The organism is Nonomuraea sp. NPDC049646, from assembly GCF_044465525.1.
Taxonomy (GTDB): domain Bacteria; phylum Actinomycetota; class Actinomycetes; order Streptosporangiales; family Streptosporangiaceae; genus Nonomuraea.
Map to the genome: position 1 here is coordinate 1 of NZ_JBITLU010000010.1, position 53,597 is coordinate 53,597.

Sequence of the window (53,597 nt, forward strand, 5' to 3'; positions counted from 1 at the left end):
GTGTTGGTTCTTCTTGGTCGTTGAACCCTTTACCGGAGACCTCTCTGCATGTCCGGCTTCGACACGCCGTTGATCAACACTTCGAAACAGGCCCTGGGCCGGCGAGCTGGCCCGCCGCGGGTTCGCCGTGCTCGCCCACGACGTGCTCACCTGGGGCAGCCGCCGCTTCGCGCTCGACGTCCCGGAGGGGGAGGGCGGCCACGCCGACCGGTACGACCGCGCGGCGGCCCGGCACGAGCACGTCGTGGCCAAGCACTGCGCCCTGCTCGGCACCTCGTTCGCCGGGGTGGTGGCGGGCGAGGACCTGGCCGCCGCGGCGTACCTGCGCTCCAGGCCGGACGTCGGCGAGGTCGGCTGCGCCGGCGTGTCGGGCGGCGGCCTGCGGGCCGCGCTGCTCGGCGCCTTCGATCCGCGGGTGCGGGCGGTCGTGGTCGCCGCGATGGTCTCGACCTACCCCGACCTGCTGGCCGGCGGCCACGTCGAGCGGCACACCTGGATGTTCTACCCGCCGGGCCTGGCGCGGCTGGGCGACTGGCCCGACCTGGTGGCCGCCCGCGCCCCCGCCCCCCTCATGGTCCAGTACGCCCTGCGCGACGACCTGTTCCCGCAGGCCGGGATGCGCCGCGCGCACGCCCGCGTCGGCGAGCGCTACCGCGACGCCCCCGGCCGCTACGAGGCCGTGTTCGCGCCGTCCCCGCACTGCTTCGACGTGCCCATGCAGGAGCGCGCCTTCGGCTGGCTGGCGCGGGAACTGGTCAGCCGCCCGCCTTCCACCGGGCGATGAGCTTGTCGTAGTCGAGCGTGGCCGGCTCGCCGCGCTCGTCGGCCAGCTTCGGCGCGGGCGCGCCCGGCTGGTCGAACCAGTACTGGGCCGGACGCTCGGGGTTCAGCTTGGGCGCGCACTGGCCGCCGTACCCCTGGCGCTCGCGCGACAGGCGTTCCAGCCGGGCCAGGATCTCGTCCTGCTGCCTGGCCAGGTTGTCCATCGACTGCTGCGGGGTGGTCTCGCCGGTGACGGCGGTGGCCACGTTCTGCCACCAGAGCTGGGCCAGCTTGGGGTAGTCGGGGACGTTCGTGCCGGTCGGGGTCCACTGCTTGCGGGCGGGGGAGTTGTAGAACTCGATCAGGCCGCCGTACTTGGCGGCGTTGTCCTTGAAGTAGTCGCTCTTGATGTCGGAGTCGCGGATGAAGGTCAGCCCGGTGATCGACTTCTTCAGCGACACCGTCTTGGACGTGACGAACTGGGCGTAGAGCCAGGCGGCGGCCCTGCGGTCCTTCGGGGTGTTGTTGAGCAGCGTCCACGAGCCCGCGTCCTGGTAGCCGAGCTTGTTGCCGTCCTTCCAGTAGACGCCGTGCGGGCTGGGCGCGATGCGCCACTTGGGGGTGCCGTCGTCGTTGACGACCGGCAGGCCCTTCTTGGTCATGTCGGCCGTGAACGTGGTGTACCAGAAGATCTGCTGGGCGATGTTGCCCTGCGCCGGGACCGGGCCCGCCTCGCTGAAGTTCATGCCGGCGGCCTCGCGGGGCGCGTACTTCTTCAGCCAGTCGACGTACTTGGTGAGCGCGTACACCGAGGCCGGGCCGTTGGTGTCGCCGCCGCGGGTCACCGACGAGCCCACCGGACGGCAGTTCTCCACCCGGATGCCCCAGTCGTCCACCGGCAGGCCATTGGGGATGCCGGGGTCGCCGTTGCCCGCCATGGACAGCCAGGCGTCGGTGAAGCGCCAGCCCAGCGAGGGGTCCTTGCGGCCGTAGTCCATGTGGCCGTAGACCTTGCGGCCGTCGACGGTCCCGTTGCCGTTGACCTTGTTGCTGAAGAAGTCGGCGATGTCCTCGTAGGCCGCCCAGTTGACCGGCACGCCCAGGTCGTAGCCGTAGGCGTCCTTGAACTGCTTCTTGATGGCCGGGTCGGTGAACCAGTCGTAGCGGAACCAGTAGAGGTTCGCGAACTGCTGGTCGGGAAGCTGGTAGATCTTCTTGTCGGGGCCGGTGGTGAAGCTGATGCCGATGAAGTCGTTCAGGTCGAGGGTGGGGGAGGTGACGTTCCTGCCCTCTCCGGCCATGTAGTCCGACAGCGGGAACACGTACGTGCCGCGCGAGTGGGTGCCGATGAGGTCGGAGTCGTTGACGTAGGCGTCGTAGATGTTCTGGTCGCCCTGGATCTGCGTCTGGAGCTTCTCGATGACGTCGCCCTCCTGGATCAGGTCGTGCTTGACCCTGATCCCGGTGATCTCGGTGAACGCCCTGGCCAGCTTCTGCGACTCGTACTCGTGCGTGGTGATCGTCTCGGACACCACGTTGATCTGCATGCCCCGGTACGGCGCCGCCGCCTTGATGAACCAGTCCATCTCCGCCAGTTGCCGGTCCTTGGACAGGGTGCTCGGCGTGAACTCCTCCGACACCCACCGCTGTGCCGCGGCCCTGCCGTCGGCCTCCTTGAAGTCGCTCTTCGGCTTCTCCTCGCCGCCGCCCGTGCAACCGGCCGCCACCAGGGCCAGCGCCGCCACGACCGCCGCCGCGACACCCACCGCATGCCTCATCGCCTGGCTCCTCTTCCTCTCAGCCCCATATCCCGATCACGACCATGACCAGCAGCGCGACGCCGAGCGCCGCCCACATGGACAGGTCGGTGACTGCAATCCACAGGGCCAGCACGACGGCCGCGCTGATCAGGCCGATGTACAGCCGGTCGCCCCGGTCGGTCTCGATCCGCAGGAACCCGCGCCTGGCCACGGGAGGCGAGATCCGCGCCCAGACGGCCATCACGCACAGCAGCAGCGCCAGCCCGGCGAACACCAGGGCCGTGGGGGCGGTCCACACCATCCACTGCACGGTCAGACCCTCCCCAGGGCGAACCCCTTGGCTATGTAGTTGCGCACGAACCAGATGACGACGGCCCCCGGGACGATGGTCAGCACCCCGGCCGCGGCCAGCAGCCCCCAGTCCACGCCCGCCGCGCTCACCGTCCGGGTCATGGTGGCCGCGATGGGCTTGGCGTCCACCGACGTGATCGTCCTGGCGATCAGCAGCTCCACCCAGCTGAACATGAAGCAGAAGAACGCGGTGACGCCGAGCGCGGACCGGATCATCGGCAGGAAGATCCGGACGAAGAAGCGCGGCAGCGAGTACCCGTCGATCGCCGCGGTCTCGTCGATCTCCCGGGGGATCCCCGACATGAAGCCCTCCAGGATCCAGACCGCCAGCGGCACGTTGAACAGCATGTGCGCGATCGCCACGCCCAGATGCGTGTCGAACAGCCCGACCGCCTGGTAGATCTGGAAGAACGGCAGCAGGAACACCGCCGGCGGCGCCATCCGGTTCGTCAGCAGCCAGAAGAACAGGTGCTTGTCCCCGGCGAAGCGGAACCGCGAGAACGCGTACGCCGCCGGCAGCGCCACGACGAGCGACATGACCGCGTTCATCGAGGTGTAGACGATGGAGTTGAGGTAGCTCGAATACCACGACGAATCGGTGAAGAACGTGACGTAGTTGTCGAAGGTCACCCGCTGCGGGATCAGCGAGAAACTGCCCAGGATGTCCTCGTTCGGGCGGATGGACATGCCGAACATCCACAGCAGCGGCAACATCAGCGTGGCGGCGTACAGCCAGAAGACCGTGCGCGCCCACGGCAGCCGGTGGCGCGTGGAACTCACCTCCCCGCCCTGGTCAGCACGGTGAAGAAGACGTAACAGGCGATCTGCACGAGCAGGAAGTACAGCAGCGAGAACGCGCCCGCCGGGCCCAGGTCGAACTGGCCGACGGCGATCTTCGACAGCAGGATGCTGAGGAACGAGGTCGCGTTCCCCGGCCCGCCCCCGGTCACCACGAACGGCTCGGTGTAGATCATGAAGCTGTCCATGAACCGCAGCAGGATCGCGATCGTCAGCACCCCGCGCAGCCTCGGGAGCTGGATGTGCCGGAACGTCGCCCACGCCGACGCGCCGTCGATCTGCGCCGCCTGGAAGTACGGCTCCGGGATCGACCGCAGCCCCGCGTAGGCCAGCAGCGCCACCAGCGGCGTCCAGTGCCACACGTCCATGACCAGGACGGTGATCCAGGCGTCGGCCGAGTCGAGCGTGTAGTTGAAGTTGACGCCCAGCACGTTGTTGACCGCCCAGCCGCCGAGCCCGATGTCGCCGCGGGCGAAGATCTGCCAGATCGTGCCCACGACGTTCCACGGGATGAGCAGCGGCAGCGCCACCAGCACCAGCGCCACCGACACCCAGAAGCCGCGGCGCGGCATGCAGACCGCGATGGCCACCCCGAGCGGGACCTCCACCAGCAGCACCTGCGCCGAGAACAGCAGCGTGCGCACGAGCGCCGCGCGCACCTCGGGGTCGCGGGCGATCTGCCGGAACCAGTCCAGGCCGACGAACACCCGGTCCACCGGGCTGAAGACGTCCTGGACGGAGAAGTTCACGACGGTCATCAGCGGGATCACCGCGGTGAAGGCCACCGACACCACGACCGGCAGCACCAGCAGCCAGGCCCGGTTGTTGCGCGGACGGGGATCGGCGCGCGGCCCGGCGGTTCCCTGCGGGGGCGCGGGCGCGGCGTCCGGGACGACCTCGTCGCCCGCCTGGCCGCCCGCGACGGCGGTCCGCTCGGTCACGCCTGCCCCCCTCCGTCCAGGGGTGCGAGCGAGCCGCACCTGACCTTGTCGCGGAACAGGAACGTCCGGTCCGCGGGGAAGTGCAGGAACTCGACCGCGCCCGGCGTCCAGGACGAGCCCGCCTCGGTCCTGGCGATCACCGGATGGCCGCCGACCTCGGCGCGCACCAGGTCGTGGGAGCCCATGCGGTCGATCCGGGTCACCCTGGCCGTCACGCCGGGCCCGGCGGGAGGCCCGCCGACCCGGACGAACTCGGGCCGCACGCCGATCCGCACCGGCCCCGGCGGCAGCGCCTGGCTCACCGCGCCGACCTCGCACTGCCCGATCCTGACCACGTCGCCGTCGATCTCGGCGGGCAGCACGTTCATGCCGGGCGAGCCGATGAAGTGGCCGACGAACTCGTGCGCGGGCGACAGGAACAGCTCGGCCGGCGCCCCGGCCTGCACGATCTCGCCGTCGTCGAGCACGACCACCTCGTCGGCGAAGGTCAGCGCCTCGGTCTGGTCGTGGGTGACGTAGACCAGGGTGTGGCCGGTGTCGCGGTGGATCTCCTTGAGCTTGCTGCGCAGCGTCCACTTCAGCGCCGGGTCCACCACGGTCAGCGGCTCGTCGAGCAGCACGGCCGCCACCTGCTCGCGCACCAGGCCGCGGCCCAGGCTGACGATCTGCTTGCGGCCCGGGTCGAGCCGGCGCGCCCGGCGGCGCAGCACGTCGTCCAGGCCCAGCATGGCCGAGACCCGCAGCACGCGGCGGCGGACCTCCTCGGCCGGGACCTTCCTGTTGCGCAGCGGGAAGGCCAGGTTGTCGTAGACCGACATCTCCTCGTACAGGACGGGGAACTGGAAGACCTGCGCGATGTTGCGGCCCGCCGTGGGGACGCCGGTGACCTCGCGGTCGTCGAACCAGATCCGGCCCACCGTGGGCGTGAGCAGCCCCGAGACGATGTTCAGCAGCGTCGTCTTGCCGCAGCCGCTCGGGCCGAGCAGGGCGTAGGCCCGGCCGCCGCGCCAGGTCCAGGTCGTCGGCCGCAGCGCCCACGTGCGGCCGCCGTCGTAGCTGTGGCCCACGCCCTCCAGGCGGATGTCAGCCATGCCGGCCCGCCCCCGCCGCCGGGGCGACCGGTAATCGGCCGCCGGTCTCGTCGAACACGAAGACGTGCCGCGGGTCCACGTACGCGGTGGCCGCCTGGCCGGGCGTGAACGGCCGGGTGCCCGGCAGGTGGGCCACCAGGTGCCGGCGTCCCGCCAGCAGCAGGTGCAGGAACGTCGCGCCTCCGGTCACCTCGGCCAGCCTGATCTCGGCGGGCAGCTCCAGCAGGCCGGGGCCGGTCCTGGTGATCGTCACCTGGTGGGGGCGGATGCCCAGCACGACTTCCTGGCCGCAGGCGGCGGCGCCCGGCGCGGGGAAGGAAGCGCCCATGACCTCGATCCGGCCGTCCCTGACCGTGCCGGGCAGCAGGTTCAGCGGCGGGTCGCTGAGCGTGGCCGCGACGGCGAGCGTGGGCGGCTCGGCGTACATGGCGGCCGGGTCGCCGACGTGCCGCACCCGGCCCTCGCCGAGCACCACGGCGGGCGCGGCGAAGGTCAGCGCCTCGTTCGGGTCGGCGGTGGAGTAGAGGACGACGCCCGGCGAGCCGGTGAACATGCGCCTGAGGTCCTCGCGCAACTGCTCCCTGAGCTTGAAGTCGAGGTTGGCCAGCGGCTCGTCGAGCAGCAGCACGTCCACGGGCCGGGCCAGCGCGCGGGCGATCGCCGTGCGCTGCTGCTGGCCGCCCGACAGCTCCGCGGGCCTGCGGCCCAGCAGGTCGCCGAGGCCCATGACCGCGGCCACCTCCCGCACCCGCCGGTCGATGCCGTCCTTCCGGTACGACCGGCCCAGCCGCAACGGCGAGGCGATGTTCTCGTAAACGGTGAGGGACGGGTAATTGATGAATTGCTGATAGACGAAGGCGACCGAGCGCTTTCGCACGGAAATCGAGGTGACGTCATTTCCGTTGACCAGCACCCGCCCCGAATCGGGCGGCTGCAACCCGGCGGCGACCCGCATGAGCGTGGTCTTTCCCGAGTTCATCGGGCCGACGAGGGTGGTCAGTCCGTGAGGTAGTTCCAGGTGGATGTCGTCGAGCCAGGTCTCCCCGCGCTGCCGTACGCGGACGCCATCGAGGATCAGCGTCACAATGCCCGGTCCTCTCTCCCGGAGCTTGCCCTCCATCTAACATGATCTGATTCTTTGTGCAAAGAGGGCAGTTGTTGTGACAGTTGTTCGCCAGTTGACCAGAGTTATGGAATTTGTCAGGGCGAGAAGAGTTTCATGACCAGGCTGTGGAGGTCGCGGCGCTCGGCGTCCGTCAGAGGGGCGAGCGTCTCGCGTTCGACGTCGGCGACCACCGCGCGGGCCCGGGCCAGGGCGTCCCGGCCGGCGGCGGTCAGCGAGATCCGGTAGCGGCGGCGGTCGGCGGGGTCGCGGTCCCGGGCGGCCAGCCCCTCGGCCATGAGGCCGTCCATCAGGCGGACCATGTCGCTCGGGTCGAGGCCCAGCCGGACGCCGACCTCCCGCTGGGCGGCCGGGCCGAAGTCGTCGAGCGTGGCCAGCGCCGCGAACTCCCACAGGCTCAGCCCCGTGGCGGCGGTGAGCCGCGCGGCCAGGGCGCGCCGGTTGGCGACGCCGACCTTGTGCAGCACGAAAGTGGTCGTCCCGAGCAGGGTGGGTGGCAGTTCCATCTCATCGAGAAGTGTAGGTTGTTCCCAACAGTTGGTAGTTACCCACTAATTTCGGAGGATCAGGATGGACGCCCTCTACCCTCGGCTGCTGGTGCGCGACTTCCCGGCGAGCGTCGCCTTCTACCGGGCCGCCCTCGGGCTGGAGCCGGTGAAGGTGCTGACGGAGGCCGCCTACGCCAACTGGGACATCGACGGCCAGGCCGGTCTCGTGCTCTTCGGCCGCGACCGCGTCGCCGAGGTCGTCGGCACGTCCGGCCTGCCGCAGGCGGGCGCCCAGGACGCGGTGATGCTGGTGATGCGGGTCGGCGACGTCGACGGCGAGGCCGACCGGCTCGTCGGGCTGGGCGCCACCGTCGCCGCGCCGCCGCAGGACCGGCCCGCCTGGGGGCCCGGCCTGCGGACCGCCCACCTGCGCGACCCGGAGGGCAACCTGATCGAGCTCCAGTCGTACTGAGCGCGGGCGGTCAGGGCAGGATGGCGTCCACGTAGCCGCCGTCCACGCGCAGGGCGCCGCCGGTGGTCGCCGAGGCGAGCGGCGAGCTGAGGTAGACGACCATGTTGGCGATCTCCTCCGGCTCGATCAGCCGCTGGAGCAGCGACTGCGGACGGTGCTCGCGCATGAACGCCCGCTGCGCCTCCTCCCACGGCAGCTCCCGGTCCACGAGCTGGTAGACGAACTCCTCCACGCCGCCGGTGTGCGTGGGCCCGGCGATCACCGAGTTGACCGTCACCCCGCTGCCGGCGGCCTCCTTGGCGAACCCGCGCGAGACGGCCAGCAGCGCCGTCTTGCTCATGCCGTAGTGGATCATCTCGGCGGGCGTGACGACGGCCGAGTCGCTGGCGATGTACTGGACCCGGCCCCAGCCGCGCTCGATCATGCCGGGCAGGTAGGCGCGCGTGAGGCGCACCGCCGACAGGACGTTGACCTCGAAGAAGCGCCGCCACTCGGCGTCGTCGATCTCCAGCGCCGGCCTGGCCTCGAAGATGCCCAGGTTGTTGACGAGGATGTCCACCCGCGGGAGCGAGCCGAGGACCCGCTGGACCCCTTCGTCGGTGGAGACGTCGCCGGGCGCGGCGACCAGGCCGCCGTGGTCCATGCGCTCGATGGCCGCGGCCACCGAGCGTTCGCTGCGGCCGTTGACGCCGACGCGCGCGCCAGCCTGGGCCAGACCGGCCGCGATGGCCGCCCCGATGCCCTGGGTCGAGCCCGTGACCAGCGCCGTCTTCCCGCTGAGGTCGATGCGCACCATGACTCCATTGTCCGTGCCGCCCCGCGGCCGGCCGGCACCGGGGCACTACCGGCCGCGGATCGGGTAGATGCCTACTCTGGTCGGTACGTCGAGGGGAGCATGGGTGCGCCGGTTACGGTGGCTGGTCGTGATGGTGGTCCTCGCCGTCCTCGTCGTGGTCCCGGCCGGGCCCGGCGCCGGCGACGACGGGTGCCCGCCCAGGGACACGCGGGTGACCGCGCCGTACGCGATCACCGGCTACTGGGTCATGCCGCGGGCCGGCGTGTGCGTCACGCGGCGGACGGTGGAGGCGATCCACTCGCTCGGCGGCGACACGCTCGTCACGTTCGGCCCGCGGTTCGACGCCGGGCCGATGGAGCCGGAGTTCGCCGCCTGCCGGGTGGACGGACGGCCCTGCGCGCGGGTGCCCGGCAAGCGGATCCGGCACGTCTACACGTACGTGACCAGCGAGGAGTTCGGGCCTTCCGTGCTGCGCTGCCCGGGCCTCGACCGGCGGATCGACAGCGGCGGGCGGATCTTCTACCGCGTGTCGCTGGCCGCGTCGTGCGCCGCGCGCGTCCAGGACCTGGTGCTGGTCTCCAGCGACGGCGACGGGCTGGGCAACCTGGTGGAGGAGGCGGCGGCGTACGGGATGAAGGTGTTCCCCGGGCTGCCCGCCGCGCCGCAGCGGCGGGGCAAGCCGTGGGAGCCCGACCTCGCGCACCTCGCCGCGCTGAACGCCTTCACCGCGCGGGTGCTGGCCGGCTACCGGGAGCGGTTCGGCGGGTCGGCCGCCTTCGGCGGGGTCTACCAGTCGTTCGAGCTGGCCATGCGCGAACGGGGGCCGCGCGACCCCGTCCTCGCCCTGTACGCGGCCCAGCACGCGGCGGTCGCGGCCGCGCTGCCCGGCAGGAAGATCCTGGTCAGCCCCTACATCGACGCCCGCAGGGGCCGCGGCTTCCCGCCCGGCCAGGTGCCCGGCGGGCTGGCCGACATCGCCGCCACCCGCGCCGGCGCGCCCATGGCCGTCGCCGTGCAGGACGGGCGGGGCACCGGCAAGGTCCCGGTGCACGGGATCGAGGAGGGCGGGTCCATGGTCGCCCCGCGGCTCGTCCCGGTGGTCGGCCGGGTGCGCAACGCCGACGGCTACTACGGGCCCACCAGGGCCTACATCGAGGCGGCGGCCGGGAGCGTGCCCGCCGGGGTCGAGCTGTGGGTCAACGTCGAGGGCTTCGAGCCCGCCCCGGCGGACGGCGAGTGCGGGCGGGTCGAGCCGCTGCCGTTGCGGGGACGTACCAGCAAGGCCCGGCTCGACCAGCAGATCATGGCGACGGGCGGGCACGCCGCGAAGATCATCTCCTACGGCTGGGAGCCGTTCTTCACCTGCCAGGCGAGCCCGGCCACCCCCTCGCTGGCCGACGACATCGCGAACGGCGGCCGGGAGCCGATCATCGTGAACGCCTACCGCGAGGAACGGGACGGACGGCCCGGGATCACCGTCGAGGGCTACAACCTGCGCGGCGGCACCCTGCGCTTCACCTCGCCCGGCGGCCGCGAGGTCGGCGTGGCCCAGCGCTGGCACGGGCCGGGCCGCCCCGAGTCGGCGTGGGCCCCCTACGTCCCGCCCGGCCCCTGGACCTCGGTCACCGCCACGAACGCCGCCGGCCGCACCAGCACGAGCGGGTACGTCTTCCGCTAGAGCCCGCCGCTTCCGCCTGGTTCGCCGAAGCCGCGCAGCATGGCTTCGAGCGCGAAGACGAAGCGGCGGTCGGTCCCCGAGGACGGCTGGGCGCGCCGCGCCCGGGTGGCCTCGGCCAGCAGCGGGGTCTCCACCAGGTCCGGCTCGGGGATGTCGCGCATCGCGGAGCCGGACGCGGCCCCCTCGCCCCCACCGGCGGCCCCACCGGTGGCCCCACCGGCGGCATGGCCGCCCGCCAGGACGGAGACGTGGCCGACGACGAACCCCGTCACGGCGTAGAGCATGTCCAGCGCGCGGTCCGGCGGCAGCCCCGCCGCGCGCAGCACGCGCAGCCCCTCCTCCATCAGGCGCAGGTTCCCCGGCGTGATCGCGGGACGGCTGACCACCAGGGGGAGGACGTTCGGGTGCGCGAGCAGCGTCCGCAGCAGCGCGTGGGCGTACTCGCGCAGGGCCTCCTGCCAGGTGGCGGCCTCGGTCAGCAGCGGCGCGGCCTGCGTGACGACCTGTTCGACCAGGCCGTCGAGCAGCGCGTCCTTGCTGTCGACGTGCTGGTAGAGGGACATGGCCTCGACCCCGAGCTCCTGGCCGATGCGGCGCATGGACAGCGCCTTCAGCCCTTCGCGGTCGGCCAGCGCCAGAGCCGCCCGCAGGATGGCCTGCCGGGTCAGGCCGGCGTTCTGGCCGCGGGTGCGCTTCGGGGACATGGTGCCCTTTCTCGATTCTTACGTGGTAAGTATAGTCAAAACATACTTTGTAAGAATGTCGTCCACGAAGGGACTCATGTCATGACAGGGAAGCCGCGCGGAGCCTCCGCCCTGCTCTACGGCGGGGCCGCGCTCACGGTGCTCGTCACCCTCTTCGCCTTCGCCTACCGGTCCGGGCTGACCGAGTACCTCAGGACGGGCTACCCGGAGCTGGGGCCGGGCAAGATCGACGAGGGCGTCACCGCGTACACGGTGATCCTGTCGGTCGTGGGGGCGGTCGGGCTGGCCGGCTGGCTCGTCACCGTCCGGGCGGCCGGGGCGGGCAGGGGGTGGGCCCGGTGGCTGGGGGCCGGGCTGTTCGTGGTGGCGGCGTGCCTCGCGCTCGCGGGCCTGACCGTCCGGGACACCAACGGCGAGGTCGGCCTGGCGCCGCTGCTCGGCTGGTTGCAGGTCCTTCCGCTGGTCCCGGGGCTCGTGGCGGTCGTGCTGCTGTGGAGGAGGGCGCGGTGATCCGGGTCGCCCGGTGGCCGGGGGCGCTCAAGCGCCTGATGTACCGGGGCGGGCGGCCCAACGTGCTCATGCGGGCGATGAACCGGCTCGACGCGCTGACGTACGCGTCCCGGTGGCTGCCGCTGCCCCAGGGGGCGGTGCTCCAGGTGGTGGGACGCCGCAGCGGGGCCCTCGCGTCGGTGCCCGTCGTGGTCGCCGGGCACGAGGGCGGCGAGTACCTGGTGTCCATGCTGGGGCCGGAGGCGAACTGGGTGCGCAACGTCCGGGCCGCCGGGGGCCGGGCCGTGTTGCGGCGTCGCGGGCAGGCGGCGGCGATCAGGCTGGCGGAGGTCCCGGTCGAGCGCCGCGCCGAGATCCTGCGCCGCTACGCCGCCGTCGCGCCCGGCGCGCGGCCCCATCTGGGCCTCGGCCCCAAGGCGCCGCTGGACCGTTTCCGCCGCATCGCGCCTGATCACCCCGTCTTCCGCATCCTGCGGGCGGACGACTCCGCCCCGGACCGTCACGGGTCAGGTCAGGGCTGAGACGAGGATGTCGGTCAGGGTGGCCGCCTGGCGGCCGTCCTCGTCGAGGTCGGGGTCGAAGATGGTGAACTGGATCCCGGCCGCCCCGGGCAGCGCGAGCAGCCCGCGGAGCAGGCCGGCGAGCTGCTCGCCGGTCAGGCCGCCGGGGGAGGGCGAGTCGACGGCCGACACCACGGACGGGTCGAGCACGTCGGCGTCCACGTGGATCCAGAAGCCGTCCAGGTCGTCGCGCACGAGCACGCGCTCGGCGGCCTCCAGGGGGATGTCGTTCCCGGCGACGAAGGCGATGCCGTCGGCGACGAGCTCCTGGATGTCCTCGTCGTCCCGGACGCCGAGCACGATGACGTCCTCGTCCCGGACGTACGGGCGCAGGCCGTCGATGTCGGTCAGGTAGTCGTCGCCGCGGCCGGTCACCAGGGCCAGGTCCTCGCCGGCCGCCGCGCCGACGTGGGGCGAGTTGCCGAGGTGGCGGAAGTCGGTGTGGGCGTCGAGGTAGGCCACGCCGTAGCGGCCCGTCCTGCGCAGGGCGAGCGCGGAGCCGAGCAGGATCGAGCAGTCGCCGCCGAGCAGGACGGGGAAGCCGCCGCCCGCCCTGATGCCGGCCACCCGGTCGGCCAGCCGCCGGGTGTAGGCGGCGATGGCTGCGCCGTTGCGCACGCCGTCGCCGGGCTTCCAGGTGGCCACGTAGCGGGGCGGGACCAGCGCGCCCGCGTCGGCCGCGCCGATCCGCGCGACCAGCCCGTTGTCCCGCAACGCCCAGGGGGCCTTGTAGCAGCCGGGGATGACATCCTCGGCGAGTGGACGCAGGCCGAGGTTGGACGGCGCGTCGAGGACGGTCAATTTTCTGTCAGGGGTTATAGTGCTCATAGTCGTGACAGTAGCAGGAGGGTGAGGGATGCGCCAGTTCACCGAGACGGGTCTCGTGGCCGTCGATCTGGCCAACACGTGGGACGAGTACCTGGACGATCCCGAGCGGCTGCCCGACGTGGCCGAGCTGCGCCGCTTCTGCCGCGAGCTGGGCGAAGACGACCAGGGGCTCGAAGAGGCGGACCTGCGGGAGGTCAGGGAGGTGCGCGAGCGGCTGCGGGCGGTGCTGGCCGCCGAGCCCGACGGCCGGGCGGGGGCGCTGGCGGAGTGGGTGGCCCGGCTGCCGGCGCGGGCGGCGGTGGAGCAGGCGGGCGGCGTGCCCCGGCTGCGGCTGGTCGCGCCGGAGGGGGCGACGGCGGCGGGCCGGCTCGCCGTACGGGCCGTCGCCGAGCTGCTGGAGCTGGCCGCGGCCGGTGACTGGGAACGGCTGCGCCAGTGCGCGGCCACGCCGTGCACCGACGCCTTCGTCGACCGCAGCCGGCCGGGCAAGCGGCAGTTCTGCTCGACCCGCTGCGCCAACCGCGCCCACGCCCAGGCCTCGCGCGCCCGCCACCGCTGACGGCGGGCGCTGACGGCGGGCGCTGAGGAGGGTCAGGCGAACAGCGTGCGGCCCCAGTAGTCGCCGGCGTCCTGGACGCCGGGCGGGCAGGCGAACAGGCCGCTGGAGACGTGCTTGATGTACTCGTTGAGCGCGTCGTGCCGGGCCAGGTTCATCTGCACGGGCACGAACTGCTTGCGCGGGTCGCGCTGGTAGGCGATGAAGAACAGCCCGGCGTCCAGGCGGCCGAGGCCGTCGGAGCCGTCGACGAAGTTGTAGCCGCGGCGCAGCAGGTGGGCGTTGCCGTTGCTGCTCGGGTGCGCCAGCTTGACGTGCGAGTCGTCCTTGATCAGCGGCTGCCCGTCGGGGCCCTTGGCGGCGAAGTCCACGGCGTCGAACTCGGCCTTCCTGCCCAGCGGCGCGCCCTCGCCCTTGTCCCGGCCGAAGATCTGCTCCTGCTCGGCGAGCGAGGCGCGGTCCCAGGTCTCGATCGTCATGCGGATCTTCCTGGTGACCATGTACGTGCCGCCCGCCATCCAGGCGGCGCCGTCCGAGCCGGCGGCCCACAGGTGGTCGCGCAGCAGGTCGGCGTCCTCCAGCTTCATGTTGTTGGTGCCGTCCTTGAAGCCCAGGAGGTTGCGCGGCGTGGCCTGGGCCCGCGACGTGGACGACGTACGGCCGAAACCGAGCTGCGACCAGCGCACCGAGACCTTGCCGAAGCCGATCCTGGCCAGGTTGCGGATGGCGTGCACGGCCACCTGGGGGTCGTGCGCGCACGCCTGGACGCAGATGTCCCCGCCCGAGATCTCCGGGATGAGCTGTTCGCCGGGGAACTTGGGCAGGTCGGCCAGCGCGGCCGGTCGCTTGCCCGCCAGCCCGAACCGGTCGTCGAACAGCGAAGGGCCGAACCCGATCGTCAGCGTCAGCCCCGAGGCCGGCAGCCCCAGCGCCTCGCCGGTGTCGTCGGGCGCCGCCTCCGCCGCCCCGCCCACCGCGCCGAACGCCCCGGCCTCCTTGCCCTGCGTCAGCCGGGCCGCCGCGGCCGTCCACTCCTGGAGCAGATCGACCAGCTCGGCCTTCTTGTCGGTGATGACGTCGAAGGCGACGAAGTGCAGCCGGTCCTGGGCGGGGGTGACGACCCCCGCCTGGTGCTGCCCGTAGAACGGGAACGGATCGGACGTCGACGCGGCGTGCGCGACCGGCGGCTCCTCCAGCAGCGACCTGGTCGTCACCGCCCCCGCCCCGAGCACGGCCGCTCCCGCCGCGCCCAGCCCGAACAGCTTGCGGCGGCTCATCCGCCCCCCGGCCTGCGACATCGCCCCCACCTTTCGTTACTTGGCGATGACCGGCGCGATCTTACTGATCGGCTCGGCCAGCGCGTTGATCGCGTCGGACAGCGCCTTCAGCTCGGCCTTGGACAGCTCGTCGTGCAGCTTCCAGCCCTCGCCCTTCCGGTGCGCGCCCAGCGCGGCCTCCGCGGCGGCGAACTTCTCGTCCAGCGTCTTGACCAGGTCGGGGGAGCGCTGCTCCAGCACCGGGCGCAGCGACTGCACGGCGGCCTTGGAGCCCTGGAGGTTGGCGTCGAAGTCCCACAGGTCGGTGTGCGACCAGATGTCCTCCTCGCCGGTGATCTTCCCGGAGGCCACCTCGTCGAGCAGCTCCTTGGCGCCGTTGGCCAGGTTGAGCGGGGTCAGCTCGGCGGCGTTGGACTTCTGGACGATCGTCTTGACGTCGGCGATCAGCTTGTCGGCGACCGGGCCGTCCTTGCTGATGTCCTTCTTGATCCACAGATCCTTCTCGATCCGGTGGAATCCGGTCCACTCCTCGCCGTCGGCGAGGTCGGCCTCGCGGGCGTCGATGGCCGGGTCGAGGTCGCCGAAGATCTCCGCGACCGGCTCGATGCGCTCCCAGTACGTCCGCGAGACCGGGTACAGCTCCTTGGCCTTGTCGATCTCGCCGGCCTTGACGGCGTCCACGAACTCCTGCGTCTTGACCAGCAGCGTGTCGCTCTGCGACTTGATGTAGCGCTTGTAGCCGGCGACGGCGTCGGCGAGCTGGGCGTCGGAGGTGAGCGCCTTGTGCTCGCCGGTCACCTTCAGCGCGTTGCGGATGCCCTTGCCCACCATGCCGGGCTTGCAGACGGTCTCGTACGCGCCGGCCGGCAGCTCGGCGACCAGCTCCCTGGTCAGGCCGGGCACGATGTTCTCGACCTCGGCCATCACCCGGTCACCGGGGGCGTACACGTAGAACTCGGTCACCTTGGACCCGCCGTTGGTGATCGTGAACGTGCTCGTGCCCGCCGCGATCTCGGAGGCCGCGACCTTGCACTCGGTGTCGGACGCGGCCACGGTGATCTTGCCGGGCGCGGCGGCGGACCCCTTGGCGGCCTGCGTGGCGGTGGTGCCCGAGCCGCACGCGGTCAGGCCCGCGAGGGCGAGCGCGCCGAAGGACAGGCTGATGGCGGTACGCATGATGCTCCTGTTCAGGCCGCGGGTGCGGTGGAGGCGGGAGTGGTCTTCACTCGCTGAGGCAGCAGGAAGAGGAAGAGAGTGGGCGCGAGGTAGACGATCCAGGCCACGGCCTCGGCGATGCTCGGCTGCGGCGTGATGTTGAGCATGCCGGAAAGCAGGGCGCCGTACCAGGAATCGGCGGGCAGGACCGCGCTGATGTCGAAGGCGTAGGAGCTCAGTCCGGGCAGGATGTTGGCTTCCTGGAGGTCGTGCACGCCGTACTTGAAGATGCCGGCGGCGACCAGGATGAGCAGCAGGCCCGTCCAGGTGAAGAACTTGGTGAGGTTGATCTTCAGTGCGCTCTTGTACAGCCCCCAGCCGATGACCACCGACGTGAGCAGGCCGAGCGCGATGCCGAGCAGCGGGTCCACGGTGGCGGTGGCGCCCTGGACGGCGGCGAAGAACAGCAGCGCCGTCTCCAGTCCCTCGCGGGCCACGGCCAGGAAGGCCATCACGACCACCGCGAGCGAGCCCATCTGCAGCGCGTCGGAGAGCTTGCCCCGCAGCTCGCCGGAGAGCGCGCGGGCGGTGCGCCGCATCCAGAAGATCATCCAGGTGACGAACGCGACGGCGAGCAGCGAGGTGATCGCGTCGAACAGCTCCTGCCCCATGTGCCCGAGGTTGGCGGCGGTGAAGGTCAGCAGCGCGCCGAAGCCGACGGACAGCGCGACCGCCGCGGCGACGCCCGTCCAGACCTGGGGAAGCTTGTCCTTCCTGTCGCTCTTGACGAGGAAGGCGATGAGGACGGAGACGACGAGTGTCGCCTCCAGTCCCTCGCGCAGTCCGATGAGGTAGCTGGCGAACACCGTCACTCCCGCTCGCTGAGGAAAGGCTTACCTAAATTAGGGCAGCCGAAGCATACCTAGCGCAAGAAGTGATGGCGATAGTTTGCCCGGTGGTGTGACGCACCCGACTGTATGAGCGGTTTGTCACCCGGTGAGATTGGCGGCCAGCAGGTCGAGCAGCGGCTCCCGCCGTACGCACTGTTCCAGCGTGAACGAGTCGGCCAGGGCCAGCAGCTCGTCGTCGCCGAGGCCCCTGAACAGCCCGGCGTACTCGGGCAGCAGGGCCTGGGCGATGAGGATGTGCCTGATCAGGTCGTCGGTCTGGTAGCGGGCGCCCCACGGGTAGGGCGCCCAGTCCGGGAACTCGGTCTCGACCAGCCGGTGCAGCGGGGCGAGCACGTCGGCGCACTCCTCCATGGTCGAGCCCCACCGGTCCGCGCCGAGCCGCCGCTTCTTGCCGATGAACGCGCCGAACCTGTCCAGGTACGCCCCCGACGCGTGCACCAGCCCCTGGAGGCCCACGTCCTTGTACGTCCACAGCGACCAGCCGGCGTCGTGGGCGTCGTAGATGGCGAGCTGGTCGCGCAGGACCTGGTAGCGCTGGGCGTCCCGGTCGGGGTCGCCGGTGTAGACCGGGCCGAACTCGCCCACCCACAACGGCGTGCCGGTCTCGCGCTGGAACCGGGACCGCCGGGCGAAGGCCTCCTCAAGCTGGCCGCGGTCGCACCACTCGCCCCTGGTGAGCCCCGGGTACGGGCCGCCGTGGGCGAACCCGGCCAGGGCGTAGTCGTGCATGACGAACACCGTGTTCTCGTACATCTCCCGGAACATCGAGAAGTCGGTGGCGTAGGTGTTGCCGTCCAGGAACAGGACGTGGTCGGGGTCGGCCGCCCGTACGGCCTTGACCAGCCGGTCGTAGAACGGGCCGACCACCTTGCCCGAGACGTCGCCCGGCTCGTTCACCACGTTGTAACCGGCCACCCACGGATGCCCGCGGTAGTGGTCGGCCAGCGCCTCCCACAGGTGCACGGCCCGGTCCTGGAAGTGCCGGTGCTGCCAGAACGCCGCCACGTGCGTGGGGTTGTCGCTGTGCCAGTGCTGGTTCTGGGAGCCGGGCAGGGCGTGCAGGTCGATCACGCTGTAGAGGCCGCGCTCGCCCAGCAGGCCGATCACCCGGTCGAGGTGCCGGAAGCCCCTCGGATCGATCTCCATGGGCCGGCCGTCGGACTCCCAGTGGTGGTAGTTGACCGGGATGCGCACGCAGTTCATGCCCAGCCCGGCCAGCAGCCCGGCGTCGCTGTCGGTGAAGAACGAGGTGAGCAGCCGGTCGAAGAAGAGCTCGGCCCGCTCCTCGCCCAGCACGCCGGTCACGGCCGCGCGCATCGAGGTCTCGTTGGCGGGATAGCCGGTGATGAAGTTCTCCATGTTCATCCAGCCCCCGAGACCCACCCCCCTGAGCCGGACGGGCGTGCCTTCGGGGGTGAGGAGCCGGCTTCCTGAGACGTGGAGCATGTTCACCCTTTCGTCGCACCCGCGGTGAGCCCACCGACCAGGTGACGTTCAGCGATGGCGTAGAACCCGAGCGCCGGCACCATGGCCAGGATCAGGTAGGCGAGGACGCGGGCGGTGTCGGTGGCGTACTGGCCCTGGAACTGCTGGATGCCGAGCGGCAGCGTCCAGCTCGACTCGTCGCTGAAGACCACCAGGGGCAGCATGAAGTTGTTCCAGCTCCCCACGACGGCCAGCACGGAGACCGTCGCCATCGCCGGGCGGGCCATCGGCAGCAGGATCCGCCAGAAGAACCCGAACGGCGAGCAGCCGTCGATGATCGCGGCCTCCTCGATCTCGCCCGGGATGCTCCGGAAGAACCCCCGCAGGATGATGATCGTCAGCGGCAGCCCGAAGGCGGCCTGCGTCAGGATGACGCCGAGCGGGTCGTCCAGCAGCCCGAACGTGCGCAGCAGCACGAAGATCGGCAGGATGGCCACCGCGAACGGGAACATCAGCCCCGCGGTGAACAGCGTGAACAGCGCCTCCCTGCCCCGGAAGGCGAACCTGGCGAAGACGAACGCGGCCAGCGCCGCCAGCCCGACCATCACCACGGTCGTGGCGACGGCGATGAACGTGCTGTTCCACACCTGCCGCCAGAACGACCCCGAGCCGAGCACGTCGGTGTAGTTCGCGGTGACCCAGGGATCGGGCAGGCCGAAGGGGTTGCCCGAGAGCTGGCTGTTGCTCTTGAACCCGCCGAGCAGCGCGTACACGATCGGCGCCAGGATGAACGCGCCGACGATCCAGGCGATCACGTGCAGGGGCAGGGTGGGACGGCGCCGCCGCGCGGGCGGCCTTCCGTGGTTCATCGGCGGCCTCCCATGGACGTCGTCGCGCCCGCCAGGTCCCGGCGCATCACCACGCGCTGGTAGACGAGGGCGAAGACGAGGCTGAGCGCGAACATCACGACGCTGATCGCGTTGGCGTAACCCACCTGGGAGCGCTTGAAGCCGAACTCCATCATGGTGACCGCCATCGTCTCCGAGGAGTGCGACGGGCCGCCGCCGGTGAGGATCCAGACCAGGTCGAACAGCTGGATGGTGTAGATGACCGACAGGAACACGCTGATCCTGATCGTCGGCCCGAGCAGCGGCAGGGTGATGTGCCGGAACGTCTTCCAGGGCGTCGCGCCGTCGATCTGCGCGGCCTCGATCAGCTCGTTCGGGATGCCCTGCCGTCCGGCCAGGTAGATCATCATGTGGAAGCCGAAGTACTTCCACGTCATGACCAGGAACAGCGCGGGCATCACGGTGTCCGGATCGGCCAGGAACTCCGACTCCAGCCCGAACACCGACAGCAGCTGGTTCGCCATCCCGCCGTCCGGCGCGAGGATCAGCGAGAACAGCACGCCGGTGATCACCTCGGACAGCACGTACGGGGCGAAGAACACCAGCCGGTAGACCGCCCGCCCGCGGATGCGCTGGTTCAGCAGCATCGCCACGGCCAGCGAGAACGGGAGCTGGACCAGCACCGACAGCAGCACCAGGACCACCAGGTGCCACAGGTCGGTGGCGAAGATCCCGGACGACAGCAGCCTGGTGAAGTTGTCCAGCCCGACGAACTCGGTGGGCAGCCCGCCGAACCCGTTCCACTTGAACGCGCTGGCGTAGACCGCCACCAGGATCGGCGCCACCACCAGCAGGACGAAGAGCACCAGCGCGGGCAGCAGGAACAGCCCGATCGTCACCGCGCGCCCGCGCCGCCGCCCCGGCGGGGCGGGGACCGGCGGCGCGACGGCCGCCGGCCCTCGGGTCAGCGTCGTCATTCGCTCTTGGCCACTTCGCTGATGTCCTGGCCGATCTGCTCCGGCGTCTTGGTCCCGGCGATCAGCTCGGCCACGCTGTCGTTGACCTGCTGGCCGACGGCCGGCGGGTAGGCCTGGTCCAGGTAGAGCTGGTAGCCGGAGGCGCCGGCCAGCAGGGTCGCGACCTGCTTGAGGTTGGCGTCCTTGACCGCGCTCTCCTCGCCCTTGAGCACCGGCAGCACGCCGCCGGCCGCCACGGCCTTGGCATGCTGGTCCATCTGCGTCATGAACTTCACGAACTCCACGGCCTGCGGGGGCGCGTCCGCGCCCACCGACAGGCCGTTGCCGCCGCCGAAGGCGTCGCCGATCGAGCCCTTGCCGCCGTCGACCGCGGGGAAGGGGAAGAAGCCCAGGTCGTCGCCGAGGCCCTTGCCGGCGTCCTTCTGGACGGCGGGCGCCCACTGGCCCATGAGCTCCATGGCGGCCTTGCCGTTGGAGACCGTGGCCGCCTGCCCGTCGGGGGTGCCGTAGCCCGCGCCGAGGAAGCCCTTCTGGAACGGCTGGAGGTCGGCCAGCGCCTTGACCTGCTGTCCGGCGGCCACGAAGTCGGGCTTGGTGAAGTCGTGGTCCACGCCCGCCTGGGTGAGCGCGGGCAGGCCGGCGATGCGCATCGCCAGATAGGCCCAGTAGTAGTGGCCCGGCCACTTCTCCTTGCCGGCCAGCGCGATCGGGGTGGTGCCGGACGCCTTCAGCTTCTTGACGTCGTCGAGGAACTCCGCCCAGGTGGCGGGCGGGGCCGAGATGCCGGCCTTGGCGAAGAGCTTCTTGTTGTACCAGAAGCCGACCAGCCCGATGTCCGTCGGCAGCCCGTAGGTCTTGCCGTCGAACTGGTACGCGCTCAGCGCCGCGGGGGTGAACGTGCCCAGCATCGAGGCGACGTCGCCGGAGACGTCCTTGACCAGGCCGGCCTCGACCTGCTGCTTGAGCACGCCGCCGCCCCACGTGACGAACACGTCGGGGGCCTTGCCCGACTGGGTGATCGTGGTCAGCTTGGCCTTGTAGGCGTCGTTCTCCAGCACCGTCGCCTTGATGGTGACGTCGGGGTGCGCGGCCTCGAAGTCCTTGGCCCGCTGCGCCCACAGGGACTTCAGCGGTTCGGCGGTGGACAGGTGCCACCATTCCAGCGTGACCTTGGCGGGCTTCTGGGCGGGCTGCGAGCCGCCGGGCTGCCCGCCGCTCTCGCCACTTCCGCCGCTGCCGCATCCGGCGACGAGCACGGCGGTGGCCATGAGGATCAGACCGCGTTTCATCCAGGGGTCCCTTCATCGGGCACGAGCGGTATGAAAGTTTCGTATAGCCCCCGATAATTTCGTTGCTCGGAGCATAGGTACGTGCTGCGCAGGGCGTCAATAGCCGTCTTGGGAGCGATCCCAGCCCGAAACTTTCGGATACACTCCCGAACGTGTCAGCTAAGAGGCGCGTGACGATCGCACTGATCGCAGAAGAGGCCGGGGTGTCCATCCCGACGGTCTCCAAAGTCATCAACGGCCGGCCCGAGGTGGCGCCGGCGACCCGTCACAAGGTCGAACGGCTGCTCCAGGAACACGGCTACCAGCGGCGCGTCAGCCAGGACGACACCCCCGCCGGCCTGGTCGACCTGGTGTTCGCCGAGATCGAGTCGCCGTGGGCCATGGAGATCGTGCGCGGCGCGGAGAGCGCGGCCCACGAGGCCGGGGCCAGCGTCGTCATCTCGGTGCTGCACACCCACGCCGGTCCCGGCCGCGACTGGCTCGAACGGCTGGCCGCCCGCCGCACCGACGGCGTGGTGATCGTCGCCTCGCGCCTGTCCACGGGCGTGCAGGCCCAGCTCAGCGCGCGGTCGCTGCCGTTCGTGGTGGTCGACCCCGAGGGCGAGCCGGCCCCCGGCATCGTCTCGGTCGGCGCCACCAACTGGAACGGCGGCCTGGCCGCCACCCGCCACCTGCTCGAACTCGGCCACCGCCGGATCGGCGTGATCAGCGGCCCCGCCGACATGCTGTGCAGCCAGGCCCGCGTCGACGGCTACCGGGCCGCCCTGGAGACGGCCGGCGTGCCGCTCGCCCCCGAACTCGTCCGGCGCGGCACGTTCCTCGTCGACTCCGGCCACGACCAGGGCCACGAACTCCTGTCCCTGGACGAGCCGCCCACGGCCATCTTCGCCGGGTGCGACCTGATGGCGTTCGGCGTGTTCGAGGCCGCCCGGCAGCGCGGGTTGCGCGTGCCGGAGGATCTGAGCGTGGTGGGGTTCGACGACCTGCCGCTGTCGAAGTCGGCCTGGCCGCCGCTGACGACCGTGCGCCAGCCGCTGCAGGAGATGGCGGCGCTGGCGACCCGTACGGTGCTGGGGATGGGGAAGGGCGAGGTGCCGGAGACGAAGCGGGTGGAACTGGCTACGGAACTGATCGTCCGGGATAGCACGGCCGCCGTGGAGTGAGACGCTACAAGCGTCTTCGTCCTCCGGGCTCAGGCCCCTTCCTTCGGCGCCTCCGGCGCACCCCGCGCCCTGATATCCCACCTTTGAACCTGCGAGACAGCGGGCGCCCTTGCCTGTGTGTGCTGCGTGAACCCCCGCCTACTCAACCGTCCAGCAATCCGGGCGCGTGTGGCCATGCGGACTGAGCTTCAGGTGTACGCGAACCCGTTGCGCGTGCCCCGCGTCACGACAATTTCTCGGGCGACAACGTGAAGGCCACTACATCGCGCGGTCGTACCAGTGAGAAGTCGCGTCGATCAAGGATGGCCGCAGACGGGAGAGGTGGTGCCTGTCGTCGTGGTCGACCATCGCGATCAAGGGCCTGTGTCCGGAAGGACAGCGGTCACACTGAGCGATTGAACCGCTCGGCCAACAGATCTTCGACACGTTCCGAAAGAGTGCCCCCACCGGAGGCGCCGATCCCTGCGATCGAGAGCCGACGACGTACCGGCTTGCCGTCTTCGCCCGGCATGTCGGCGAGTGCCGGGTCGGACGACAGCAGATCGACCAGGTGATGCAGCTCCTCATGCGCATGTCCGGCGCTCATACCCGCGACTGTACGTCGGCGGCAGCACCGGCAGCCGACCCCTCGCCCAACTGGCCGGCAGGCACCAGGCGGCGGGCGAGCGCCGGTGCTCGGACGCCAGGCGATCAGAGGAACAGGTCGTGGGGGTCGTGGGTGGATTTGAGGGAGGTGAGTCTGGTCCAGGTGGACGGGGTGTACGCCTCGGCGGCCAGGGCCGGGGCCTGCGGGCCGGCCAGGAAGTTGCGGAAGCGGAGGCCCGTGCTGGACGGGTCGGCGGGGTCCAGGGGCGGTTTCGGGTCCGTGCCCGCGAAGGCGATCGTGGTCAGGCTGTAGGCGGCCGTGCGGTGGTCGATCGCGTTCGGGACGTCCGGGACGGCGGCCAGGGCGCCGCCGAGGCGGCGGATCTCGACGTTCTCGTACGGGCTCACCCGTGCGCAGGGTTCCGTCGGCCGTGACCAGCTCCAGGGACCTGACCCGGTCGGCGGCCCAGCCGAGCGTGCGGCCGAGCACGGGCAGGCCGCCGCCCAGCGTGTAGCCGACCGCGCCGACCAGGGGGGAGGAGCCGTTCGGCGGGGCGAGGCCGTGGCCGGCGGCGGCGTCGACGACCTGGCCCCAGCGCACGCCGGCCCCGACGCGGACGGTGCGGGTGGCCGGGTCGGCGGACAGGCCGGTCATCCTGCGGGTGTTGATCAGCAGGGCTCCGTCCACGGGGGCGGACAGGCCGTGGCCGGTCGCCTGGACCGCCACCCGCAGCCCCGCCGACCGGGCGTGGTCGATGGCCTTCCGGACGTCGTCCGCGTCCCGGGCGCCGACGACCACGGCGGGGCGGACGGGGCCGGCGACGGTGTTGAAGCGGGCCGTCTCGTCGTCGTACCCGGGGTCGCCGGGGACCAGGACCGGGCCGTTGAAGTGGGAGAACACGTAAGCCAGTCGATCGCGGAAGCGGCCGGGGAACCAGACGGGGTTCGCCCGGACTGTCATCACCGGTCGTGATGAATCGGCCGGCGGGCCAGTAGGGTCGGGTGTCGTGAGCGAGGAGCTGGAAGGGCTGGCCGTACGGCTGCGGGAGTTCGCGCGGGCCCGCGACTGGGAGAGGTTCCACACGCCGAAGAACCTGGCGATGGCGCTGGCGGGGGAGGCGGGCGAGCTGGTCGCGGAGTTCCAGTGGCTGACCGCCGAGGAGTCCGCGAGCCCCGACCCCGACACGCTCGCCCGCATCCGCGCCGAGCTCGGCGACGTGACCCTGTACCTGGTCCGGCTGGCCGACGTCCTGGGGGTCGACCTGGTGGCGGCGGCGACCGCCAAGCTGGCCGACAACGAACGCCGCTACGACCCGGCCGCCTACCGCGGCTCGGCCAGGAAGGCGCCCCCGTCCGGCTGATCGGGCGTACGGGGAAGCGCCGCCGTCCGCTTGATCGGGCGTACGGACGGCATGCCTCTGAGAGGCCGGGGACGGCGGAGGACCGCCGGCCGGGCCGGCGGTCAGGGGGTGGGAAGGGCAGGAGGGGTCAGGACGTCGGGCGGTGGTGGCGGAGGGCGAGGAGGGCGAAGACGGCCAGTCCCGCGAAGACCACCGCGCTCACGGCCCCCACCGTGTTCAGCCCCGCCGTGAACGCCGCCCGCGCCGTCTCCAGCAGGCCGGGCAGGTCCTTGGCGGCGGTCACCGCCGCGCTGATGCTCTCCCGCACGGCCTCCACCGGCAGGTGCTCGGGCAGCCGCCCGCGGTAGACGGCCGTGCCGAGGCTGCCGAGCGCGGCCACGCCGACCGCCACCCCGAACTCGCCGCTCGTCTCGGTCAGCGACGCCGCCGACCCGGCCTTCTCGGCGGGCGCGGCCGTCATGATCACGCTGTTGCCCGCGCCCATCGGCAGCGCGATGCCCGCCGAGGCCAGGACCAGCCCGGTGACGACCAGCCCGGTCCCGCCCACGCTGGGGACCTGGGTGTGCAGGAACAGCCCGACGGCGCCCAGCGCCAGCCCGGCGGCCATCACGTACGCGGTGCCGATCCGGGCGGCGAGCCGCGGCGCGACCGACAGGGCCACGATCATCGCCACGTTCTGCGGCACCAGCCACAACCCGGCGCCCAGCGGCGACAGCGACTCCACGGTCTGCAGGTACTGGGTGGTCATGAGCGTGGTACCGGCCATGACGATCCCGCCGAGCGACATGATCCCCAGCGTCGCCGCGAACGCGCGGTCGCCGAACAGCCGCAGGTCCAGCAGCGGGTTGGCGAGGCTGCGCTGCCGCCTGACGAACACCACGCCGAAGGCCGTCCCGGCGGCGACCGCGATCAGCGGGACGGGCTGCCAGCCGCCGCGCGCGACCTCCTTGAGCCCGTAGATGACCGGCAGGATGGTCGCCAGGGACAGGGCCACGCTGGCCGGGTCGAGGCGGCCGGCGTGCGGGTCGCGGTACTCGGGGAGCAGCAGCCGTCCGGCGACCAGCACGGCCGCCATGAACGGCACGCCCATCAGGAACGCCGACCCCCACCAGAAGTGCTCCAGCAGCAGCCCGCCCACCAGCGGGCCGACCGCCATGCCGAGCATGAAGCAGCCGTACCAGAGGCCGATCGCGGTGCCCATCTGCCGGCCGTCGGTGAACATCGTGCGGATCAGCGCCAGCGACGACGGCAGCAGCGTCGCCCCCGAGACGCCGAGCAGCGCCCGGGACGCGATGAGCATCTCCGCGTTCACCGAGTACGCGGCGGCCACCGAGGCCGCGGCGAAGGCCACCGAGCCGATCAGCAGCAGCCTGCGCCGCCCGATCCGGTCGCCCAGCGTCCCCATCGTCACCAGGAACCCGGCCAGCATGAACGAGTAGATGTCCAGGATCCACAGCTGCTGCGGGGCGGAGGCGCCGAGCCCGGCGCTCAGGTGCGGCAGCGCCAGGTAGAGCACGCTCAGGTCGATGGAGAGCAGCAGGGCCACCGAGGCGAGGATCGCGAGCCCCGTCCATTCACGCCGTCCAGCGAGGGTGCCGGTCTTCATGTCGTTTCCCCTTTCGTCGCTCTCACCGTGCCGGAGGGCGCTTCCGGTGCGCTTCTCGTGTGCTTACGGCGGCGCATAAGGTGACGGGCATGCGTTTTGGGGTGCTGGGGTCGCTGGCGGTGTGGACCGACGCGGGGGAGCCCGTGACGATCCCCGGGCTCAAGGTCCGGGCGCTGCTCGCCGACCTGCTCGTCCACGAGGGCCATCCGGTCTCGGCCGACCGGCTGGTGGAGGACCTGTGGGGGGAGGAGCCGCCGGGCAACCCGGCGGGCGCGCTCCAGGTGCGGGTCTCCCAGTTGCGCAAGGCGCTGGAGGACGCCGAGCCGGGCGGCAAGAACCTGGTGGTCTCGCGGGCGCCCGGCTACCTGCTGCGCACCGATCCCGGCGCGCTCGACGCCGACCGCTTCGCCGATCTGCTGACCCGCGCCGAGGCCGCCGACAGCCCGCGGACCAGGGCGGGGCTGCTGGCCGACGCCCTGGCGCTGTGGCGGGGGGCGGCGTACGCCGACTTCGCCGACGAGGAGTACACCAGGTCGGCGATCGTCCGGCTGGAGGAGCAGCGGCTGACGGCGCTGGAGCAGCGCGCCGAGGCCCGGCTCGACCTGGGCGAGCACGGGCTGCTCGTGGGCGAGCTGGGCGACCTGGTGGCCCGGCATCCGCTGCGGGAGCGGCTGCGCGCCGTGCACATGCGGGCTCTGTACCGGGCCGGACGGCAGAGCGACGCCCTGGCGAGCTTCGCCGAGCTGCGCGAGCGCCTGGCCGACGAGCTGGGCCTCGACCCCGGCCCCGAGCTGGTCGCGCTGCACCAGGCGATCCTGGCCCAGGACCCGGAGCTGAGCCTGCCCGCCGAGCGGCCCACCACGAACCTGCCGGCGTCCGTCAGCAAGCTCGTCGGCAGGGACGAGGCGCTGGCCGAGATCTGCTCGCTGGTCACCGCCGAGCGGCTGGTGACGCTCACCGGCGCCGGCGGCGTCGGCAAGACCAGGCTGGCGCTGGAGGCGGCGCACCGGCTGCTGGACGGCTTCGCCGACGGCGCCTGGCTGGTCGCGCTCGACGCCGCCACCCACTCGCCCGCCGAGGCGATCATGGCCGCCCTGGACATCCGGGAGGACCCGTCGGGCGGCGACGTGCGCGAGCGGCTGGCCGCGGCGCTGCGGCCGAGGCGCGTGCTGCTCGTGCTGGACAACTGCGAGCACGTGGTCGAGCAGGTCGCCGAGGTGGTCGACGCGCTGCTGGCCGCGGCGCCGGGCCTGACCGTCCTGGCCACCAGCCGGGAGCCGCTCGGCGTGGACGGCGAGGTGTTGTGGAGCGTCCCGCCGCTCGGCCTGCCGGCGGGCACGGACCTGACGGAGATGGCCCGCTCGGACGCCGTCCGGCTGTTCGTCGCCAGGGCCGCCGCCTCGGCCCGCGGGTTCGCCCTGGAGGCGGGCAACGCGCAGGCGGTGGCCCAGCTCTGCCGGCGGCTCGACGGCATCCCGCTGGCCCTGGAACTGGCCGCGACGCGGGTGCGGGCGCTGGGCGTCCAGGGGGTGGTGGACCGGCTGGACGACCGGTTCAGGCTGCTGGCGTCCGGACGAAGGGGCGCGCCCGCCCGGCAGCAGACGCTCACCGCCGTGATCGACTGGAGCTGGGACCTGCTGTCGGACGCGGAACGGGTGGTGCTGCGCCGCCTGGCCGTGCACGCGGACGGCTGCACCCTGGAGTCGGCCGAGGCGGTGTGCGCCGAGCCGGGGCTCGACGTGCTCGACCTGCTGGCCCGGCTGGTCGACCGCTCGCTCGTGGTCGTCGCCGAGAGCGCGACGGGCGTCCGCTACCGGCTGCTGGAGTCGGTGTCGGAGTACTGCGTGGGCCGCCTGGCCGACGCCGGCGAGCTGGCCGACGTGCGCCGCGCCCACCTGCGCCACTACCTGGAGCTGGCCGTGGCCGCCGAACCCGGCCTGTACGGCGGCGAGCAGCGGGACCGCCTGCTGCGCCTGGACGCCGAGTCGGCCAACATGCGGGCCGCGCTGGACACCGCGATCGCCGAGGGGGCCGCCGACGCCGCCGCGCGCCTGGTCAACGCGCTGGCCTGGTACTGGTTCCTGCGCGGCCGGCTGGCCGAGGGACGGCGCTCGCTGGGCGCGGCGCTGGCCGTCGCGGGGCCGGACGGCCCGGCCAGGCACCGGGCGGCGGCCTGGCACGCCGGGTTCGCGCTCCTGCTGGGCGAACAGGTGGCATGGGAGCCGCTGCTGGAGCGCGTCGCCGACCCGGGCGAGCGGGCCAGGGCCGAGCTGTTCGCCGGCATGAGCGTGCCCGACATGGTCACCGGCCAGGAGCTGACCGGACGCGCGCTGGCCGCCTGCCGCGCCCTCGGCGACACGTGGGGCGTCGCCGTCGCGCTGGCCAGGCGGGCGCGCGACGCGTTCACCATGCGCGACACCGAGGCGCTGGAGCGCGACGCGGGGGAGAGCGCGCGGCTGTTCGGCGAGCTGGGCGACCGCTGGGGCATGTTGCAGGCCACCGAATGGCTGGCGGGCGCGGCCGAGATGGCCGGCGACCACGAGCGGGCGCGCCGGCTGTTCGCCGAGGGGCTGCGGATGGCCGAGGAGCTCGGCCTGTGGCCGGAGGTGGCCGGGCGCATCGCCTGGCTGGGCTGGACGGCGCTGCACGGCGGCGCCTACGACCAGGCCATGGAGCTGTGCGGACGGGCCATGAAGCTGGCGCTCGACCAGGGCTACAAGATGGGCGAGACCATGGCCGAGATGGGCCTGGCCTTCGCCGCGCGCCGCGCCGGGCTGCTCGACGTGGCCGAGTCGCACCTGCGCCACCTGCTGGAGGGGCTGCCGCGCGACCCAGCCGTCGAGCCGCCGTTGCACCTGCCGGACCTGCTGGTCGAGCTGGGCCACGTCACCGAGCTGCGCGGCGACCCGGCCGCGGCCCTGGAGCTGCACCGGGAGGCGCTGGCCGCGGCGGTCAGGGTCGGCGACCCGCGCACGGCGGCGGCGTGCGTCGCGGGCGCGGCGTCGGCGGCCGGGCCGACCGAGCGGGCGGCGGTGCTGCTGGGGCTGGCCGCCGCGGTCCGCGAGCAGATCCGGACCCCGGCCAACGCCTCCGAACGCGAGGAGGAGGAGCGGGTCACGGCCCGGGTCCGGGACGCGCTCGGTGAGCACGTCTTCGCCGCGGCGTACCAGCGGGGCGGCACGTACAAGCTGGACGACGCCCTCGGCCTGTTCTGAGGGTCGGCCTGCCGAGGGTCGGCGCGTGGGGGCCGGCGTGTCGGTGGTCAGCGGGCGACATGCTCGGCCAGGCGGTCGAAGAACTCGTCCCAGCCGGCCCTGGCCTGCTCGGCGTGCTCCTGGTCGGTGTTGACGCCGAACTGGTGGAAGCGCATCTCGGTGCCGCCGTCCCGGTCGAGCAGGTCGAGCGTCACGACCGAGGCCGGGCCGTCGCCGGGGTTGTCGGGGTCGCCGGTGGTGAACACCAGCCGGGCGGGCGCCTGCACCTCGCGGTAGGAGCCCTCCAGCGTCGCCTCGAACCCCTCCTCGCCGACGAGCGTCGCGCGCCACCGGCCGCCGGGACGGGCGTCGAGGGTGATCCGGCCGACCGGCGTGGCCAGCATGCGGGGGCCGAACCAGCGGGAGAAGCGCTCGGGCTCGGTCCAGGCGGCGTAGACGTCCTCGCGGGGGGCGTCGAAGGTGCGGACGATCTCGTACTGCGCGGTCTGCGTCGTTGTCATGCCTCTACGATGCGGGAGCGGCCTTACGATCCTCTTCCCGCGGGCTTACGGTGATCTGCCGCACCGGCCGCAGGGCCAGCAGCGCCAGGCAGCCGGCGACCGTGACCAGCGCGGAGAAGCCCAGCACCTCGCGGGAGCCCACCAGCGTGGCCACCGGCCCGGCCAGCGCCTGGCCGATCGGGAGCGACATGGTCGAGCCGCCGATCTCGTACGCGCTGACCCGGTTCAGCGCCTCGGCCGGCACCAGCGTCTGCACGCTCGTCGCCCACATCACCGACCAGAACGCCCACCCAGCCCCGCCCACCACGTGGCAGGCCATGATCACGCCGAGCGGCACGCCGGCCGCGAAGCTCAGCGGCTCCAGCGCGAACAGGAACATGCCGATCCCGCCTGCCACCAGCGGCCTGGCCGGCCTGATCCGCAGCGCCACCAGGCCGCCCACGATGGTGCCCGCCCCGCCCGCCGACATGACCAGCCCGTACGCGGTCTGCCCGTACGCGTCGGTCACCAGCACCGAGCCCAGCGGGATCAGCGGCCCGAAGAGGGTGATCCCGAAGACCACCCAGATCAGGATGACGCTCCACATCCACGTGCGCGACCGGAACTCCCGCCAGCCCTCCCGCAGCCGCAGCAGCACCGGCTCCGCGCCGGCGCCCGCCACCCGCACCCGCATGAGCAGCAGGCACACCGCGCTGACCGCGAACCCGGCCGAGTCGGCGGCGAACACCACGCCCACCCCGGCGAGCGCGACCAGCGCCCCCGCCAGCCCCGGCCCGAGCAACTGCATGATCGCCTCGGACATGCGCAGGGTGGCGTTGGCCCGCTGCACGTCGGCCGCGATCCGCGAGATGGTGCCCGCGACGCCCGGCGTGTACATGGCGGCCGCCGCCCCGGCGACCGCCGACAGCGCCACGACCTGCCACAACTCCGGCCGTCCCAGCCCGAACAGCGCCGCCGTGGCCGCCTGCGTCCCGGTCCTGGCCAGGTCGGCGCCGACCATCATGCGGCGGGGCGTGAAGCGGTCCATCAGCACGCCGCCGAACAGGATGAGCCCGGCCATCGGCACCATCCAGGCGGCCAGCGCCAGGCCGACGCCGGTGGCGCCGTAACCGGCGTCGTGCATGCCGAGCGCGGTGGCCACCGGCATCATCGCCGAGCCCAGCATCGACACCGTGCGGGCGGTGAAGAAGAGCACGAAGTCGCGCGTCCACATGGACGGCCATCATGCCGTAATAAGTAAACCTTCTTATCGATTGGGGTGGTTCCGCTTCAGGCAGGGCCGCCTGTGGCACTGTGGAGGCATGCGGATCATCCGTGCCGGCACGGTGCTCACCGGGCGTCCCGGAGAGGTCATCACGGACGGCGAGGTGCTGATCGACGGCTCGCGCATCGTCTCGGTGGGCCCCCGCGGGAGCGCGGGCCGGGCCGCGGAGACGCTCGACCTGCCCGGCCACACCCTGCTGCCCGGTCTCGTCGACGCGCACGTGCACCTCGGGTTCGACGGCACGGTCGACCCGGTGACCGGGCGCAGCGCCGTGAGCGACGGCCGCCTGCTGCTGCGCATGGCCGAGAACGCCCGCAAGCTCGTCTCCGCGGGCGTCACCACGGCCCGCGACCTCGGCGGGCGCGGCTTCCTCGACCTCACCCTGCGCGACGCCATCGAGGACGGCCTCGCCGTCGGCCCCCACCTGATCGCCGCGACCCGGCCGATCACGGTCACCGGCGGCCACTGCTGGTACATGGGCGGGGAGGCCGACGACGAGCCGTCCGTCCGCCGGGTGGCCAGGGAGAACCTGCGGGCCGGGGCCGACTGCCTGAAGGTGATGGCCTCGGGCGGCGAGATGTCGCCCGGCTCGGTGCCGAGCTGGCGGGCCCAGTACCCGGCCGCGCTGATCAGGGCCGCCGTGGAGGAGGCCGCGACGCGCGGCAGGACCGTCGCGGCGCACGCCCATGCCCCCGAGTCGATCGGCAACGCGCTGGAGGCCGGGGTCACCACGATCGAGCACTGCACGTTCCACACCCCGGCGGGCCCGGCCTACGACGCGCGGCTGGCCGACCGCATCGCCGGGACCGGCACGTTCGTGTGCCCGACCGTGCACGGCCAGTTCTGGAACCTGCGCGCGCTCGTCGGCGCCGAGCCCATGGACCGCTGGCTGGGCAACCTCGCCGCCATGCGCGAGGCCGGGATCAGGCTCGTCGCCGGGACCGACACCGGGTTCGCCATCGCCGGGCTCGACAAGCGCACCGACGACTACGTGTCGGGGCTGGAGGTCTTCGCCGAGGCCGGGTTCGGCAACGCCGAGATCGTCGAGCTGGCCACCGTACGCGCCGCCGAGGCGTGCGGGGTCGGGGCCGAGACCGGCAGCCTGGAGGCCGGGAAGCGCGCCGACGTCATCGCGGTCCGCGGCAACCCGCTCGACCGCCTGGCCGACCTGCGCGCGCTCGACCTCGTGCTGGTGTCGGGGCGTTCGGTCGGCCAGCAGCACGTCGACACCGTGACGTCGTCCGTCGGCTGAGCCTGAGCGGGCGGCCCGGCCGCGCCGGCTCCTGGCGTGGCTCGCCCGCCGCCTGTCCGCCCGACGGGACGCCGGGCGCTAGGCTGCCGCGTGTGGAGTTGAAGGATCAGGTACGCGAGCTGCGCGCCCAGGGCAGGTCCCCCAAGGAGATCGCCCGGGCGCTCAAGGTGTCGCCGTCGGTCGTCGCGCCCCTCGTGCGCGCCATCGCCGCCGAGAACGTGACGTCGGCCGAGCCCGAGGTGGTCGGCTGCTGGATGAACGTCGGCTGGAGCGCCGGGCTGGGCGTCGACCCGTCCAAGGGCTGGGTCGACGAGGCCCCGGAGTCCGGCGCCGGCGGCATGGTGTGCGTGCTGGTCGCCCGGCGCCACACCTGGGACCGGATGACGGTCTGCGGCTACCTCGCCGACGTCTACTGCCTCGGCCTCAAGAACACCATCGGCCCCGACGTGCTCGACGAGCGCGACCTGCGCAGGTTCCGCGAGTACTTCTTCGGCGAGTACGCGGGCTACCAGGAGGTGCCGATCGAGCTGGCCCAGCACCTGGTCTTCGGCTCGATCGACCACGCGCGCACCCTCGGCTTCGAGCCCCACGAGGACTTCTCGCCCGTCAGCGACCTGCTGGGCAAGTGGGAGGGCGGCTCGGCCATCACCTTCGGCCGCGACGGCAAGCCCTTCTACACCCCGGGCCCGCACGACGACCCGGGCAAGGTCCTGCGCATCCTGCGCCGCACCCTCACCGACGACCAGTTCGACTACTTCATCGAAGACCCGTCACCCGCATCGTCACATTGAGCCGCCCGGCGGCCAGGCCCGTGGCCGGGTCGCCGGTGCCCGGGTAGACCTTCGGCACGCCGTGGAAGGCGAAGCGGGACGCGCCGCCGAACACGAACAGATCACCCGAGGCCAGCTCGACGTCGGTGTACGGCTTCCCGCGCGTCTCGGTGTTGCCGAAGCGGAACAGGCACGTGTCGCCGACGCTCAGGGACACCACCGGGGCGTCGGATCGCTCGTCCTTGTCCTGGTGCATGCCCATCCTGGCCTGGCCGTCGTAGAAGTTGACCAGCGCGGTGTCGGGGTCGTAGCCGTCGTCCGGGCGGCCGTAGGCGTCGGCCAGCGCGCGGCGGCCGAGGTCGCCGAGCCACGTGGGGAACGCGGCCACCCGCCGCCCGTTCACGTCGTGGGCCAGGCGCGTGTACCGGTACGGCTGCCAGTGCCAGCCGACGCACACCGTCCGCACCGACATCACGCCGCCGCCGGGCAGCACGGTGTGCCGGATCGGCACCGGGCCGGTCGCCCACGCGCGGCAGGCCCGCACCAGGTCCTGCTGCTCGGCCAGGGACAGCCAGCCGGGGACGTGCACCGCACCCGGGGCGATCTCCCGCATGGGCAGGGGGATCACGATGGTTCCCTAAATATCAGGTTTCGTCCTATTCGCCATGTCGTGCCGTCGGCGTCGGCTCCGCGCATGCCTTCCAGTGTCCCAGGAGCGGCCAGGGCCACCGCGCGGGCCGTGGCCGCCGAACCGTACGTCCGGCGCGGATCCCAGTCGGTGCTGCGGCGCAGGCGCTGGCTCATCCCGGCCCATCCGGCCGGCGCGCCCGCGACCACCCAGGCGTCCGGCTCACCCGCCGTGAACCGCCTGGCCTGGCGCAACCACGACGCCGCGGTCTCCGGCCAGGCGACCACGGCGAGCACCGTCCCGTCCCAGGCGTCGGCGAACGCCCCGGCCAGGCGGGCGCCGTCCCGGCCGTGGCCGACGACGACGGCCTCCGCCCGCGGGCGCTGGGCCCGGACTAGGGTGAGCAGCGCCTCCAGCTCGGCCGTCCGCTCCCCGGTCAGGTCGGCGGTCATGCCGCGTCGTGCAGGACCAGGCCGAGGGTGTGCCGCAGCCCCGAGCGCACGGTGCTGACCCCGTGCCGCACCGGCGAGGCCGACCAGCCGCGCGAGGAGCGCACCGGCCGGTCGCGGGTGGTGAAGATCAGCCCGTGACCCTGCGGCAGCGCGGTCACCGTGCCCCGCGACTGGGCCCTCGGCCGCTGCTCCACCAGCAGGAACTCGCCCCCGGTGTAGTCCTCGCCGGGCCGGTCGAGCCCGATGACGACCTGCAGCGGGAACACGAGGTCGCCGTACAGGTCGCGGTGGAGCGCGTTCCAGTCGTTCTCCCGGTAGCGCAGCAGGATGGGGGTCGGCCTGGTCTGTCCCGCCGCGTGGCACATGTCCAGCCACTCGGCGAAGTCGTCCGGCCAGGGCGCTGGCTGCCCGAGCCGGGCCGCCCAGTCGCGGGCGATCGGCAGCAGACGCGGATAGAACGCCGCCCGCAACTCCTCGACCAGCGGCGGGAACGGCCGGCGGAAGTACCGGTACTGGCCCGAGCCGAATCGGTGGCGGGCCATGTCGACCGTCGAGCGGAACCGTCCGGTCTCGTCGTACAGGCCGGAGATCTCCGAGCACTCCCCGGGCGAGAGCAGCCGCGGCGTCAGCGCGCAGCCGTGGGCGTCGAGCTCCCCGGCCAGCCGCTGCCAGTCGGCCCCCTCGACCTGCGCCGTCACGACAACACGCTCCAGAGCTGCGGCTGCAGGACGCCTTCGAGGGTGAGCAGGTCGCACTTGCGCTCCAGGCCGCCCGCGTAGCCGGTCAGCGCGCCGTCCGCGGCGACCACCCGGTGGCAGGGGACCACGACGAGCAGCGGGTTCGCGCCGATCGCGGCGCCGACCGCGCGGACCCGGTCCCGCGCCACGCCGGCGCGGGCGGTCAGCTCGCCGTAGCTCGTCGTCGTCCCGTACGGCAGTGCCGCCACCTCCGCCCACACCCGCTGCTGGAACGCCGTCCCGCGGGCGGCCAGGGGCAGGTCGAACGAGGTGCGCCCGCCCGCGAAGTACTCGCCGAGCTGCCGTTCGGCCTCCTCGAACGCGGCCGGCTCCCGGCGTCCGGGCGGCGTGCCCACGTCGAACGACACGCGGGTCAGCCGCCCCGCGCCGTCGCCGACGAGGAGAATCTCGCCCAGCGGACTGTCGATGATGGTGTGGATGTCCATACTCTCTACAACACCGGCGCGCCCGCGGAAGTCAGCGGTTTTCGGACGTCGTGGCTGGATGGGAGAGGAAGTTCATGGCCGAGTCGCGAGAGCACACCTTCACCGGCACGCGGGGGCTGAACGTCGTCCGCGAATGGCCGCACGACCGGCCCCGCTACATCGCCCTCCTGGTCCACGGATACGGCGAGCACATCGGCCGTTACGAGTACGTCGCCGACCGTCTCGTCCGGCACGGCGCCGCCGTCTACGGGCTCGACCACATGGGCCACGGCAGGTCGGCGGGCGAACGCGTGCTCGTCGAGGACTTCGAGGACGTGGTCACCGACGTGCACACCGTCGAGGAGCGCGCCAGGGCCGACCACCCCGGCGTCCCGGTCGTGCTGATCGGCCACTCCATGGGCGGCATGATCGCCGCCCGGTACGCCCAGCGCTACGCCGAGGGCCTGACCGCGCTGGTGCTGTCGGGCCCGGTGATCGGCGAGTGGGCGGTCATCCCCGCGCTGATGGCGCTCGACGAGCTGCCCGACATCCCCATCGACCCGGCCACGCTCTCCCGCGACCCGTCGGTGGGGGCGGCGTACGCGGACGACCCGCTGGTCTGGCACGGGCCGTTCAAGCGGGCCACGGTGGAGGCGTTCGCCGCGATGCTGGACACGATCGCCAAGGGCGGCACGTTCGGCGCCCTGCCCACGTTGTGGGTGCACGGCGAGGACGACCAGCTCGTACCGCTGGCCGGCAGCCGGGCCGGGGTGGAGGCGGTAAAGGGCACCGACCTGACCGAACGCATCTACATCGGCGCTCGCCACGAGGTCTTCAACGAAACCAACAGGGACGAAGTCCTCACCGACGTCCAAACCTTCATCAACCAAGCCCTGACCAACCACTGACGGGAACCGCACCGTCTGCCGCACCCCTGCCTGCTGGGCACCCGGTCGCCAGGACGGCTCCTGCAAGGGGCTGTCGGGTGCTGGGCGGCGGCGAGGACGGCGGGTGCCACGGGCTGCTGAGTGCTGGGCAGCCGGTATGCGGCAGCGGCGCGAGCCGTCGGCTGCCGGATGCGAGGTGGCTGGCAGCCAGCCGTGACTCATGCGCTGGGCGGCGGGACGTCGGCGGTGGTTCCTGCGGTGAGCTGTCGAGGCGGTTGGAGGTCGGCGGTGGTCCGTACGGTGGGCGGTGGGAGGTCGGCGGGGGTCGTGCGGTGGGTTGCTGGGTGCTGTCGTCAGGTGACCGGTAGCCAGAGGTGGCCCTTGCCGTGGGTGCGGCTGAGCTCGATCTTCCAGCAGCCGGGCTTGGGGAAGACGAGCCCGGTGCCCCATTCGTCCCCCGGCCGGTGCCAGGACGACCCGCCGTGCTCCTCGGGCCCCCAGGCAAGGCGGGCAGCGGTGCCGTCAGGAAGGGACGCCCTGACCGTCAGCGGCCCATCCCCGGTCATCCGCCACACGATCTTGGTGGTCTCCTTCTTTCGAAGCGGCAGCCCGGACACGAACAACAACCCCCACACCTCGGCATCCGCCGACACCCCCCGCACCTCCGGAAACTCACCCCCACCCCCTCCCGCCACCAACGCCCCCCGACACCCCAACTGCTCAGCCGGGGCGCTGGACCTCCCCCTCCCGCCAACTCCCACCCGAGCACCAGGGCTCGGGCGGGCGTCAGTGCCCAGGCTGGGGCCGGGGTTCGTGGCTGGGTGGGCGTCGGTGCTCAGGTTGGGGGCGGGGGCGGCGGTGGAGCCGGAGTGGACGCTTCCACTGTGGTCAGGAGCCGAGGTGGCATCAGCGGCCGGGCGTGAGCTCCCGCTCCCACCGTCGCCCGCCGGGAACCCCGAATCCGCGCTCACCGAGGGATCCGCGCGCACCGAGGAATCCACGCTTACCGAGGGGGCCGCGCTGCTCCCCGTACCTTCGAACGGGGCCCCAGCGCCACCGCTCGCCTCCACGCCCCGCGCAGGACCGTCGCCATCCCCCGCACATCCGACCCCTGCCAGCAGCACCGCCACCGAAATGACCGCCAACTTCCTCATACCCTCACCTACCTCCCACCCGCCCAGAAGGTTCCACCGGGACACAAGCCACCCGCACCACCGCCACCCGCACCACCGCCACCCGCCCAAAAGGTTCCAGCGGACACGCGCCGCCCGCACCACCCCTGCCCGCCCTCGACACCCCGCGCCGAAGCACCCCAAGAGCACTCACCCACCAGCCACACCCCGCCTGTGCCGGTCGCTTGGGCCGGGGCCGGAACGGGTTGGGAAGTTCGTTGACAGAGGTTCGGGAGTAGGTGTGGTGGGGGAGGGGCGATGAGTTTCGGGGTTCCGGGCGGTCTGTATGAGTCGAGGAGGCGACATGGACGAACGGGCGCGGGCGTTGACGGCAGGGGTGGCGTTGCTGGAGCGGGCCATCCACTACACCTTGGGCAGCCTGCGAGTGGTGAGCCCGCACGTGCTGTGCCGGCCCACCCCGTGCTCCCGCTGGAACCTCCAGGAGCTCCTGGACCACATGCAGGACTCCTTCGAGGCCCTGAACGAGGCCGCGCTCGGCCGCATCGCCCCCGCCCGCAGACCGGTGCCGGTCGGCGGGCCGGTGTCCGGGAACCCGGCGCTGCTGGTCAGGGACGGCGCGACGGAGGTGCTCGGCACCTGGACGGGCACGATCCGGGCCGGGATGATCGCGGTGGGCCACGTGCCCATGACGACGCCGATGGTGGCCGCCACGGGCGCCATCGAGATCACCGTGCACGGCTGGGACATCGCGCGGGCCTGCGGTGAACGCCGCCCGATCCCGCACGCCCTCGCCGAAGAGCTGCTGGACCTGGCCCAGCTCTTCGTCACCGACGAGGACCGCCCGTACCGGTTCGGCGCCAGGCTGCGGCCGCCCCCGCTGGGCACCGCCCAGGACCACCTTCTCGCCTACCTCGGCCGCGACCCGAACTGACGGCACGACCGGCCCCCCACCCGGCGGCGGCACCCCGTACGATCAAAGAGGGACACCGGGGCCCGGCATCCGTCCGGCCGGTCGCGGGCCATGCGCCTCGACCGGGTCGGCCAGCGTGATGGCGACGACCGTTCTTCGTGCGGCCGTCGCCATCACCCCGAACCGTGGCCCTCCCGGAGCCGAAGGCAGTCGAGCGGGGACGGCGTCAGGCGTCTTCGGCGGCCGCCGCCGCGACGACCTCCAGGACCTGGTCTCCGTATTTGGCGAGTTTGTTCTCCCCGACCCCGTTGACCCGGCTCAGCTCCGCCGGCGAGGACGGCGACGACGTGGCGATCTCCCGCAGCGTGGCGTCGTGGAAGATGACGTACGCCGGCACGCCCTGCTCCTTGGCGACCGCGCCCCGCCAGGCCCGCAGCCGCTCGAACAGCGCCGCCGCCTCGGCGGGCAGCTCGGCGGCCGGCTGGCCCTTCGCCCCGGAGGACCCGGACGACCCGGACGACGACCTGGACGACCGGGACGCCGGACGGGCCGAGTCGCGGCGCAACGGCACCTCCCGCTGCCCGCGCAGCACGTCGGCGCTGGCGTCGGTGAGCACCAGCGTGCCGTGGTCGGACTCCACCGCGAGCAGGCCCTGTGCCAGCAGTTGCCGCACCACGCCGTGCCACTCGGAGTTGCCCAGGTCGGTGCCCACGCCGAAGACGCTCAGCGAGTCGTGGCCGTGCTGGAGCACCTTGGCCGTCTTCTTGCCGAGCAGGATGTCGACCACCTGCCCGACGCCGAACTTCTGGCCGCGCTCCCGCTTCAGCCGCAGCACGGTGGACAGCACCTTCTGGGCGGCGATCGTGCCGTCCCAGGACTCGGGCGGGCTCTGGCAGGTGTCGCAGTTGCCGCAGGGCTCGGCGCCCTTCTGCCCGAAGTAGTCGAGCAGCATGACCCGGCGGCAGCCGACGGTCTCGCACAGCGCCAGCATGGCGTCGAGGTGGAGGACCTGGCGGCGGCGGTGGGCCTCGTCGCCCTCCAGGGCCATGCGCCGGTGCTGGACGACGTCTTGCAGGCCGTAGGCCATCCAGGCGGTCGCGGGCAGGCCGTCGCGCCCGGCGCGGCCGGTCTCCTGGTAGTAGCCCTCGACCGACTTGGGCAGGTCGAGGTGGGCGACGAAACGCACGTCGGGCTTGTCGATGCCCATGCCGAACGCGATGGTGGCCACCACGATCAACCCGTCCTCGCGCAGGAAGCGGGACTGGTGGGCGGCGCGGGTGCGGGCATCGAGCCCCGCGTGGTACGGCACCGCCGCGATGCCGTGGTCGGCCAGGAACGCGGCGATCTTCTCCACCGACGAGCGCGACAGGCAGTAGACGATGCCGGAGTCGCCCGGGTGCTCGGTGCGCAGGAAGTCGAGGAGCTGCCGCTTGGGGTCGCTCTTGGACGTGATGCGGTAGTGGATGTTGGGCCGGTCGAAGCCGGCCACGAAATGGCGGGCCTCGTCGAGGCCGAGCCGGGTGGAGATCTCGGCGTGGGTGGCGGGGGTGGCGGTGGCGGTCAGCGCGATGCGCGGCACCTGCGGCCAGCGCTCGCGCAGCTCCGACAGGGCGAGGTAGTCGGGGCGGAAGTCGTGGCCCCACTGCGCCACGCAGTGGGCCTCGTCGATGGCGAACAACGAGATCTCGCCCTTGGCCAGCAGCCGCATCGTGGCCTCGACGCGCAGCCGCTCGGGGGCGAGGTAGAGCAGGTCGAGCTCGCCGGCCAGGAACTCGGCCTCCACGAGCTGGCGCTCGTCGAAGTCTTGGGTGGAGTTGAGGAAACCGGCCCGCACGCCGAGCGCGCGCAGCGCGTCGACCTGGTCCTGCATGAGCGCGATCAGCGGCGAGACGACGACCCCCACCCCGGGGCGCACGAGCGCCGGGATCTGGTAGCACAGCGACTTGCCGCCGCCGGTGGGCATGAGCACCAGCGCGTCGCCGCCGCCGACGACGTGGTCGATGATCTCCTGCTGACCCGCCCTGAACGAGTCGTAACCGAAGACGCGGTGGAGAGCCTCGGTGGGGGTATCCATGCGGCTACCTTACGTGGTCGTCGGCCGACGTTCCGTCAGTTCCGCCGACGGCGGACCGCGGGTCTCAGGTCGGCTCGGCGGGCAACGCGGCCTGTCGCTCCGGCGCCCGCCCGTACCGATCGTAGGCCACCAGCGAGAGCGCTCCGAGCACGCAGGCCGCCGCCACCGAGGCCATCACCGCGGGGTATCCGGCGACCTGCGCCACCGCCGCCGACAGCAGCGGGGCCACGGCCTTGGCCACCGTGACGGGCAGGGCGAGCGCGCCGCTCAGCGTCGCGTACGCGGCCGTCCCGTACCTGTCGGCCAGCAGGGCGGGACGGGCGATCGTGGCCACCCCGAACCCCAGCCCGAACAGCACCACCCCGGCGACCGCCCCCGCCGCGCTGTCGCCCGCCAGCGGCAGCAGCAGCGCGGCCACCCCCTGGACGGCGAACATCGCCGCTGTGACCAGCGCCACCGGCCACCTGCTCTGGAGCCCCGTCGTGACCAGCCGCCCGGTCACCGACAGCACGCCGAGCAGCCCGGCCACGCTCGCCGCGAACAGCGGCGGATGCCCGAGCGCGATCAGGTACGTCACCAGCAGCACCCCCATGACCGCCACCGCGCCCGTCTGGGCCAGAAAGGCGGCCACCAGCAGCCAGAACGGCCGTTCGCGCAGCGCGGAGCCGACGATCGCGCGGCGCCGGGCCGGCGGCGCGGACGTCCCCCGCCCCCGCACGGCCAGCGCGTGCAGCGGCACGGCCGTCAGCGCGTACCCGGCGGCCAGGACGACCAGCGCCTGCCGCCAGCCGTGCCGGTCCACGAGGAAGCCCGTCAGCGGCAGGAAGATGCTGGAGGCGAACCCGGCCACCACCGTCACGGCGAGCAGCGCGCGCGCCCGCCGGGCCGGGTCGAAACCGGCGACGATCACCGCGAAGGCGGCCTCGTAGAGCACCATGGCCGAGGCGACGCCGAGCGCCGCGCACACCAGGTAGAGCTGCGTCACGGTGCGCACCTGCGACCAGGCGAGCACCGCGAGCCCGCCCAGCAGCGACCCGGCCGTCATCAGCGCGCGCCCGCCGTGCCGGTCGAGCCAGCGCCCGACGAAGGGCGCCACCAGCGCGGACACCAGCACCGACACCGTGATCGCGCCGGTGAGCTGGGCGACCCCGGTGCGCAGGTCGCGGGCCATCGGCGGGATGAACACCGAGAACGCGTAGTACAGCACGCCGTAGCCGGCCGTCTGCGTGATCGCGAGCGCCCCGACCACGCGGGCCGGCGACCTCGGACCGGGTATGGCGATCACGCATTGGTTCGTTCCCGTTCACCAGCCGGAAATACGGTGACAAGGGTCACTCCGGGACCGAGTAGCGTCGGACGCATGAGTCTTTCCTACGTGGTGACCGGCGGCGGGCGTGGCATCGGGAAGGCCGTGGTCCAGCGGCTCCTGGGGGAGAAGGACACCGTCGTCGTCATCGACCGCGACGGCGGCTCGCTGTCCTGGACCGGCCCCCGCGTCGTCCCCGTGGTGGGCGACGCGGCCGACGAGGAGCTGGTCGCCTGGGCCGCCGACCGGGCCGAGGAAGCCGGCACGCTGGCGGGCTGGGTCAACAACGCGGCGATCTTCCGCGACGCCTCCGTGCACGACGCCCCGATCGCGGAGGTCAGGCGGCTGATCGCGGCCAACCTGGACCTGGCGCTGGTGGGCTGCGCGGTCGCCGTCCGCCGCTTCCTCGCGGCGGGCACGCCGGGCGCGATCGTCAACGTCACCTCCCACCAGGCCACGCGGGCGGTGCCCGGCAGCCTGCCCTACGCCACCGCGAAGGCCGCGACCGAGGGCCTGACCAGGTCGCTGGCCGTCGAGTACGGCCGGTACGGCATCAGGGTCAACGCCGTCGCGCCCGGCTCGGTGGCCACCGAACGCTACGAGGACTTCCTGGCCTCCAGGACCGCGGACGAGGTGGTGGACGTCGAGCGCGAGATGGCCAGAGTGCACCCCCTGGGCCGGGTGGCCTTCCCCGCCGAGGTGGCCGCGGTCGTGGCGCACCTGCTCTCGCCGGACGCCTCGTTCGTCAACGGGGCGACGATCCCCGTGGACGGCGGCCGGACGGTCCTCGGGATGGATCCCGAAGCGAGGGAATGAAAACCATTGCCATCCGGTTGAGAGGGGCATGAAGAAGAACCTGCACCCCTCGTACCGTCCGGTCGTCTTCCGCGACCCGAGCGCCGGCTTCGCCCTCCTCACCCGCTCGACCCTGACGAGCGGCAGGACCGTCGAGTGGGAGGACGGCAGGACCTACCCGGTCGTGGACGTCGACGTGTCGTCGGCCAGCCACCCGTTCTACACCGGCCGCAGCCGCGTCCTCGACACCGAGGGCCGCGTCGAGCGCTTCAACCAGCGCTACGGCAAGAAATGACAGCCAAGGCTTGACCCGCCCCCGTCCGTTCCGCGCCTTCCGGCCGGAACGGCCGGGGGTCTCGGCATGTCACGCCAAGGAGGCGCCGGGCGGGCATGCTGGGGCTACCGGTGGGTACAAGGCTTTCACCGGCGTGGGAGCAATGGTGATCGCGATGGGTCTCTCTGGAAGGGAACGCCGCATCCTCGCTGAGATCGAGCAGGGCCTCGAACGGGACGATCCCGAGCTGGCCCGGCGCGTGGCGGCGATCAACAGGATCGAGTCCGACGGCATCGACTACCCGCAGGCCTACGGCGACCGGCTACGGGTGTGGGCGCTGACCCATGTCTGGATCATCTTCGGGGTGGCCGCCGCGGTGATCCTGCTGCTCCTGCTGGCCGTCCTCACCACCTGACCGAGCGTGCCCGCCACCTTACCCGCCGTGCCCGCCACCTGGCCGATCGTGCCCGCCACCGGGCGGACCGGCGCGCCGGCGTCTGAGCACCGCCAGGTCCACGGCGGCCACCACCGCCACCGCGGCGGCCAGGGCGGCCTCCCAGACCCACACCTGCTGACCCGTGGCCATCGCGCGGGTCACGAAGAAGACCGCCGCGGCCGCGGCGACGACCAGGGCGATCCACGACAGCACCCGCCTGGCGCGCAGCGGGCTGCGCGCCGTCACCGGCTCGGTGCCCGCGCGGTTGCGCAGCCACATCCCGCTCTCCCCTCAGGCCAGGCACCGCAGCGCGGCGGCGACCCGCGGGTCGAGCCCGTCGGTCGGCAGCCGTCCCACGGTGGCCTCCACGAACTCCGGGTACGACAGCGACGCGCTGCCCTGGTCGACGCTCACCCAGATCTGCTCGGCCGTCTGCTCCACCTGCGCCCTCGACTCCTGCTCGGCCAGCACGAACCGGCCGACGGCGACCCGCCACAACGTCCGGTCGTCGATCTCCTCCTCCGTCACCGGCGCGCCGACGTCGTCGGCGTGGGTGGCGTACTCGGAGTCGTAGTGGAAGGTCTGCAGCCCCACCGGGTACGGGCCCGCCGTCGTGTCGATCAGCGCGTCGGGGCCGAGGGCGCGCATCCGCTCGCGCGTCTCGCCGTTCTTGGTGCGCCACTCCTGGAGCACCTCCTCGACGGGCACGTCGCGGCGCTGCCGTACGGACCACTCGTTGAAGTCGTTGAACCCGGTCACCCCCTCGGCGGCCACCCGGGTCAGCAGCTCCTGCACGGTGCCGTCGAGACAGGCGTGGTTGTACGCCTCCTCACCCGCCAGATGGGCCAGCACGTCGCGCACCGACCACCCGGCGCAGCGGGACGGACGCGCCCAGCCCGCCTCGTCGAGCCCGTCGAAGAACCGGTCGAGCCGGGCCGCCTCGGTGTCGAAGATGTCGAACGGGTCGAAGTCTCTGAGCAGCTCCTCAGCCATACATCCGGACGTACCCCTCAGGCCCCGACTTTCACTGCCAGTGACCCCAGTTCCGCCCTGGCCCGCTCGTACTCGGCGCGGCACGACGGGACGCGCTCGGCCGGCACCCAGCCGCCCTTGGCGATGCGGGCGTACCTGACGGGGTCGGCGCCGTACAGCAGGCAGGCGAACGTGGCGGAGGCGGCCGTCCCCGACAGATGGTCGGCGTGGGTGTGGGCGGCCAGCAGGTGGCGGGCCTCGGCGGCGGCCACCGCGTGGCCGCCGTCGCGTGCGGCGAGCGTCAGCGCGGCGAACCGGTCGGCCTGCGGCTCGCCGGCGGGCAGGCCGTTGAGCGCGGCCAGGGCGTGGCCGAGCTGGTGGTGGTAGAGGGCGGCCAGGGCGCCGTCCACGCGGGCGGCGGTGGTGCGCCGGTCGGCCTCCTCCGTCTCGGAGATGCCGGTGAGCGTACGGTCGATCTTGGCGACCAGCGAGTAGCAGATCGTGATCCGCCGCCGGTCGCCGTCCCAGGTGGCGCGGGGCGCGTCGCAGCCGCGGGCGACGACCTGGACGCCGCCGAGCCGGGTGCGCAGCACGCCGCTGTCCTTCAGGAGCTTCCTGGCGTGCTGCTCGCGGGCCGTGCCGGCGGGCTCGTAACGGACGGAAGGGGCCGCCCCCAGCGTGCTCGTCAGGCTCAGGACGAGGGCGATCAGGGGGTGGGGCATATGGGGGCTCCTGTCGGATCGGCGCTGGGTCCGCGAGGCGGCGGGCCGCCTCCCTTGCAAATGGGACAGTCCATGCGGCGATCGGCTGATCGATAAACCTCTCCGGTGAAAAGAATCCGGAAATGCCGGAGGCCCGGCTCCCACCAGGGGAACCGGGCCTCGGCGATCAATCAGTGGTGGTGCCAGGAGCGGTAGACCTTGACGTAGTCGCGACGGCTCTCGGAGCTGTTGAGCTCGTCGTCACCCTCGAAGACGGCCTTGAACGTGCCGCTCTTCCAGGCGCGGGTCTTGGTGGCGAACTTGCCGCCCCAGGAGGTCTTGGCCGAGGCGACCCACTTCCAGCCGCTGGAGCCGTTGGCGCGGTAGTAGACGCTCACCTTCTCGCCGCGCAGACCCTCCCAGCCTTCGTCATCGACCTGAAGGCGACCGGAGAAGTAGATCGAGCGGCCCTGGCGGACCTTGTAGGGGTCGGCCGTGAAGCGCGTGATGCGGGTGTCGGCCTTGCCCTTCTGGATCTCGACGTTGAAGAACGCGGAGTCGGTGGCGACCTGCTTGTTGTCCTTGTCGAAGGCCACGGCGGTGGCCTTCCACTTGCCGGCGAAGTCGCCCTCGTTGAACGGGACGGCGAAGCGCCAGCCCTCGAGGTCCTTGACGTCCTTGGCACGGAAGGTGCGGACGTCGCCCTCCGGCGACACGCTCAGCGTGACCTTCTGGACGTCGGAGCTGGCCCCGATGTCGAAGTACGCGGTGGTCTCGCTGCCGGCCTTCACCACGACCGGGTTGGGGGTGATGTCACGGATCTTGAGTTCGGTGGCGTGCTTGGTCGCGGTGGCGGAGGCGGCGCCCGCGCCGGAAACCAACATGGCCCCGCCGACGAAGGCGGTGATGATTCCTACTGCGATCTTTCTCATGAGGGTGCTGATTCCTCTCCCCGTATCGACTCGAAGCCGGCGCCGGGGCGCGCCGGCTTCCTCTACTACTTTGAGGCACGAGTTGGGGAAAAGGTTCGCTAAAGATACAGAAAATATTTGATCACGGTCCTAACCAGGACTTATGCGAAAAAATCATTCGGCGTAGTCGTGACCAACTACAGTCTGGCTCATGACCGACGTCTACGCGCTGGGAGAGCCGCTCGGGGTGGTCTCCAGCGGCCAGGTGCGGCACGAGAACGAGGCCAGGCTGGACGTCTGCGGCCCCGAGTTCACCTTGGTGATCGCCCTGTCCAGGCTGGGCCACCGGTGCGCGTACGCCGCCCGCGTGGGGGACGACGAGCTGGGCGCCAGGGCGCTGACCGTGCTCAAGGGCGAGGGCGTGGACGTCGAGGACGTGCGGGTGGTCGAAGGGGCGCGTACCGGGATGGTGCTCAGGGAGGTGCGCGTCGGCCGCGAGCCGGTGACCGCCCAGTACCGCACCCGCTCGGCCGGGTCCCGGCTGTCGCCCGGCAACGTGCCGATGGACCGGGTGGGCGCCGCCAAGATGCTGCACGTGAGCGGCGTCACGGCGGCCCTGAGCAGGGACGCGCTCGACGCCGTGCACGCCGCCATGAGCGCGGCGCGGACGGCCGGGGTGATGATCTCGTTCTCCGTCCACTACGTGCCCGAGCTGTGGCCCTCGGTCCGGGAGGCCGAGGAGGTGCTCGGCGAGCTGGCCTGCCAGTCCCACCTGCTCTTCCTCGCTCAAGACGAGCTGGACCTGGTCAAGCCCGCCCTCACCCCCGAGCGCGAGGTCGTGGTTGACCGGGGCGTCAAGGGCGCCAGCGTGCGCGCCGACCGCATGCGTTACGACGTGGCCGTCCCGCAGGTGCCCGTCGTGGACATGGCGGGCGCGGGCGAGGCGTTCGCGGCCGGGTACATCAGCGCCGCGCTCGACGGCCTCACGCCGCAGGAACGGCTGCACCGGGGCGCGCTGCTGAGCGCGGCGGCGATGACGAGCGTGAGCGACTGGCAGGGTTTGCCGTCGAGGGCGGAGCTGTGACGCAGAATTTCGCAACGGCTTGACGTGATTGCGCAAACATTTGACTGGCGATTGTCGTGCGGAACCCCGCATTTCCTCCGGCGGATGCGTCGAAATCGTCGGGAAGGCCGTCCTGGGCGGGAGTGGGAAGGGCCGGCCGCGGCTACGTAAGTGATCGCAAGCGCTTGCGCGGCAGGCCGTATAGTTTGCGCATGACGCGACGACTCGCAGAGGTGGCGAAGAAGGTCGGGGTGAGCGAGGCGACGGTCAGCCGCGTGCTCAACGGCAAGCCGGGGGTCTCCGACGCCACCCGCGAGGCCGTGCTGACCGCGCTCGACGTGCTCGGCTACGAACGTCCCACCCAGTTGCGCGGCGACCGGGCCCGGCTGGTCGGCCTGGTGCTGCCCGAGCTGCAGAACCCGATTTTCCCCGCCTTCGCCGAGGTCGTCGGCGGCGCGCTGGCCCAGCAGGGGTTCACCTCGGTGCTCTGCACCCGCACGGTCGGCGGCGTCTCCGAGGCCGACTACGTCGATCTGCTGCTCCAGCAGCAGGTCAGCGGCGTGGTCTTCGCCGGCGGCCTCTACGCCCAGGCCGACGCCTCGCACGACCACTACGAGCTGCTGCACGAGCGCAAGCTGCCGACCGTCCTGGTCAACGCGGCCGTCGAGCGGCTGGACTTCCCGCAGGTCTCCTGCGACGACGTGGTGGCCGCCGAGATGGCCCTGTCCCACCTGCGCGCGCTCGGCCACGAACGCGTCGGCATGGTGCTCGGCCCGAAGGACCACATGCCCTCCCGGCGCAAGCTGGAGACGTTCCAGGCCCGGGGCGGCGACCCGCGGCTCGTCGAGCACACGATGTTCTCCCTGGAAGGCGGGCACGCGGCCGCGTCCAGGCTGGTCAAGCAGGGCGTGACCGGCGTCATCTGCGCCAGCGACCTGCTCGCGCTCGGCACGGTCAGGGCGGCCAGGCGGGCCGGTCTCGACGTGCCGGGCGACGTCTCGGTCATCGGCTTCGACGACTCGGCGCTGATGAACTGCACCGAGCCGCCGCTGACCACGGTCCGCCAGCCGATCGACGCGATGGGCCGGGCCGCCGTCGACCTGCTGGTGGCCCAGATCGACAAGGCCGTGGTGCCCGCCGACGAGCTGCTGTTCGAGCCGGAGCTGGTGGTCAGGGCCTCGACGGCGCGGGCTCGCGGCTGACCGGAGCCGCCGCGACCGTCCTTGGTCACGGCGTCAACGTCCCGTACGTTCGGGCGAATGTTGCCGCGTTGTGCCTGGCCAGAGGCCGGGTCCTGCACGTGCGCTTCGTGCACGGGGGAGCGGCGGACCCGCGCGAGCTGACGCTGTTCGAACGGGCCGGCGCGCTGTTCAAGGCCGTCGGCGACCGGCGCGGGGAGGGGGAGTCGGCGTTCCGGGAGGGCTGTTATCACCAGGTCGTCGAAGGCGATCTCGACCGCGCGCTGCCCCTCTTCCGGCGCGCCGGGGAACTGGCTGCGGAGACGGGCGACCTGGCCACGCTCGCCGAGGTGCTCAGGCACCAGGGGATCGCGGCCCACCGGTCCGGGCGGCCCACCGGTCCGGGCGGCTCGACGAGGCCCGCGCCCTGGCCGAGTCGTGCGGCGCCGACCGCGTCGCCGCCCACGTCGAGGAGGCCCGCGCCACCATCCCGTCCTGACCCGGCCTGACCTCGATCGCCCCCGCGTCACGCGCACAGGCAGCGGACGAACTCCCGCACCAGCGCGCGCACCGACGGCCTGCGGTCGCCGCGCCGCCAGACGATGGCCAGCCTGCTCGGCGGCAGCCCGGTCACCGGCCGCGCCACCACGTCGTCGCGCCGGTAGAGCTCGGCGTTCCCGGCCGAGACCAGCGCGACGGCCCGCCCGGACGCCACCACCTCGAACGCCTCCTCCGCCGTCTCCGCCTCCGCCCCGACCAGCGCCGGGCCGGTGCGCCGGTCGGCGGCCAGCCAGAAGTCCCGCATCGGCCCCGCCGTGCGCGGCAGCGCGACGAACGGCTCGCCGGCCAGCTCGGCCAGCTCGACCTCCGCCCGCCCGGCCAGCCGGTGTTCGGCGGGCAGCGCCACCCAGCGCTCCTCGGTGCTCACCACCGTCCAGTCGTAGGCGCCGTCGCCGGGGACGGGCAGCCAGGCGACCGCGACGTCCACCTGCCCGTCGCCCAGCCCCACGGTCGGGTCGCCCCAGGTGATCTGGCGGAAGCGCAGCTCCCATCCCGGCAGCGCCTCCACGATGGACGGCACCAGCCCCCGCCCGATCCGCGTCTGGAACCCCACGGTCAGCGTGCGCTCCTCGCGCGCCGCGTCCACCGCGCGCCGCGCGCCCTCCCACTGCTCGATGATCTGCCGGGCCAGCGGCAGCAGCGCGGCCCCGGCGGCGGTCAGCGCGACGGTCCGCCGGTCGCGGTCGAACAGCCTGGCCCGCATGGACAGCTCAAGCTGCCTGATCTGCCTGCTCAGCGAGGGCTGGGAGATGAACAGCCGCTCGGTGGCCGCCCGCGTGAAGCTCAACTCCTCCGCGACCGCCACGAAATACCGCAGATCCCGGATATGGGCATCCATAGCAAGAAGCTATAACAGCCGGTCTTGGACGCCCGAGACGTCCCCGCCGCACGATGGAGCTCCACCGATGAAGGAGCACGCAATGAGTGAGTTCGCAGGCAAGACCGCGCTGGTCACGGGGGCCTCGCGCGGCATCGGACGGGCCGTGGCGCGCCGCCTGGCCGCCGGCGGCGCCCGCGTGATCGTCCATTACGCCACCAACGACGACCTGGCCAAGGAGACGGTCGCCGAGATCGAGCACGCCGGCGGGCAGGCGTACGCGGTCAAGGCCGCCTTCGAGGACGGCGTGGACGCCCTGTTCGACGGCCTGCGCGACGACCGGCTGGACATCGTGGTGAACAACGCCGCCATCCTGGGCGGAGTGCTGAACTCGGTCACGCCCGAGCAGTTCGACCGGGTGTTCGCGGTGAACGTGCGGGCGCCGTACTTCGTCATCGAACGGGCGCTGCCGCTGCTGAACGACGGCGGCCGGATCATCAACGTGTCCTCGGCGGTCGTGCGCATCGCGCTGCCCGACGTCGTCTACTCGATGACCAAGGGCGCGCTGGACACGCTCGGCTTCACCCTGGCCCCGCTGCTCGGCCCGCGCGGCATCACCGTGAACACCGTCTCCCCGGGCGTCACCGAGACCGACATGAACGCCTGGCTGCGCGAGGACCACGACGGCGTCGCCGAGCGGCGCGTCACCGAGGTCACCGCGCTCGGCCGCATCGGCCGTCCCGAGGACATCGCCGAGGCCGTGGCGCTGCTGGCCCGGCCGGAGGCGCGGTGGATCACCGGCCACGTGCTCGACGCCACCGGCGGCTACTTCCTCGGCCCGGCGCAGGGCGTCGTGCCGGTCTGAGAACGGGCCTGGGAACGGGCCTGAGAACAGGCATGGGAACGGGCCTGGGAACGGGCGGTCAGCGGGCGCGGCCGGTGGGGTCGCGCAGCCAGCCGTCGAGGACAGCACGGGCGGCGGCCCGCTCCTCGGGGAAGCGCCGCGCCCTGACCAGCGTCCACAGGACGGCCTGCAGCGCCCGTGCCTCGGCGAACACCGCCAGGTCAGGGTCGCCGGGATCGGCCCCGTAGGCGCGCACGGCCGCGCGGCCGTCGAGCCGCACGGTGCCCAGCAGGCAGGCCAGGTCCCAGCCCACGGGCCCGTACGTGGTCTCCTCGAAGTCGTTCCACAGCAGGCCGGCGGGCGTGACCAGCAGGTTGCCCGGATGGGCGTCGCCGTGCACGGCCTGCCCTCCCACCGGCAGCCGGGCCGCCAGACCGGCGCGGGCCTGCGCGAGCCGGGCCGACACCGCCGGCTCCAGGTCGGCCGAGAGCACCCGGAGCAGGTGCGCGGGCTCGTCGAGGACCGGCCCGAGGCGCGGCAGCTCGCCGGGATAGCCGCGCAGCGCCTCGTGCAGCTCGCGCAGCGCCCGCCCGAACACCTCGGGCGTCACCGGCCGCGACCCGTCGTGCTCGACGTGCCGCCAGTACGACACCAGCGCCCCGCCGCGCTCGTGCACCCGCGCGGGCAGCAGGTCGCTCGGCGGCACGACCGGCGCACCCCGCTCGTGCAGGAACGACACCACCGCCAGCTCCCGGCGCATCGCCTCCTCGGGCCGCAGCCGGGCCAGGGCGGTGACCGTGGGCACCCGCGCCACGACCGGCGCGGGCCGCAGGTGGATGCGCAGGTTGTAGGAGTCCTTCAGCACGACGGGCTCGCGCACCGTGACGCCGTGCTCCTCGGCCACCGCGACGGCGGCGGCCACGGCCTCGCCGGCGGAGATCACCCGGGCGGCCGCGGCGGGCTCAGGCCGACTCACGGACCACCAGCTCGGTCGGCAGGATCACCGGCTCCCGCGAGCCGCCCTCGAACAGGCCGAGCAGCAGCCCGACCATGGCCGCCGCCTGCTCGGCGATCGGATGGCGCAGCGTGGTCAGCGGCGGCTCGGTGTACTTGGCCGCCTCGATGTCGTCGAACCCCACCACCGCGACGTCGTCGGGCACCCGCCGGCCGGCCTGGCGCAGCGCCTGCAGCGCGCCGACCGCCATCAGGTCGTTGCCCACGAACACGGCGTCGAGCGCGGGGTCGTCGCCGAGGAGCTGGCGCATCGCGATCGCGCCCGACTCCCGGGTGAAGTCGCCCACGGCCACGATCGAGCGGCGGTCGGAGTCGCGCAGCACGTTGCGGTAGCCGGTCAGGCGGTCCTGGCCGGCGATCATGTCCTGCGGGCCGGCGATGGTGGCGATCCTGCGCCGCCCGGACTCGACCAGGTGCCGCACGCCCGCCTCGGCCCCGCCCACGTTGTCGTTGTCGACGAACGGGATGTCGACCGGCACGGCCGGCCGCCCGTAGGAGACCACCGGCACCCGCAGGCGCGACAGCGCGGCCGGCAGCGGGTCGGCGCCGTGCATGGAGATCAGCATGACGCCGTCGACGTGACCGCCCGAGATGTACCGCTCCACCCGGGCGTGGCTCTTGGGCGAGGACGCCAGCATCAGCACGACCTGCTTGTTGACCGCCTCCAGCTCGTAGCTGGCCGACCTGATCGCCGTGGAGAACATCGGGTCCTCGGAGAAGACCCGGGTGCCCGGCTCGCTGACGACCAGGGCGATCGAGTCGGTGCGCTGGGTGACCAGGCTGCGCGCCGCCGAGTTGGGAATGTAGCCCAGCTCGTCGATGGCGCGCTGCACGGCGTCGCGGATGTGCGGCGCGACGGTCGTCTGGTTGTTGACGACCCTGGAGGCGGTCGCGCGGGAGACGCCCGCGCGGGCGGCGACCGCCTCCAGCGTCGGGCGTCTCATGACTGCACCAAGAGGGAGAGCACGGAAAAAATCTACAGGCCGTTCCTGCTGATCACGTCGCGGTACCACAGGGCGCTGTCCTTGGGCACCCGGGTCTGCGTCGCGTAGTCCACGTGCACGATGCCGAACCTGCGCCGGTAGCCCTCGGCCCACTCGAAGTTGTCCAGCAGCGACCACACCAGGTAACCGCGCAGGTCGGCGCCCGCCTCGACGGCCCGGTGCAGCTCGCGCAGGTGCCCGTCCAGGTACGCCACGCGCTCGTCGTCGTGCACCCGGCCGTCCTCGACCAGGTCGTCGAAGGCCGCGCCGTTCTCGGTGACCATGAGCCCGACCTGCGGATAGTCCTTCGAGAGCCGGACGAGCAGCCGGGACAGGCCGTCGGGCACGATCGGCCAGCCCATCGCGGTGACCGGGGCGTCGGCCGTGGTGAAGCGCACGCCGTCGGAGCCCGGCCAGGCGGCGTCGGCGGGCAGCCCCGGGCCCGACTCGACCACGCACGGGTTGTAGTAGTTGACGCCGACCAGGTCGATCGGCGCGTTGATCAGCTCCAGGTCGCCGTCGTGGACGTGCGCCGTCCCGCCGTTGCGCGCCGCCGCCGCGAGGACCTCCTCCGGGTACCTGCCGTGGATCGCCGGGTCGAGGAACTGCCTGGTCAGCAGGGCGTGGACGCGTTCGGCGGCGGCCGCGTCCGCCTCGCCGGCGACCGCCGCGGGGTCGTTGACCTGGGCCGGGGTGAGCACCGGCGCGGAGTTGACCACGAGCATGATGCTGCGCGCCCCCGCCGCCCGCAGCCGGCGCGCCGCCAGGCCGTGGCCGAGCAGCAGGTGGTGAGCCGCGCGCATGGCCTGGCCGGGGTCGCGGCGGCCGGGCGCGTGCACGCCGTTGCCGTAGCCGAGGAAGGCCGACACCCAGGGCTCGTTGAGCGTCGCCCAGTGGGTCACCCGGTCGCCGAGCCGGTCGTGCACGGCCTGGGCGTAGTCGGCGAAACGGTAGGCCGTGTCGCGGTTCGTCCAGCCGCCGTGGTCTTCGAGTGCTTGGGGAAGGTCCCAGTGATAAAGCGTGACATAGGGCGAAATTTCGGCGGCTAGTAGTTCATCTACGAGCTTGTCGTAGAAGGCGAGGCCGCGCGGGTTGATCGGCCCCGCACCCTCCGGCTGCACGCGCGGCCAGGCCACCGAGAACCGGTAGGCCCGCAGCCGCAGCTCGCGCATCAGCGCGACGTCGTCCTGGTAGCGGTGGTAGTGGTCGCAGGCCACGTCACCGGTGTCGCCGCCGGCGACCTTCCCGGGGGTGTGGGAGAAGGTGTCCCAGATCGACCGGCCGCGCCCGTCCTCCTTGACCGCCCCCTCGATCTGGTAGGAGGCCGTGGCCGCTCCCCAGACGAATTCCGCGGGAAACTTCATCCCTTAACAGCTCCTTGCATGATTCCACCGATGATTTGCCTGCCGAACAGGGCGAAGACCGCCACGAGCGGCAGGACGCCGACCGCCGTGCCCGCCAGCCCCAGCACGTAGTCGTT

The 53,597-nt window shown here is 72.4% G+C and carries 58 protein-coding genes and 1 pseudogene (1 of these 59 running past the window's edge); 20 read left to right on the forward strand and 39 right to left on the reverse strand.

All coding sequences use genetic code 11. The features are described from left to right. The first annotated feature begins 127 nt into the window (after positions 1-127). Positions 128-784: a hypothetical protein gene (locus ACIBQ8_RS28450; RefSeq protein ID WP_397193396.1), complete on the forward strand. Its 657-nt coding sequence runs from the start codon at positions 128-130 to the stop codon at positions 782-784. Here the strand turns inward: ACIBQ8_RS28450 and ACIBQ8_RS28455 are convergent. From ACIBQ8_RS28455 to ACIBQ8_RS28485, 7 genes are all read right to left on the reverse strand, one after another. Further along, positions 756-2,540 carry an ABC transporter substrate-binding protein gene (locus ACIBQ8_RS28455; protein ID WP_397169875.1) on the reverse strand — a complete coding sequence of 595 codons (1,785 nt, stop codon included), beginning with the start codon at positions 2,538-2,540 and terminating at the stop codon, positions 756-758. The genes ACIBQ8_RS28450 and ACIBQ8_RS28455 overlap by 29 nt on opposite strands. A 19-nt stretch (positions 2,541-2,559) precedes the next feature. Next, entirely contained in the window at positions 2,560-2,823 is a 264-nt protein-coding gene (locus ACIBQ8_RS28460) for a DUF2160 family membrane protein (RefSeq protein WP_357991604.1), read from the reverse strand. 11 nt (positions 2,824-2,834) lie between these two features. Then, on the reverse strand, positions 2,835-3,587 hold the full coding sequence (locus ACIBQ8_RS28465; RefSeq protein ID WP_397170709.1) for a carbohydrate ABC transporter permease: 753 nt from the start codon (positions 3,585-3,587) through the stop codon (positions 2,835-2,837). A 62-nt stretch (positions 3,588-3,649) separates the two neighbouring features. Then, entirely contained in the window at positions 3,650-4,612 is a 963-nt protein-coding gene (locus ACIBQ8_RS28470; protein WP_397169873.1) for a carbohydrate ABC transporter permease, read from the reverse strand. After that, positions 4,609-5,703: an ABC transporter ATP-binding protein gene (locus ACIBQ8_RS28475; RefSeq protein WP_397169871.1), complete on the reverse strand. Its 1,095-nt coding sequence runs from the start codon at positions 5,701-5,703 to the stop codon at positions 4,609-4,611. Before ACIBQ8_RS28475 ends, ACIBQ8_RS28470 begins: the two co-directional genes overlap by 4 nt. Then, a complete protein-coding gene (locus tag ACIBQ8_RS28480; RefSeq protein WP_397193397.1) occupies positions 5,696-6,787 on the reverse strand; it encodes an ABC transporter ATP-binding protein in 1,092 nt (363 codons plus the stop codon). Before ACIBQ8_RS28480 ends, ACIBQ8_RS28475 begins: the two co-directional genes overlap by 8 nt. A 116-nt stretch (positions 6,788-6,903) precedes the next feature. After that, entirely contained in the window at positions 6,904-7,332 is a 429-nt protein-coding gene (locus ACIBQ8_RS28485; RefSeq protein ID WP_397193398.1) for a MarR family winged helix-turn-helix transcriptional regulator, read from the reverse strand. Between the two features lie 64 nt (positions 7,333-7,396). On the opposite strand from ACIBQ8_RS28485, the gene ACIBQ8_RS28490 reads away from it, so the two are divergent. Further along, complete coding sequence (locus tag ACIBQ8_RS28490) at positions 7,397-7,786, forward strand: VOC family protein (RefSeq protein ID WP_397169865.1); 390 nt, start codon at positions 7,397-7,399, stop codon at positions 7,784-7,786. A gap of 10 nt (positions 7,787-7,796) precedes the next feature. Here ACIBQ8_RS28490 and ACIBQ8_RS28495 read toward each other — a convergent pair whose 3' ends face one another. Further along, a complete protein-coding gene (locus ACIBQ8_RS28495) occupies positions 7,797-8,579 on the reverse strand; it encodes an SDR family NAD(P)-dependent oxidoreductase (protein ID WP_397170707.1) in 783 nt (260 codons plus the stop codon). Positions 8,580-8,685: 106 nt separating this feature from the next. Here ACIBQ8_RS28495 and ACIBQ8_RS28500 point away from each other — a divergent pair, with 106 nt between their 5' ends. Beyond that, on the forward strand, positions 8,686-10,260 hold the full coding sequence (locus ACIBQ8_RS28500) for a DUF4434 domain-containing protein (protein WP_397193399.1): 1,575 nt from the start codon (positions 8,686-8,688) through the stop codon (positions 10,258-10,260). Here the strand turns inward: ACIBQ8_RS28500 and ACIBQ8_RS28505 are convergent. Then, positions 10,257-10,964, reverse strand: a complete 708-nt coding sequence (locus ACIBQ8_RS28505) for a TetR/AcrR family transcriptional regulator (RefSeq protein ID WP_397193400.1) — start codon at positions 10,962-10,964, stop codon at positions 10,257-10,259. The genes ACIBQ8_RS28500 and ACIBQ8_RS28505 overlap by 4 nt on opposite strands. A gap of 81 nt (positions 10,965-11,045) precedes the next feature. Here ACIBQ8_RS28505 and ACIBQ8_RS28510 point away from each other — a divergent pair, with 81 nt between their 5' ends. Together ACIBQ8_RS28510 and ACIBQ8_RS28515 are read left to right on the forward strand one after the other, a co-directional pair. After that, a complete protein-coding gene (locus ACIBQ8_RS28510) occupies positions 11,046-11,474 on the forward strand; it encodes a hypothetical protein (protein ID WP_397193401.1) in 429 nt (142 codons plus the stop codon). Beyond that, positions 11,471-11,995, forward strand: a complete 525-nt coding sequence (locus tag ACIBQ8_RS28515) for a nitroreductase/quinone reductase family protein (RefSeq protein ID WP_397193402.1) — start codon at positions 11,471-11,473, stop codon at positions 11,993-11,995. Before ACIBQ8_RS28510 ends, ACIBQ8_RS28515 begins: the two co-directional genes overlap by 4 nt. Here ACIBQ8_RS28515 and ACIBQ8_RS28520 read toward each other — a convergent pair. Beyond that, entirely contained in the window at positions 11,981-12,862 is an 882-nt protein-coding gene (locus ACIBQ8_RS28520; RefSeq protein WP_397169856.1) for an arginase family protein, read from the reverse strand. The two genes, ACIBQ8_RS28515 and ACIBQ8_RS28520, sit on opposite strands and share 15 nt — an antisense overlap. Before the next feature lie 28 nt (positions 12,863-12,890). Here ACIBQ8_RS28520 and ACIBQ8_RS28525 point away from each other — a divergent pair, with 28 nt between their 5' ends. Next, positions 12,891-13,421: a CGNR zinc finger domain-containing protein gene (locus ACIBQ8_RS28525; RefSeq protein ID WP_397193403.1), complete on the forward strand. Its 531-nt coding sequence runs from the start codon at positions 12,891-12,893 to the stop codon at positions 13,419-13,421. A 32-nt stretch (positions 13,422-13,453) separates the two neighbouring features. On the opposite strand, the gene efeB is transcribed toward ACIBQ8_RS28525, so the two are convergent. The 7 genes from efeB to ACIBQ8_RS28560 form a co-directional block, all read right to left on the reverse strand. Continuing rightward, positions 13,454-14,716, reverse strand: coding sequence for an iron uptake transporter deferrochelatase/peroxidase subunit (gene efeB, locus ACIBQ8_RS28530; protein WP_397169852.1), 1,263 nt, complete (start codon positions 14,714-14,716; stop codon positions 13,454-13,456). A 15-nt stretch (positions 14,717-14,731) separates the two neighbouring features. Then, positions 14,732-15,871, reverse strand: coding sequence for an iron uptake system protein EfeO (gene efeO / locus ACIBQ8_RS28535; protein ID WP_397169850.1), 1,140 nt, complete (start codon positions 15,869-15,871; stop codon positions 14,732-14,734). An 11-nt stretch (positions 15,872-15,882) separates the two neighbouring features. Further along, positions 15,883-16,716, reverse strand: a complete 834-nt coding sequence (efeU, locus tag ACIBQ8_RS28540) for an iron uptake transporter permease EfeU (protein WP_397169849.1) — start codon at positions 16,714-16,716, stop codon at positions 15,883-15,885. 123 nt (positions 16,717-16,839) lie between these two features. Continuing rightward, positions 16,840-18,207, reverse strand: coding sequence for a glycoside hydrolase family 5 protein (locus ACIBQ8_RS28545; RefSeq protein ID WP_397193404.1), 1,368 nt, complete (start codon positions 18,205-18,207; stop codon positions 16,840-16,842). A 2-nt stretch (positions 18,208-18,209) separates the two neighbouring features. Continuing rightward, positions 18,210-19,055: a carbohydrate ABC transporter permease gene (locus ACIBQ8_RS28550; protein ID WP_352349787.1), complete on the reverse strand. Its 846-nt coding sequence runs from the start codon at positions 19,053-19,055 to the stop codon at positions 18,210-18,212. Then, a complete protein-coding gene (locus tag ACIBQ8_RS28555) occupies positions 19,052-20,011 on the reverse strand; it encodes a carbohydrate ABC transporter permease (protein ID WP_397169845.1) in 960 nt (319 codons plus the stop codon). The genes ACIBQ8_RS28550 and ACIBQ8_RS28555 overlap by 4 nt, the downstream gene beginning before the upstream one ends. After that, a complete protein-coding gene (locus ACIBQ8_RS28560) occupies positions 20,008-21,300 on the reverse strand; it encodes an extracellular solute-binding protein (RefSeq protein ID WP_397193405.1) in 1,293 nt (430 codons plus the stop codon). Before ACIBQ8_RS28560 ends, ACIBQ8_RS28555 begins: the two co-directional genes overlap by 4 nt. A 152-nt stretch (positions 21,301-21,452) precedes the next feature. Here ACIBQ8_RS28560 and ACIBQ8_RS28565 point away from each other — a divergent pair, with 152 nt between their 5' ends. Continuing rightward, positions 21,453-22,463 carry a LacI family DNA-binding transcriptional regulator gene (locus ACIBQ8_RS28565; protein ID WP_397169841.1) on the forward strand — a complete coding sequence of 337 codons (1,011 nt, stop codon included), beginning with the start codon at positions 21,453-21,455 and terminating at the stop codon, positions 22,461-22,463. A 382-nt stretch (positions 22,464-22,845) separates the two neighbouring features. Here ACIBQ8_RS28565 and ACIBQ8_RS28570 read toward each other — a convergent pair whose 3' ends face one another. The 3 genes and pseudogenes from ACIBQ8_RS28570 to ACIBQ8_RS28580 form a co-directional block, all read right to left on the reverse strand. After that, positions 22,846-23,049, reverse strand: coding sequence for a hypothetical protein (locus ACIBQ8_RS28570; RefSeq protein ID WP_397193561.1), 204 nt, complete (start codon positions 23,047-23,049; stop codon positions 22,846-22,848). A 104-nt stretch (positions 23,050-23,153) separates the two neighbouring features. Then, entirely contained in the window at positions 23,154-23,456 is a 303-nt protein-coding gene (locus ACIBQ8_RS28575; protein ID WP_397193562.1) for a hypothetical protein, read from the reverse strand. Positions 23,457-23,520: 64 nt separating this feature from the next. After that, positions 23,521-24,009, reverse strand: a pseudogene (locus ACIBQ8_RS28580) (FAD-binding oxidoreductase); the annotation flags it as partial. Between the two features lie 46 nt (positions 24,010-24,055). Between ACIBQ8_RS28580 and ACIBQ8_RS28585 the strand changes: the two are divergent. Continuing rightward, complete coding sequence (locus tag ACIBQ8_RS28585; protein ID WP_397193406.1) at positions 24,056-24,409, forward strand: nucleotide pyrophosphohydrolase; 354 nt, start codon at positions 24,056-24,058, stop codon at positions 24,407-24,409. A gap of 127 nt (positions 24,410-24,536) precedes the next feature. Here the strand turns inward: ACIBQ8_RS28585 and ACIBQ8_RS28590 are convergent, their stop codons facing one another. Next, positions 24,537-26,015, reverse strand: coding sequence for an MFS transporter (locus ACIBQ8_RS28590; RefSeq protein WP_397193407.1), 1,479 nt, complete (start codon positions 26,013-26,015; stop codon positions 24,537-24,539). Positions 26,016-26,104: 89 nt separating this feature from the next. On the opposite strand from ACIBQ8_RS28590, the gene ACIBQ8_RS28595 reads away from it, so the two are divergent. After that, positions 26,105-29,230 carry a BTAD domain-containing putative transcriptional regulator gene (locus tag ACIBQ8_RS28595; protein ID WP_397193408.1) on the forward strand — a complete coding sequence of 1,042 codons (3,126 nt, stop codon included), beginning with the start codon at positions 26,105-26,107 and terminating at the stop codon, positions 29,228-29,230. Between the two features lie 47 nt (positions 29,231-29,277). On the opposite strand, the gene ACIBQ8_RS28600 is transcribed toward ACIBQ8_RS28595, so the two are convergent. Both ACIBQ8_RS28600 and ACIBQ8_RS28605 read right to left on the reverse strand, forming a co-directional pair. Continuing rightward, a complete protein-coding gene (locus ACIBQ8_RS28600; protein ID WP_352320052.1) occupies positions 29,278-29,730 on the reverse strand; it encodes an SRPBCC domain-containing protein in 453 nt (150 codons plus the stop codon). A gap of 4 nt (positions 29,731-29,734) precedes the next feature. Further along, positions 29,735-30,943 carry an MFS transporter gene (locus ACIBQ8_RS28605; RefSeq protein ID WP_397193409.1) on the reverse strand — a complete coding sequence of 403 codons (1,209 nt, stop codon included), beginning with the start codon at positions 30,941-30,943 and terminating at the stop codon, positions 29,735-29,737. 88 nt (positions 30,944-31,031) lie between these two features. Between ACIBQ8_RS28605 and ACIBQ8_RS28610 the strand changes: the two genes are divergently transcribed. Then, a complete protein-coding gene (locus ACIBQ8_RS28610; protein WP_397169828.1) occupies positions 31,032-32,246 on the forward strand; it encodes an amidohydrolase family protein in 1,215 nt (404 codons plus the stop codon). 92 nt (positions 32,247-32,338) lie between these two features. After that, entirely contained in the window at positions 32,339-33,037 is a 699-nt protein-coding gene (locus ACIBQ8_RS28615) for a helix-turn-helix domain-containing protein (protein ID WP_397169826.1), read from the forward strand. Here the strand turns inward: ACIBQ8_RS28615 and ACIBQ8_RS28620 are convergent. From ACIBQ8_RS28620 to ACIBQ8_RS28635, 4 genes are read right to left on the reverse strand one after another with little or no spacing between them, the layout of a single operon-like run. After that, on the reverse strand, positions 33,003-33,647 hold the full coding sequence (locus ACIBQ8_RS28620; RefSeq protein ID WP_397193557.1) for an alpha-ketoglutarate-dependent dioxygenase AlkB family protein: 645 nt from the start codon (positions 33,645-33,647) through the stop codon (positions 33,003-33,005). The genes ACIBQ8_RS28615 and ACIBQ8_RS28620 overlap by 35 nt on opposite strands. Continuing rightward, positions 33,641-34,096: a hypothetical protein gene (locus ACIBQ8_RS28625; RefSeq protein ID WP_397193410.1), complete on the reverse strand. Its 456-nt coding sequence runs from the start codon at positions 34,094-34,096 to the stop codon at positions 33,641-33,643. The genes ACIBQ8_RS28620 and ACIBQ8_RS28625 overlap by 7 nt, the downstream gene beginning before the upstream one ends. Beyond that, positions 34,093-34,794 carry a 2OG-Fe(II) oxygenase gene (locus tag ACIBQ8_RS28630; protein WP_397193411.1) on the reverse strand — a complete coding sequence of 234 codons (702 nt, stop codon included), beginning with the start codon at positions 34,792-34,794 and terminating at the stop codon, positions 34,093-34,095. Before ACIBQ8_RS28630 ends, ACIBQ8_RS28625 begins: the two co-directional genes overlap by 4 nt. Beyond that, complete coding sequence (locus ACIBQ8_RS28635) at positions 34,791-35,279, reverse strand: methylated-DNA--[protein]-cysteine S-methyltransferase (protein ID WP_397169821.1); 489 nt, start codon at positions 35,277-35,279, stop codon at positions 34,791-34,793. The genes ACIBQ8_RS28630 and ACIBQ8_RS28635 overlap by 4 nt, the downstream gene beginning before the upstream one ends. Positions 35,280-35,353: 74 nt before the next feature. Here ACIBQ8_RS28635 and ACIBQ8_RS28640 point away from each other — a divergent pair, with 74 nt between their 5' ends. Continuing rightward, positions 35,354-36,166 carry a lysophospholipase gene (locus ACIBQ8_RS28640; RefSeq protein ID WP_397193412.1) on the forward strand — a complete coding sequence of 271 codons (813 nt, stop codon included), beginning with the start codon at positions 35,354-35,356 and terminating at the stop codon, positions 36,164-36,166. Positions 36,167-36,498: 332 nt separating this feature from the next. Here ACIBQ8_RS28640 and ACIBQ8_RS28645 read toward each other — a convergent pair whose 3' ends face one another. Beyond that, positions 36,499-36,798, reverse strand: a complete 300-nt coding sequence (locus ACIBQ8_RS28645; RefSeq protein WP_397193413.1) for a hypothetical protein — start codon at positions 36,796-36,798, stop codon at positions 36,499-36,501. 823 nt (positions 36,799-37,621) lie between these two features. Between ACIBQ8_RS28645 and ACIBQ8_RS28650 the strand changes: the two genes are divergently transcribed. Next, positions 37,622-38,209: a TIGR03086 family metal-binding protein gene (locus tag ACIBQ8_RS28650; protein ID WP_397193414.1), complete on the forward strand. Its 588-nt coding sequence runs from the start codon at positions 37,622-37,624 to the stop codon at positions 38,207-38,209. 205 nt (positions 38,210-38,414) lie between these two features. On the opposite strand, the gene recQ is transcribed toward ACIBQ8_RS28650, so the two are convergent. Together recQ and ACIBQ8_RS28660 are read right to left on the reverse strand one after the other, a co-directional pair. After that, positions 38,415-40,262: a DNA helicase RecQ gene (gene recQ / locus ACIBQ8_RS28655; RefSeq protein ID WP_397193415.1), complete on the reverse strand. Its 1,848-nt coding sequence runs from the start codon at positions 40,260-40,262 to the stop codon at positions 38,415-38,417. Positions 40,263-40,326: 64 nt separating this feature from the next. Then, entirely contained in the window at positions 40,327-41,547 is a 1,221-nt protein-coding gene (locus ACIBQ8_RS28660; RefSeq protein ID WP_397193416.1) for an MFS transporter, read from the reverse strand. Between the two features lie 75 nt (positions 41,548-41,622). On the opposite strand from ACIBQ8_RS28660, the gene ACIBQ8_RS28665 reads away from it, so the two are divergent. The 3 genes from ACIBQ8_RS28665 to ACIBQ8_RS28675 all read left to right on the forward strand — a co-directional run bounded on the left by ACIBQ8_RS28665 (position 41,623) and on the right by ACIBQ8_RS28675 (position 43,052). Beyond that, positions 41,623-42,384, forward strand: coding sequence for an SDR family NAD(P)-dependent oxidoreductase (locus ACIBQ8_RS28665; protein WP_397169811.1), 762 nt, complete (start codon positions 41,623-41,625; stop codon positions 42,382-42,384). A gap of 28 nt (positions 42,385-42,412) precedes the next feature. Further along, complete coding sequence (locus tag ACIBQ8_RS28670) at positions 42,413-42,658, forward strand: type B 50S ribosomal protein L31 (RefSeq protein WP_358283284.1); 246 nt, start codon at positions 42,413-42,415, stop codon at positions 42,656-42,658. 154 nt (positions 42,659-42,812) lie between these two features. After that, a complete protein-coding gene (locus ACIBQ8_RS28675) occupies positions 42,813-43,052 on the forward strand; it encodes a DUF3040 domain-containing protein (RefSeq protein ID WP_357970963.1) in 240 nt (79 codons plus the stop codon). Between the two features lie 18 nt (positions 43,053-43,070). On the opposite strand, the gene ACIBQ8_RS28680 is transcribed toward ACIBQ8_RS28675, so the two are convergent. The 4 genes from ACIBQ8_RS28680 to ACIBQ8_RS28695 all read right to left on the reverse strand — a co-directional run bounded on the left by ACIBQ8_RS28680 (position 43,071) and on the right by ACIBQ8_RS28695 (position 45,678). Then, positions 43,071-43,352 (reverse strand): DUF6343 family protein, encoded by a 282-nt coding sequence (locus ACIBQ8_RS28680; RefSeq protein WP_397193417.1) that lies wholly within the window; start codon positions 43,350-43,352, stop codon positions 43,071-43,073. Positions 43,353-43,364: 12 nt separating this feature from the next. Then, a complete protein-coding gene (locus tag ACIBQ8_RS28685) occupies positions 43,365-44,066 on the reverse strand; it encodes a maleylpyruvate isomerase family mycothiol-dependent enzyme (protein WP_397169807.1) in 702 nt (233 codons plus the stop codon). Positions 44,067-44,083: 17 nt separating this feature from the next. Then, entirely contained in the window at positions 44,084-44,767 is a 684-nt protein-coding gene (locus tag ACIBQ8_RS28690) for a DUF4344 domain-containing metallopeptidase (protein WP_397169805.1), read from the reverse strand. A 170-nt stretch (positions 44,768-44,937) separates the two neighbouring features. Beyond that, a complete protein-coding gene (locus tag ACIBQ8_RS28695) occupies positions 44,938-45,678 on the reverse strand; it encodes a hypothetical protein (protein WP_397169803.1) in 741 nt (246 codons plus the stop codon). Positions 45,679-45,868: 190 nt separating this feature from the next. On the opposite strand from ACIBQ8_RS28695, the gene ACIBQ8_RS28700 reads away from it, so the two are divergent. The 3 genes from ACIBQ8_RS28700 (at position 45,869) to ACIBQ8_RS28710 (ending at position 48,407) form a co-directional block, all read left to right on the forward strand. Further along, a complete protein-coding gene (locus ACIBQ8_RS28700) occupies positions 45,869-46,741 on the forward strand; it encodes a PfkB family carbohydrate kinase (RefSeq protein WP_397193418.1) in 873 nt (290 codons plus the stop codon). A gap of 191 nt (positions 46,742-46,932) precedes the next feature. After that, positions 46,933-47,922 carry a LacI family DNA-binding transcriptional regulator gene (locus ACIBQ8_RS28705; protein ID WP_352320092.1) on the forward strand — a complete coding sequence of 330 codons (990 nt, stop codon included), beginning with the start codon at positions 46,933-46,935 and terminating at the stop codon, positions 47,920-47,922. A 68-nt stretch (positions 47,923-47,990) separates the two neighbouring features. Then, positions 47,991-48,407, forward strand: a complete 417-nt coding sequence (locus ACIBQ8_RS28710) for a hypothetical protein (protein WP_397193419.1) — start codon at positions 47,991-47,993, stop codon at positions 48,405-48,407. Between the two features lie 17 nt (positions 48,408-48,424). On the opposite strand, the gene ACIBQ8_RS28715 is transcribed toward ACIBQ8_RS28710, so the two are convergent. Further along, positions 48,425-49,297 (reverse strand): LysR family transcriptional regulator, encoded by an 873-nt coding sequence (locus ACIBQ8_RS28715; protein WP_397193420.1) that lies wholly within the window; start codon positions 49,295-49,297, stop codon positions 48,425-48,427. Between the two features lie 82 nt (positions 49,298-49,379). On the opposite strand from ACIBQ8_RS28715, the gene ACIBQ8_RS28720 reads away from it, so the two are divergent. Continuing rightward, positions 49,380-50,141, forward strand: coding sequence for an SDR family oxidoreductase (locus tag ACIBQ8_RS28720; protein WP_397169797.1), 762 nt, complete (start codon positions 49,380-49,382; stop codon positions 50,139-50,141). A 58-nt stretch (positions 50,142-50,199) separates the two neighbouring features. Here the strand turns inward: ACIBQ8_RS28720 and ACIBQ8_RS28725 are convergent, their stop codons facing one another. The 4 genes in view from ACIBQ8_RS28725 to ACIBQ8_RS28740 are tightly spaced (at most 32 nt apart) and all read right to left on the reverse strand, a layout consistent with a single transcriptional unit that may run on beyond the window. Then, entirely contained in the window at positions 50,200-51,096 is an 897-nt protein-coding gene (locus ACIBQ8_RS28725; RefSeq protein WP_397193421.1) for an aminoglycoside phosphotransferase family protein, read from the reverse strand. Next, positions 51,083-52,078, reverse strand: a complete 996-nt coding sequence (locus ACIBQ8_RS28730; RefSeq protein ID WP_397169794.1) for a LacI family DNA-binding transcriptional regulator — start codon at positions 52,076-52,078, stop codon at positions 51,083-51,085. Before ACIBQ8_RS28730 ends, ACIBQ8_RS28725 begins: the two co-directional genes overlap by 14 nt. Positions 52,079-52,110: 32 nt before the next feature. Further along, positions 52,111-53,481 carry a GH1 family beta-glucosidase gene (locus ACIBQ8_RS28735; protein ID WP_397193422.1) on the reverse strand — a complete coding sequence of 457 codons (1,371 nt, stop codon included), beginning with the start codon at positions 53,479-53,481 and terminating at the stop codon, positions 52,111-52,113. Beyond that, positions 53,478-53,597, reverse strand: the end of a protein-coding gene (locus ACIBQ8_RS28740; RefSeq protein ID WP_397169790.1) for a carbohydrate ABC transporter permease. 684 nt of this gene lie beyond the right edge of the window; only the last 120 of its 804 coding nucleotides appear in the window; the start codon falls outside the window, past its right edge; its stop codon occupies positions 53,478-53,480. The genes ACIBQ8_RS28735 and ACIBQ8_RS28740 overlap by 4 nt, the downstream gene beginning before the upstream one ends.

Coding starts and splice junctions, on each gene's coding strand:
- ACIBQ8_RS28455 (WP_397169875.1), bottom strand. CDS start 2,540: ATGAGGCATGCGGTGGGTGTCGCGGCGGCGGTCGTGGCGGCGCTGGCC.
- ACIBQ8_RS28460 (WP_357991604.1), bottom strand. CDS start 2,823: ATGGTGTGGACCGCCCCCACGGCCCTGGTGTTCGCCGGGCTGGCGCTG.
- ACIBQ8_RS28465 (WP_397170709.1), bottom strand. CDS start 3,587: ATGTTGCCGCTGCTGTGGATGTTCGGCATGTCCATCCGCCCGAACGAG.
- ACIBQ8_RS28475 (WP_397169871.1), bottom strand. CDS start 5,703: ATGGCTGACATCCGCCTGGAGGGCGTGGGCCACAGCTACGACGGCGGC.
- ACIBQ8_RS28485 (WP_397193398.1), bottom strand. CDS start 7,332: ATGGAACTGCCACCCACCCTGCTCGGGACGACCACTTTCGTGCTGCAC.
- ACIBQ8_RS28490 (WP_397169865.1), top strand. CDS start 7,397: ATGGACGCCCTCTACCCTCGGCTGCTGGTGCGCGACTTCCCGGCGAGC.
- ACIBQ8_RS28505 (WP_397193400.1), bottom strand. CDS start 10,964: ATGTCCCCGAAGCGCACCCGCGGCCAGAACGCCGGCCTGACCCGGCAG.
- ACIBQ8_RS28510 (WP_397193401.1), top strand. CDS start 11,046: ATGACAGGGAAGCCGCGCGGAGCCTCCGCCCTGCTCTACGGCGGGGCC.
- ACIBQ8_RS28520 (WP_397169856.1), bottom strand. CDS start 12,862: ATGAGCACTATAACCCCTGACAGAAAATTGACCGTCCTCGACGCGCCG.
- ACIBQ8_RS28525 (WP_397193403.1), top strand. CDS start 12,891: ATGCGCCAGTTCACCGAGACGGGTCTCGTGGCCGTCGATCTGGCCAAC.
- efeB (WP_397169852.1), bottom strand. CDS start 14,716: ATGTCGCAGGCCGGGGGGCGGATGAGCCGCCGCAAGCTGTTCGGGCTG.
- efeO (WP_397169850.1), bottom strand. CDS start 15,871: ATGCGTACCGCCATCAGCCTGTCCTTCGGCGCGCTCGCCCTCGCGGGC.
- ACIBQ8_RS28545 (WP_397193404.1), bottom strand. CDS start 18,207: ATGCTCCACGTCTCAGGAAGCCGGCTCCTCACCCCCGAAGGCACGCCC.
- ACIBQ8_RS28550 (WP_352349787.1), bottom strand. CDS start 19,055: ATGAACCACGGAAGGCCGCCCGCGCGGCGGCGCCGTCCCACCCTGCCC.
- ACIBQ8_RS28555 (WP_397169845.1), bottom strand. CDS start 20,011: ATGACGACGCTGACCCGAGGGCCGGCGGCCGTCGCGCCGCCGGTCCCC.
- ACIBQ8_RS28560 (WP_397193405.1), bottom strand. CDS start 21,300: ATGAAACGCGGTCTGATCCTCATGGCCACCGCCGTGCTCGTCGCCGGA.
- ACIBQ8_RS28570 (WP_397193561.1), bottom strand. CDS start 23,049: ATGAGCGCCGGACATGCGCATGAGGAGCTGCATCACCTGGTCGATCTG.
- ACIBQ8_RS28590 (WP_397193407.1), bottom strand. CDS start 26,015: ATGAAGACCGGCACCCTCGCTGGACGGCGTGAATGGACGGGGCTCGCG.
- ACIBQ8_RS28595 (WP_397193408.1), top strand. CDS start 26,105: ATGCGTTTTGGGGTGCTGGGGTCGCTGGCGGTGTGGACCGACGCGGGG.
- ACIBQ8_RS28600 (WP_352320052.1), bottom strand. CDS start 29,730: ATGACAACGACGCAGACCGCGCAGTACGAGATCGTCCGCACCTTCGAC.
- ACIBQ8_RS28605 (WP_397193409.1), bottom strand. CDS start 30,943: ATGTGGACGCGCGACTTCGTGCTCTTCTTCACCGCCCGCACGGTGTCG.
- ACIBQ8_RS28610 (WP_397169828.1), top strand. CDS start 31,032: ATGCGGATCATCCGTGCCGGCACGGTGCTCACCGGGCGTCCCGGAGAG.
- ACIBQ8_RS28625 (WP_397193410.1), bottom strand. CDS start 34,096: ATGACCGCCGACCTGACCGGGGAGCGGACGGCCGAGCTGGAGGCGCTG.
- ACIBQ8_RS28635 (WP_397169821.1), bottom strand. CDS start 35,279: ATGGACATCCACACCATCATCGACAGTCCGCTGGGCGAGATTCTCCTC.
- ACIBQ8_RS28640 (WP_397193412.1), top strand. CDS start 35,354: ATGGCCGAGTCGCGAGAGCACACCTTCACCGGCACGCGGGGGCTGAAC.
- ACIBQ8_RS28650 (WP_397193414.1), top strand. CDS start 37,622: ATGGACGAACGGGCGCGGGCGTTGACGGCAGGGGTGGCGTTGCTGGAG.
- recQ (WP_397193415.1), bottom strand. CDS start 40,262: ATGGATACCCCCACCGAGGCTCTCCACCGCGTCTTCGGTTACGACTCG.
- ACIBQ8_RS28665 (WP_397169811.1), top strand. CDS start 41,623: ATGAGTCTTTCCTACGTGGTGACCGGCGGCGGGCGTGGCATCGGGAAG.
- ACIBQ8_RS28670 (WP_358283284.1), top strand. CDS start 42,413: ATGAAGAAGAACCTGCACCCCTCGTACCGTCCGGTCGTCTTCCGCGAC.
- ACIBQ8_RS28675 (WP_357970963.1), top strand. CDS start 42,813: ATGGGTCTCTCTGGAAGGGAACGCCGCATCCTCGCTGAGATCGAGCAG.
- ACIBQ8_RS28680 (WP_397193417.1), bottom strand. CDS start 43,352: ATGTGGCTGCGCAACCGCGCGGGCACCGAGCCGGTGACGGCGCGCAGC.
- ACIBQ8_RS28685 (WP_397169807.1), bottom strand. CDS start 44,066: ATGGCTGAGGAGCTGCTCAGAGACTTCGACCCGTTCGACATCTTCGAC.
- ACIBQ8_RS28690 (WP_397169805.1), bottom strand. CDS start 44,767: ATGCCCCACCCCCTGATCGCCCTCGTCCTGAGCCTGACGAGCACGCTG.
- ACIBQ8_RS28695 (WP_397169803.1), bottom strand. CDS start 45,678: ATGAGAAAGATCGCAGTAGGAATCATCACCGCCTTCGTCGGCGGGGCC.
- ACIBQ8_RS28700 (WP_397193418.1), top strand. CDS start 45,869: ATGACCGACGTCTACGCGCTGGGAGAGCCGCTCGGGGTGGTCTCCAGC.
- ACIBQ8_RS28705 (WP_352320092.1), top strand. CDS start 46,933: ATGACGCGACGACTCGCAGAGGTGGCGAAGAAGGTCGGGGTGAGCGAG.
- ACIBQ8_RS28715 (WP_397193420.1), bottom strand. CDS start 49,297: ATGGATGCCCATATCCGGGATCTGCGGTATTTCGTGGCGGTCGCGGAG.
- ACIBQ8_RS28720 (WP_397169797.1), top strand. CDS start 49,380: ATGAGTGAGTTCGCAGGCAAGACCGCGCTGGTCACGGGGGCCTCGCGC.
- ACIBQ8_RS28730 (WP_397169794.1), bottom strand. CDS start 52,078: ATGAGACGCCCGACGCTGGAGGCGGTCGCCGCCCGCGCGGGCGTCTCC.
- ACIBQ8_RS28735 (WP_397193422.1), bottom strand. CDS start 53,481: ATGAAGTTTCCCGCGGAATTCGTCTGGGGAGCGGCCACGGCCTCCTAC.